Raw genomic sequence first — 57671 nt, 5'->3', positions numbered from 1 at the left:
CGGTCGGTCTTGACGCCGAGTTTCTCCAGCCCAAGGCCTTCGATGTTGCCGACCACGCCGACCGCCGAGATCACCCGCTCGAACTCGACCGTTTGCGGCTTCTTGCCGTCGTCGATGGTGGCGACGACGCTGTCGGCCTTCTTCTCCAGCTTCGTCACCTTGGTGTTGCTGAGGATCTTGATGCCTTGTTTTTCGAACTGCTTGCGGGCGAGACCGGCGATTTCGGCGTCCTCGACCGGGAGGATCTGCGGCAGCACCTCGACCACGGTGACGTCGGCGCCCATGGTGTGGAAGAACGAAGCGAACTCGATGCCGATTGCGCCGGAACCCACCACCAGAAGCGACTTCGGCATCCGCTCCGGCACCATCGCCTCGAAATAGGTCCAGACCAGCTTCTTGTCGGGCTCGAGCCCCGGCAGCACGCGCGGCCGGGCGCCGGTCGCGATGATGATGTGCTTGGCCTGATAGGCGCCCTCGCCCAGCGCGCCCTTCGGCGCCTCGACGGCGGACTTCTTCACGGTGACCTTGCCGGGCGCGTCGATCGAGGCGTCGCCCCAGATCACCGTGACCTTGTTCTTCTTCATCAGGAAGCCGACGCCGTCATTGAGCCGCTTCGAGACGCCGCGCGAGCGCGCCACGACGGCCTTCGGATCGAACGAGACTTTTTCGGCGGAGAGTCCGTAATCCTTGGCGTGTTGCATGCAGTGATAGATTTCCGCCGAGCGCAGCAGCGCCTTGGTCGGGATGCAGCCCCAGTTCAGGCAGATGCCGCCGAGATAGGATTTTTCGACGATGGCAGTCTTGAAACCGAGCTGGGCGGCGCGGATCGCGGTGACGTAACCGCCGGGGCCGGAGCCGATGATGATGACGTCGAAGGATGTGTCGGCCATTGCTACTCGCTCGCTTTCATCGTGCGACCATCACGGTTCTTTCGTCATTGCGAGGAGCTCGCGACAAAATTGCAAAAGCAATTTTGCGCTGATGCGACGAAGCAATCCACCTTGTCGCCGGTGAGATGGATTGCTTCGCTGCGCTCGCAATGACGGCCGCGTTACCCCACCTCACACCATCATCATCACGGGGTTTTCGATCAGTTGCTTGAACGCGCCGATCAGCTCGGCGCCGAGCGCGCCGTCGATGGCGCGGTGATCGCAGGACAGCGTCACGCTCATCATCTGCGCGATCTCGATCTTGCCGCCGCGTACCACGGGGCGCTCCTCGCTGCTGCCGACGGCAAGGATCGTGGCTTGCGGCGGATTGATCACGGCGGTGAAATGATTGATGCCGTACATGCCGAGGTTGGACACCGCGGTGGTGCCGCCCTGATACTCTTCCGGCTTCAGCTTGCGCGCCCGCGCGCGCGCCGCGTAGTCCTTCATCTCGGACGAGATGGTCGAGAGCGTCTTGGTTTCCGCCTTGCGGATGATCGGCGTGATCAGGCCGCCAGGCATCGCGACGGCCACGCCGATGTCGGAATGCTTGTGCTTGAGCATGCCGCCTTCGGTCCAGCTCACGTTGCAATTCGGAATCTTCTGCAGTGCGACCGCCATCGCCTTGATGACGAAGTCGTTCACCGAAAGCTTGTAGAGCGGCTTCTTTTCCTTGTCCTTGGGTGCGGCGGCGTTGATCTCCTCGCGGGCGACCAGAAGCTTGCCGATGTCGCAGTCCATCGTCAGATAGAAAACCGGCACGGTCTGCACCGATGCGGTGAGCCTTTGCGCAATGGTGCGGCGCATGCCGTCATGCGGCACGACTTCGTAGGAGCCCTCCTCGAACAAAGCGAGGATCTGCTTGTCGGACATCCCGGGCGCGAGGCTCGGACCCGCCGCAGGCGCGGCAGCCGGCGCCTTCAGGCCCTTGCCGGATTTCGCGCCCTCGACGTCGCGCGCAACGACGCGGCCGTGCGGGCCGGAGCCGTTGATGCGCGACAGGTCAATGCCGGCATCCTTGGCGAGACGGCGGGCGAGCGGCGACGAGAAGATGCGGGCGTGACCGTTGCCCTGCGAAGCGGAAGCCGCCGCCTGCGGCGCAGCAGCCTGCGTCGGCCCGGTTGCTGCGGGTTTTGGGGCGGGCGCGGCGTCAGTTGCCGGCGCCGGTGACGGTTTTGCGGCGGGCGCTTCGGCGGCCTTTGGTGCTGGCGAAGCCCCCGCGCCTGCTCCAGCCGCCTTCACGTCCTCGCCGTCGCCGGCCATGACCGCGATGACATCGTTGACCGGCACGTCCTGCGTACCTTCAGGCACCAGAATCTTCGCGATCGTGCCCTCGTCGACCGCCTCGACTTCCATGGTCGCCTTGTCGGTCTCGATCTCGGCGATCACGTCGCCGGACTTGACCTTGTCGCCCTCCTTCTTGAGCCACTTGGCAAGGTTGCCCTTTTCCATCGTGGGCGACAGCGCGGGCATCAAAATGTTGATCGGCATTGTCAGTGACCCTGTTGCGACCGGGGCGTGGTGGAGCCCATGTCGGTCGGCCGGTTGATCTCGGCTTCGAACATCTCGACGATGCGCGCGAGCGCCTCGTCCTCGGTGTATTCGGCCTCGCGCGCATAGGCGCGGGCGGCGTGGCGCGCGATGTCGACCAGCAGCAGGCCCCACATGTCCGGCTCCTCGAACGCGCGCTGGAACGCGATCGAGAGCCCGCCGTCAACCACGAAGGCGCGCAAGACTTCGGTCGCATCCTCGCGGCCGATCACGTCGGGCGGCAATGGCTGTTCGTTGGGACCGGCCATATCGACCTACCGATAGGCAACGGCCTTGGCGGCCGCGACCACCTCGGCCACGTTGGGCAATGCGAGCTTTTCGAGATTGGCGGCATAGGGCATCGGCACGTCCTTGCCGGACACCCGCGCCACCGGCGCGTCGAGATAGTCGAAGGCGTGCTCCATGATGCGGGCGGCGATCTCGGCGCCGACGCCGCTCTGCTGCCACCCTTCCTCCACCGTCACCGCGCGGCCGGTCTTCTTCACGGAAGCAATGATGGTCTCGGTATCCATCGGGCGCAGCGTGCGCAGATCGATCACCTCGGCCTCGATGCCTTCCTTGGCGAGTTCGTCGGCGGCCTTCAGCGCGTAGGTCATGCCGTTCGACCACGAGATCAGCGTCACGTCCTTGCCTGACCGCACGATCCGCGCCTTGCCGATCGGGATCACGTAATCGTCGAGCTTCGGCACCTCGCCGGTGTGGCCGTACAAAACCTCGTTTTCGAGGAAGATGACCGGGTTGGGATCGCGGATCGCGGCCTTCAACAGTCCCTTGTAATCGGCGGCCGAGAACGGCGCGATCACCTTGAGGCCGGGAATCTGCGAGTACCAGGCCGAATAATCCTGGCTGTGCTGCGCGGCGACACGGGCGGCAGCGCCGTTTGGGCCGCGGAATACGATCGAGCAGCCCATCTGGCCACCCGACATGTACAGCGTCTTGGCCGCCGAGTTGATGATCTGGTCGATCGCCTGCATGGCGAAGTTGAACGTCATGAATTCGACGATCGGCTTCAGTCCCGACATCGCCGCACCAACGCCGACGCCGGCAAAGCCGTGCTCGGTGATCGGGGTATCGATCACGCGCCGTGCGCCGAACTCCTGCAGCAGGCCCTGCGTGACCTTGTAGGCGCCCTGATACTCCGCAACCTCTTCACCCATGACGAAGACGTCGCCGTCGCGCCGCATCTCCTCGGCCATCGCGTCGCGCAGCGCTTCGCGGATGGTCTGAGTGATCATCTCGGTGCCGGCTGGGACTTCCGGATCGGGCTCGGCGACGGCTGTGGCCGGTGCAGACGGTGGGGCCGAGATCATCGGCTTGCCCTCGCCGACCGGCGAGCGCGATTCTTCGACTTCTTTTTGAACATTGGGTGCTGGCGCCAGCGCTGCAGCCACCTTGCCCAGATCGGCGGCGCTCTCGCCGTCGGCCAGAATGGTCGCGATCGGCGTGTTGACCGCGACGTCGGCGGTGCCTTCGGGGATCAAGATCTTGCCGAGCGTGCCCTCGTCAGTCGCCTCCACTTCCATCGTCGCCTTGTCGGTTTCGATCTCGGCGATGACGTCGCCCGACTTGATCGTCTCGCCTTCCTTCTTCAACCACTTGGCAAGGTTGCCCTTCTCCATCGTGGGCGAAAGCGCAGGCATCAGCACTTGAATGGGCATATCGGCTCCCGGGAGTCACTCTTTAGATCGTTTGAGCATGATCTTTTCGGAAAACCGGTTTCCACTCCGGATCATGCTCTAGTTTTGTTCTGCGCGTGTCTTGAAATTTAGCGGTAGATGTCGGTCCAAAGCTCCGACGGATCGGGCTCGGGATCGCGCTGGGCGAAATCCGCCGACGCGTTGACGATCTCGCGCACCTCGGCGTCGATAGCCTTCAATTCCTGCTCGGTGACCTTGGCGGCCAAGAGGCGATTGCGCACCTGCTCGATCGGATCCTGATCAGTGCGGATCTTCTCGACCTCTTCGCGGGTCCGGTACTTCGCCGGGTCCGACATCGAGTGGCCGCGGTAGCGGTAGGTCTGCATTTCCAGGATGAACGGGCCCTTGCCCGCGCGGCACCAGGCGACCGCCTCGTCGCCAGCCGCCTTGACGGCGCGGACATCCATGCCGTCGATCTGCTGGCCCGGAATGTTGAAGGAGGCGCCGCGCTTGGAAAAATCGGTCAGGGCCGAGGAGCGCGTCACCGAGGTGCCCATGGCGTAGCGGTTGTTCTCGATCACATAGATCACCGGGAGCTTCCACAGCTCCGCCATGTTGAAGCTCTCGTAGACCTGGCCCTGGTTGGATGCGCCGTCGCCGAAATAGGCAACGCTGACGAAATCATTGCCGCGGTAGCGGTTGGCAAAGGCCAGACCCGTCCCAAGCGAAACCTGGGCGCCGACGATGCCGTGGCCGCCGTAGAAATTCTTTTCCATGCTGAACATGTGCATGGAGCCGCCCTTGCCCTTGGAATAGCCGCCCCGGCGTCCGGTGAGTTCGGCCATAACGCCGTTGGCTTCCATCCCGCAGGCCAGCATATGGCCGTGGTCGCGGTATCCGGTTATGACCTGATCGCCCTGCTTCAGGGCCATCTGCATGCCGACCACGACAGCTTCCTGGCCGATATAGAGATGGCAGAAACCGCCGATCGCACCCATGCCGTAGAGCTGGCCGGCCTTTTCCTCGAAGCGCCGGATCAGCAGCATGTCGCGGAGCGCGGCCAGCTCCTGCGCCTTGGTGAATTCCGGTGGGGACCCGTTTGCCTTCTCCTGCCCTGTTTCCTTCGCGACGACGCTTTTCTTGGGTGCAGCCATGGCAATTCCGGGTGAGAGAGACCGATAAACCCTCTCTAACCCAACTCAAACCGGCGTGAAAGGATTGCGTGCGCTGGCGAAAATATTGCTATGCCGCAGTGCAGCGCAGCGAGACATATTCGAAATCGATTTCGCGATTTTTTGAAATATGCGGACCGACGTACGGGGATCGTGCCGATGTTCGTGACACCGGTTTGAAATCAATTCGGCTTGATAGTCCGGACCAGATCGCGCGGATTGGCGTAGTCGAGCTGGAAGCGCGCGCGCTCGTCCAGCATATCAGGATCGACCCGGTCGGACCGCAACAGCGAAACCCGCTGCTCGCCTTGCGCCCGCTCGCGCTTCAGCCGCGCCAGTTCCGAGGTGAGCGCGATGATCTCCTGATCGAGTTCCTGGCGCGCATTCAGCCCGTATTTGCCGGTATAGGCGTTGACGCCGAAATAGCCGACCATCAGCGCCGCCATCGTGTAGAGGGCGAGGCCTGTCAGGATAGATTTTAGGCGGGTGCGGGAGACCATGGCCCAAGATGCGACGGCCGGGTTAATGGAATCCTAAAGACGGCGAGTGTGGGCACGAATGCCGCCCCGTCATTGCGAGCGCAGCGAAGCAATCCATAGCACAGCATAACGGAGAGATGGATTGCTTCGCTTCGCTCGCAATGACGGTGAGAGCGCGCGGTTACTTGTTCTGCTTCTCGATGAACGCGGCAAAGGCGTCGATATACTGCTGCAGCACCTTTTGCACCGCTTCCTTGGTGAGCTGGCCCTTGTCGTCGAAAGCGTCGCCGACGCCGTTGAGGTAGATTTCGGGCTGGCCGAGGATCGGGCCGGCGATGCCGGGCAGGATGTTCTGCAGATGCTTGGCCGCGCTGACGCCGCCGAGTGCGCCCGGGGAATTGCTGACGATTCCGACCGGCTTGCCGAGGAACGAGCTCTTGCCATAGGGGCGCGAGCCGACGTCGATGGCGTTCTTCAATACGCCGGGGATCGAGCGGTTGTATTCCGGCGTCACGAACAGCACGCCGTTCGACTTCTGCAGCTTTTCGCGGAACGCCAGCCAGTCGGCCGGGGGCGCGGCTTCCAGATCCTGGTTGAAGAAGGAAATGCTTTCGAGCGTCGTCACGTCGAGCTTCAGCGACGCCGGCGCCAGTTTTGCGAGCGCATTGGCGATCTTGAGCGAAAAGCTCTCTTTGCGAAGCGAGCCTACGATCGTGACGATGGTGTGGGTGGCCATTGGATGTCCCTTGTGAAGCAAAAGCGCCTGCCTCTCCCTTACGCCAGATCGGCGAAAAGATGCAAGTGCATCAACTTATCTTTATGACTGGCTCGGGAGAATTCCTTGCTCCCGGTTTGCACGCCTTCCAAAAAACAGGCCGCCTGAAGGGCGGCCTGTTCACGCAGAAAAACACGGGCTCATCAGCCCTTGTTCGGATTGATCAGGAATTTCTCACCGGTGGAGCGCTTGTTGTAGATCGCAATGTTCGACAGCTGCAGCGTTTCCTGCAGCGACACCACCTGCGTGTAGTGGCTCGCAAAGGTGGTCTTGAGCTCGGACGCCACGCGCTGGCGCAGCCGGCCGATCTCGGCGGGACCGATCTTCTGCAGGAACGGCGTCAGCAGCCAGCCGCCGACCCCCCAGGTCAGGCCGAACGCCCGGCTCAGTTCGGTCGGACGGTTGTCGAGGCTGCCGTAGATATAGACCTGCTTGTACACGTTGGAGCCGTAGCGGCTGTATTCCTTGGCGGTCTTGTTGGCGGCGATCTCCATGCAAGTGAGGATTTGTCCCGCGAGCTTGCCACCGCCGATGGCGTCGAACGCGATCGTGGCGCCGGTTTCCACCAGCGCGTTGGTGAGATCGTCCATAAAAGTATCTGCGGTGGAATCGACGACATATTTGGCGCCGATGTTGTGCAGGATATCCGCCTGCTCCTTGCTGCGCACGATGTTGACGAGGCCGATGCCGTCCTTGATGCAGATCTTGTTGAGCATCTGGCCGAGGTTGGAGGCGGCTGCGGTGTGCACCAGCGCCTTGTGATTTTCGCGCCGCATGGTCTCGGTCATGCCGAGCGCGGTCAGCGGGTTGACGAACCACGACGCGCCGTCGGCAGGCGTGGTGCCGGCGGGAAGCTCCATCACGTCCCTCACCTTCATGGTGCGGTACTGCGTGTACATCGCGCCGCCGATCATCGAGACGTTCTTGCCCATCAGCGCCTTGGCGGCATCCGAGGATCCGGTCCTGATCACGACGCCCGCCCCTTCATTGCCCACCGGGAGCGACTGGTCGAGCCGCGCCGCCATCATCCGCAGGGCTGCTTCCGGCATCTTCGCCGTGACCACCGGAGTGTCCTGGCTGCCGGAAACCTTGGCGGTCGACATGTCGGCCGGGCCGATCAGGAGCCCGAGATCGGATGGGTTGATCGGCGTCGCCTCGACCCGAACCACGACTTCGTCGTCGGCCGGTTCAGGCGTCGGGACATCCACCAGCGACAGTTCGAGTTCGCCGCTCTTCTTGAGCAGCGAACGCAGTTGCAGCCCGCTTCTGCCGTCACTCATCGCAATCCTCCCCTTTTTGTGTCTGTTGTATCTGGATGCGCTGGGGCGTCACGCCAGTGCCTTGAACACGCCTTTGCCCGCATATTTCGCCTGCGCGCCGAGCTGCTGCTCGATGCGCAGGAGCTGGTTGTACTTGGCGGTGCGGTCGGAGCGCGCCAAGGAGCCGGTTTTGATCTGGCCGCAATTGGTGGCGACCGCCAAATCGGCGATGGTGGAGTCTTCGGTCTCACCCGAACGATGCGACATCACAGAGGTGTAGCCGGCCTTGTGGGCCATCTCCACCGAAGCAAGCGTCTCGGTCAGCGTGCCGATCTGGTTGACCTTGATCAGGATCGAGTTGGCGCGGCCGTTCTTGATGCCGTCGGCAAGGCGGGTGACGTTGGTGACGAACAGATCGTCGCCGACCAGCTGGCACTTCTTGCCGATCAAATCCGTCAACTCCTTCCAGCCGTCCATGTCGTCCTCGGACATGCCGTCCTCGATCGAGACGATCGGATAGCGCGAAACGAGATCAGCGAGATACTTCGCCTGCTCGGAGCGCGAGCGGGTCTTGTTCTCGCCGCCATAGACGTAAGCGCCGTCCTTGAAGAACTCGGTCGCCGCGCAATCGAGGCCGAGCATCACATCACTGCCTGCCTTGTAGCCGGCCTTGCCGATCGCGCTCACCACGAAATCGAGCGCAGCATCCGCCGACGGCAGGTTCGGCGCAAAGCCGCCCTCGTCGCCGACATTGGTGTTGTGGCCGGCCTTCTTCAGCTCGCCCCTCAGCGTGTGGAAGATTTCCGAGCCGCAGCGCAGCGCTTCGGCGAAGCTCGCAGCACCCACCGGCAGGATCATGAATTCCTGGAAGTCGATCGGGTTGTCGGCATGCGCGCCGCCATTGATGATGTTCATCATCGGCACCGGCAGCGTCCGCCCCGAGGTGCCGCCGACATAGCGATAAAGCGGCATGTCGAAGGATTCGGCCGCCGCCTTGGCGCAGGCGAGCGAGACGCCGAGGATGGCGTTGGCGCCGAGCCGGCTCTTGTTCGGCGTGCCATCGAGATCGATCATGATCTGGTCGATCTGGACCTGCTCCTCGACGGCCTGATCGCTCAGTGCCTCGAAGATTTCGCCGTTGACCGCCTCGACCGCCTTCTGCACGCCCTTGCCGAGATAGCGCTTCTTGTCGCCGTCCCGCAATTCGACCGCCTCATGCGCGCCAGTGGAGGCGCCCGATGGCACCGCCGCGCGGCCGATCGAGCCGTCTTCCAGCACCACATCGACTTCAACGGTGGGATTGCCACGGCTATCGAGAATTTCACGGCCAATGATGTCGACGATGGCGGTCATGTCTGCACTTTCCTGGGAATGGTGGGTCAGGTTTCGGGGGCGTCTTACACGGCGCGCAAGCAAATGTGAACGCTTGAGGGGCGGCCTTTTCCGGACGGTAGGACTGGGTCAGGCTAGATTGCTTCAAGGTCGATGTCAGCGTCCAAACCTTCACATTGATAAGACGGGGTAACGCAATGAATCGCCGCCAGTTTCTTGGAACCGCCGCCGCCGGGATCCTCGCCGCGCCCGCCCTCCTTCGCCACGCCGACGCCCAGGAAGGCCCGTTCCGCATCAAATATTATCCGGTCACCCCGGGCATGGGCTCGCGCGACACCACCCCCGCTCCCGATGGCACGATCTGGTTCTGCGGCCAGCGCAACGGCACGCTGGGGCGTCTCGATCCCCGCGACGGCTCCTACAAGCTGGTCGATCTCGGCAAGGGCGCCGCGCCCCATGGCGTCATCATCGGCCCTGATGGCGCGCCCTGGGTGACCGAGGGCGGACAGAACGCGATTGCGCGCGTCGATCCCGGTGATCACAAGGTGACGCTGTTCCGCCTGCCCGAAAAGGAAGCCTACGCCAACCTCAACACCGCGGTGTTCGACAGAGGCGGCATCTACTGGTTCACCGGACAATCCGGCATCTATGGCCGGCTCGACCCGAAATCGGGCGACATGACCGTATTCAAGTCGCCGCGCGGCCGCGGCACCTACGGCATGACGGTCACGCCGAAGGGCGATATCTGGTACGCCTCGCTCGCCGGAAACCACATCGCCAAGATCGATCCGGCGACCGGCAATGCGACCGTGGTCGAGCCTCCGACGCCCAATCAAGGCGCGCGCCGGGTGTGGTCGGATTCGAAGGGCCGGATCTGGGTCAGCGAATGGAACAGCGGCAACGTGTCGGTTCACGATCCCGCCGACGGCTCCTGGAAAGCCTGGAAGCTGCCCGGCAGCAATCCGCGCACCTATGCCGTCTATGTCGACGACAAGGACAAGGTCTGGGTCACCGATTTCGGCGCCAACGCGATTGTGCGCTTCGATCCCGTGACCGAAAAGTTCAACGCGTTCCCGAGTGACAAAGCAGGCGCGAATGTGCGCCAGCTCGACGGCCGGCCCGGCGAAGCCTGGGGCGGCGAATCCGGCAATGATCGCCTGGTCGTGATACAGACGGTCGCACCTGCGTGAGATCGTTGGCGGTCCTGCTGCTGTTGCCGATTCTCCTGCCCCTTTCCGCCAATGCGGAGGAAAACGGCGCGCGGGCGTTTACGCCCTGCCGCGCCTGCCACAGCCTTGATTCCTCCGAGCGCGGCCTGCCCGGCCCCAACCTTTCCGGGCTTATCGGCCGCACCGTGGCCGGCGCCACCGAATTCGATTATTCGCCGGTGCTGCGCAAGGCGCGCGACGAAGGCTTGCGCTGGGACGCAAAACGCCTCGAAACCTTCCTCGCCGATCCCGCCGGCATGTTTCCGGGGTTGTGGATGTCGATGCGCGGGATCGAGGACGCCGCCGAACGGCAGGCGCTGGTGCGGTATCTCGCGGACCCCTCAGCCCGCTAACAGTTGACGGCCACGCCTGTTGCGTCCATGTCAGCCCTCGCAACAGGACGATCATGATGGCCAAGAAATCATTGCAGAAAGCATTGCAGCTCGGCCGCGCCGTGGAATGGCCGGACAGCCCGGAAAAGGCGCAGCTCGACCGCGTCCCCAATCCGCAGGCGGATACCAATTATCTGGTGCGTTTCACCGCGCCGGAATTCACTTCCATTTGCCCCGTCACCGGCCAGCCGGACTTCGCGCATCTGATGATCGACTATGTGCCGGGCCAGTGGCTCCTGGAATCCAAATCGCTGAAACTCTATGTCGCAAGCTTCCGCAATCACGGGGCCTTTCACGAGGATTGCACGGTCATGATCGGCAAGCGGATCACAGCCGAGATCAAGCCAAAATGGCTTCGCATCGGCGGCTACTGGTATCCGCGCGGCGGCATTCCGATCGACGTGTTCTGGCAGACCGGCAAACTGCCCAAGGACATGTGGGTGCCCGATCAGGGCGTGGCGCCCTATCGCGGACGGGGGTGAACCATCGAATGTCCCGGCCCTGCCCGGCAGTACTTCGCAAAAGTGCCACCAGCAGATCAGAGGTCAGGATCGAACCAGAAGTCATCAGGCAAATCCGTTAGATCATCAGTGACGCTGGCTGCGCCCGTGAAATCCTCGTCTCGAAAGTAGAGGCTGCGGGTAATCAGGACAGGAGCACCGGCGGAGGTCGCTGCAACCAGACCGTTGCGAGAGTCCTCGATGGCCAGGCAAGACGCGGCAGGCAGAGCGACGGCGTCAAGAGCCGCGTGATAGGCGTCCGGTTCCGGCTTTTTGTTAGGCACGTCGTCCCCGGAAACGATCACGTCGAAATTCCGATTCCAATCTGGTCCCAGATTTCGGCTCAATAATGCGCCAATATTGTCCCGCGACGTGGTCGTAACGATCGCCAGCCGCAATCGCCCGTCGCGGGCTCGATGGATCAGGTCGGCTACTCCCGGTCGCAGTACGCAGGCGCCGCTATCAACCAGTTCCGCATATCTGCGCGTCTTGAAGCGGTGCAGCTCGTTGATGTGGCTATCTGACAGATCGAAGCGATCCTCGGGCAGCGACTCCCAAAAGTGCCGAATCCGCTCTCTTCCACCTGCGATCCGCAGTAGCCTGCCGTAAGTTGCGACATCCCAATTCCACGGCAGATCGAAATAGCTGAAAGCTTCATTGAATGCGCGTCGATGAAATTCCTCGGTCTCCGCCATGGTTCCGTCGACGTCGAACATGATTGCCCTGAACCGATTCAAATTGGCCTCGATCCCATGCTGTGCCGATCCCCGTTCGAAGATCACGAAGCGAAAGTGACCCACGCGGCCTGGAATTGCGACTTTGAAATTCTGATGGGCAGCAAAATTTTTGCTTATGGTTGTTCAGAGCCCGATGCCGGAACGCGCGAGGTTGGCACGCTTTCGACAGCTCGCGGCGGACGTCTCAATGCCCGCTCAGCACCAGCGTCTTGATCGGCAGCAGCAGCGCCTGAATCCGCAACAGCATCGCGTGCACAAGTCCGGTCGCATCGACGACATGCAACGCAAAGCTCTTGAACGAACTGAGTTTGCCTGACGAGATCAGTTCGTGATTGCTGGTGTAGGCGTTGGCGATACAACTGCTGCCGGGCGTCACACCCTCGAGGCCACCCTTGAACATCGGCTCCATGAAAACGAGGATAGAGCCGGGTCGAATGGTATTTTGTACCTCGAGCAGTTGCTCGCCGCCCCTGAACTGACCCGCCGCGATGTAATCCTGCACGTCGGTGACCACCATCGGAATGATTGTCCACGGCTTGGAAATGCAGGTAGCCTCAGCCACCATTCCGACTTTCATGACCTGTGCTTCGATCTGGCCGAATCCCGCCGAAAGTGCGCGTCGCCCGGCGCCTTCGGGGATCAGGACGCCCGCGGACCGTATCATGGGATTGACGACGTCACCCGGCCGCAGAAGGAATTGCTCGACACGGCCATTCACGCCGGCGCGAATGAAGGTCTTGTCGAGATCGACCTGCGCTTCGGCGAGCGCGGCTTCCGCACTTGCCTTCTCTGCCGGGAGAAGCGCGCTGACGCGCGTCGTCGCGGATTGTTTGGATGCGGTCGCAGCGTCGAGGGTGCCTTGGCGACCTGCGACGGCCACTTCAAGCTTTTCGATATCTCGCTGCGGCACGATACCTGGATTGCGCTTCTGCAGTTCGCGCTTGACGTCGAGTTCGTCGTTAGCCTGCTGCAGCGAGCTCTTGGCTTCCTGGAGCTGGCCTTCCGCCTTCAGGATGTCGGCCTGCGCCGCCAGCATTGATGCATCGACTTCGGCAATCTTGCGTTTGGCCGTCTCTAGCGACGCCTGCTGCTTGGAATTGTCCAGCCTGAAGATCACGTCGCCCTTTTTCACCGGCGCACTGTAATCGACATGAACTTCCGCAACCCGGCCGACGATCTCGGGGATGATCGGCACGGTACGATAGTACAACGTCGCTGACGTGGTCGACGGATGAAAGTAGAAGATCATCGTGATCAGCGAGACTGTGAGCATCAGGCAGGTGATGATGCCATATCGCAGTTCGAACCACACCGAATAGAGCGTGATTTCGTGGCCGATGCGCTTGCCCTGCCGATAACGGCGATAGAGATAATCCGGCAAGATCGTCAGCAGCGAGCAGAGGAGCAGCTCAAGCATGGCTGTGCACCTCGCTCTTGGCGCCACCGGCCTTCTCGATGCGGGCCTTGGCCTCGGCGGTTGCGGCAGCGTGCACAGCGTCTCCAGCTGGTGCCTCGGTTGGGTCCGGTTCAGGTGGAACACCAGCCATCTTCTCGACCGATCCGGCAATCCTGCGCAGCGGCGTGCTGAAGTCCGGCAGGTCGATCATGGCGAGGAACAGGCCGATCACCCAGAACAGGTGGTTGTGCGTGAACAGCGACAGCAGGCCCAGCATGGCCACGATTTCAAACTGGAACTTCTGCGACTTGTGGGCCATCCGCTCCGGCAGCGAGTGCAGGTGCAGATAGAAATTACCGACCGCGAGAACGGCGACGAGCAGGAAAATGCCGACGACGACCATCAGAACGTCGGTGTCGCCTGGCGCTGTGATGAAGGCCGGCAAATGATGCGGTGCGGCGGGGTGAAGCGAATCGCTCAAAAAGCTTCTCCATTCGAATGCCCGCGCGTATTGCACAGACCGCTTACATCACTAGACAAAATGAACTTGACCCCCGTCACAGGGGCGAACGGTTGATTTAGATCAAACCTATTATCCAGCAGCGCCAATAGTCGAAGCGGCTCATCCTTGCACAATACTGGAACTTGGCAAGCGCTAAGCCGAAGTTGCTCGGATTAACGCAAACGGCGTTGCGAAAGCGCGCATTTCCGGCACGCGTGAGCAGGTCGACCTTGGCGTCGGCGAGGATCAGGCGCCGCGCCAGCAGCGCGGAAAGATTCCGCGCGATCTTCATGGATATCTGCGGGTGCGGCCGGCGATGATCGGCAAAGCCGTCCAGCGGCAGTTCGACGCACGTCGCCGGCGCGTCCGCCAGACGTCGGCGCTGCGATGCTTCTTACGGTGCGGACTTACGTCGCCACCGCATCCGCCGGGCGCGTCTGTCGCAAGAGCCGCGCGCAGACAAAGCCGAGCGCGATCATGATGGCCGCCGCCGTGAGCAAGGTCGGAACCTTGCCGGCATGCTGGATGCCGAAACCGTAGGCGATCGGGCCGATGGTCTGGCCCATGAAGAAAAAGAACGCGTGCAGCGACAGCGCGGTCGCGCGCGCTTCCGCCGACAATTCGCTGGCGAATACCTGCAGGCTGCCGTGGATCATGTAGAACCCCCAGCCCATGAAGATCAGGCTGAGCGTTTGCAGCCTCCATTCCGGCCCCATCGCCACCGCGATGAGCTGCACGCCGACCAGCGCCGCGCCGCCGATCATCATCCCATTGACGCCGATCCTCGGCAGAAACCGCGACACCGTCATGGTGTAGAACAGTCCGCCGACCGCGAAGCCCGCGATGACAATGCCGGCGATCGACAACGAGGTTTCGCCGAGTTCGAACAGGAAGGCGGCGATGAACGGAAACAGTCCGAGCACGCAGCAGCCTTCGATGAACACGGCTCCGTAGCAGATGCGCGCATTCGGATTGGTGAAAATCGTGCGATAGCCTTGCTTGAGCACCGACAGGCTCGTTCGCGGTGGACGCGTCAACGCGGCGCCACGAAAACCGGCCGCCACCGCGATCGAAGCCAACACGACGAGAACACCGAGCACGGCGAGCACGCCGCGCCAGCCGAGATAGTCTCCAATCAGGCCGGACGCGGAGGCCCCCAGCAGATTGCCGGTCATCGCACCCGCCAGCGTGCGTCCGATCGCGACCTGGCGTTTTTCCGGGCCGACGAGATCGCTGGTCAGGCTGAGCGAGACCGGGAATACGCCGCCGGAGCCGATGCCGGCGAGAATGCGGCTTGCGAACAGTAGCGGGAACGAAGTCGCCATCGCGCCGAGAATGTTGGCGAGCCCGAGCAGCACCAGGCAAACGATCATCAGCCGCGCCTTGCCGAACATGTCGGCCATGGCGCCCAGCACCGGCTGGATGATGGCAAAGGTGAAGGCGAAGGCGGCGGCAAAACTCGCGGCGGTCGCGATGCTGACCGAAAAATCCTCGGCCACATGCGGCAACACCGGATCGAGCGCGCGGGCGGACAGGGCTGCCGAAAAGGTCGCAAGCGCAATGATATTGAGCGCCGGCGGCATGCCGCTGGTCGCGGTCACAGCGAAGCGTTCTTGGCCAGCGCGTCGAAGTCCATCAGCCTCTTCAGCAACGCTTCGAATTCGCGCAGCGGCACCATGTTGGGCCCGTCCGACGGCGCGCGATCGGGATCGGGATGGGTCTCGATGAACACACCGGCGACGCCGACGGCCACCGCCGCGCGCGCCAGCACGGGCACGAATTCGCGCTCGCCACCCGACGACGTCCCCTTCCCGCCCGGCTGCTGCACCGAATGGGTGGCGTCGAAAATGACGGGCGCGCCTGTGCGTGCCATGATCGGCAGCGCGCGCATGTCCGAGACCAGCGTGTTGTAGCCGAACGACGCTCCGCGCTCGGTGACCAGCACATTCGGATTACCGCCGCTGGTGATCTTGGCGACGACATTGGCCATGTCCCACGGCGCGAGGAACTGGCCCTTCTTGACGTTGACGGCTTTGCCGGTCGCGGCGGCCGCCAGCAGGAGATCGGTTTGCCGGCACAGATATGCCGGGATCTGCAGCACGTCGACCGCTTGCGCAACTTCGGCGCATTGCGGAGGTTCATGCACGTCAGTGAGGACAGATAATCCCAGCGACGAGCGAATCTCTGCAAAAATCGGTAGCGCCTGCGCCAGGCCAATGCCGCGCGGAGTCGATCCGCTGCTGCGGTTAGCTTTGTCGAACGAGGTCTTGTAGACGAGGCCGATCTTGAGCCGACCGGCGATCTCCTTCAGCGCGCTCGCCACCTCGAGCGCGTGCGCGCGGCTCTCGAGCTGACATGGTCCGGCAATGATCGAAATCGGCAGGTCGTTGCCGAATTTGACCGATCCAACGGTGACAACCGGAGCTGCGTCGAGTTTCGCGTTCAAGGGATTTTCCTTCGTATCTGCCGCGGACCATGCCGGTCCGCGAAGTCAGGATCAACCCCGTTTAACCCCTAAAATATCAGGGTTGCGCCGGCGGTTATTTTACCGCGGAGAAGGCCGTCGGCACCAGCAACTGGCTGACGATGTTGTCGATGATCTGGCCATCCTCCTCGCTCTTGGCGCGGCCGGCGATCCAATCGGGATCGGACTGGAATGCGGTCCATTTCTTCTCGCGATCGGCGAGCGAGTCCCAGGCGACGAAATAGGTCAGCTCCTGATTGGAGGTGCCGATCAGCGTGGTGTAGAAGCCGGCCTGCTTGATGCCGTGCTTGTCCCACAGTTTCAGCGTCAGCGTATCGAACCGCTTCATCAGCGCCGGCAGGCGGCCCGGCAGACAGCGATAAACGCGCATTTCCATGATCATTGGCTTCACTCCTTCAATTATTGTTCTTGCGGTTCGCGGGAGGAGTTTGTCGCAACAATTGACGCGTTCGTCAAAGGCATCTGCGTAGGGTGGGCAAAGCGCAGCGTGCCCACCATCTCCCTCAGAGTTGTTGCGCGAATGTGGGCACGCTTCGCTTTGCCCACCCCTACGATTCCGTAGCAGGTCTACACCAGCCGACTCTGCACCACTGCCGCCTGTATGAACGACGCAAACAACGGATGCGGTTCGAACGGCCGTGACTTCAGCTCGGGGTGGAACTGCACGCCGATGAACCAGGGATGGTCCTCGTATTCGACGATCTCCGGCAGCACGCCGTCGGGCGACAGGCCCGAGAAGCGCAGACCGTGCTGTTCGAGCCGGTCCTTGTAGGCCGTATTGACCTCGTAGCGATGGCGGTGGCGCTCGGAAATCTCGGTCGCGCCGCCATAGACTGCCGACACCCGGCTGCCGCGCTTCAGCGTCGCGGGATAGGCGCCGAGCCGCATGGTGCCGCCGAGGTCGCCGGACTTCGACCGCTTCTCCAGCTCATTGCCGCGCAGCCATTCCGTCATCAGGCCGACCAGCGGCTCCTTGGTCGGGCCGAACTCGGTGGAGTTCGCTTCCTCGATGCCGACGAGATTGCGCGCGGCCTCGATCACCGCCATCTGCATGCCGAAACAGATGCCGAAATACGGCACGTCGCGGACGCGCGCGAACTGCGCCGCGCGGATCTTGCCTTCCGCGCCACGCTGGCCGAAACCGCCGGGCACCAGAATGCCGTTGACGTGTTCGAGGAACGGTGCCGGGTCCTCGTTCTCGAACACCTCGCTCTCGATCCAGTCGAGATTGACCTTCACCTTGTTGGCGATGCCGCCATGCGACAGCGCCTCGATCAGCGATTTATAGGCGTCCTTCATGCCGGTGTATTTGCCGACGATGGCAATGGTCACCGCGCCTTCGGGGTTGCGCACACGCTCGTTGATGACGTTCCAGCTCTGCAGCGCCGGCGGAATCTTTGGCGCGATGCCGAAGGCGGCCAGCACCTCGTCGTCGAGGCCGGCGGCGTGATAGGCCTCCGGGACCGCGTAGATGTTATCGACGTCCCTCGCCTCGATCACGGCGCTTTCGCGTACGTTGCAGAACAGGCCGAGCTTGCGCCGCTCTTCCTTGGGGATTTCGCGGTCGGTACGGCACAGCAGGATATCCGGCTGGATGCCGATCGAACGCAGTTCCTTCACCGAATGCTGGGTCGGCTTGGTCTTGAGTTCGCCCGCGCTCGGAATGAACGGCAGCAGCGTCAAATGAATGTAGACCGCATGATCGCGCGGCAACTCGTTCTTGAGCTGACGAATCGCCTCGAAGAACGGCAGGCCTTCGATGTCGCCGACGGTCCCGCCGATCTCGACCAGCACGAAATCATATTCGTCATTGCCGGAGAGGACGAATTCCTTGATCGCGTTGGTGACGTGCGGAACGACCTGGATGGTCGCGCCGAGATAATCGCCGCGGCGTTCCTTGGTGATGATGTCCTGATAGATGCGCCCGGTGGTGATGTTGTCAGCCTTGCTGGCCGGCCGCCCGGTGAAGCGCTCATAATGGCCGAGATCGAGATCGGTCTCGGCGCCGTCGTCGGTCACGAACACTTCGCCGTGCTGATACGGCGACATCGTTCCGGGATCGAGGTTGAGGTAGGGGTCGAGTTTGCGGAGACGGACCTTGTACCCGCGAGCCTGCAGCAGGGCACCGAGTGCCGCCGAAGCCAGACCCTTTCCGAGCGAAGAAACCACGCCGCCGGTGATGAATATGTACCGCGCCATGGGACTCAACCTTTAAGGCCACTGGCCCGATTCGCCAAAACGAATCGCATGCACGGGCGAACATTCTGCCGGGCTGTGGGTGACGTGAATTTTAAAGCGATATCAGAGCATTGATGGGAAGTTCTGATGCAGGACGGTAGAGGCCGTCCTGCATAGCCACCCTGCTTTATTGCGAACGCGGGGCCTGCGGGCCGGACGGCGGCTGCTGTTCGTCCACCTTCTTCAGCGTGTCCAGCACGCCGCCGGAGGTCGGCGGGGCGACCGGCGTTGGGCCGCCGGGCTGCGATTGCGTCGCCGGGGTGCCGAGAATCGAGGCCGGCTTTTTGTCGGCGCCTGCCATCCAGGCCAGCGTCATGCTGGTCACGAAGAAAAATGCCGCGAGGATCGCCGTCGTCCGCGTCAGCAGATTGGCGGTGCCGCGGCTCGACATGAAGCCGGCGCCGCCGCCCATGCCGAGGCCGCCGCCTTCGGATTTCTGCAGCAGCACGGCGCCGATCAGCACCGAGACGATCATGAGGTGAACGACGATAATGACGGTCTGCATCTTAAAAACCTTCCGTCACAAGCCAAGAGCGCCGGGCTTCGGCTGCACCAAGGGCTTGCGGGTTTTCCTGAAGTTGCGCGGTGTTACACGATCGGACAGGGCATTGTCACCCCCAACCGCCGCCGTTGAGATAATTGCCGCAGGGGGCACGGCAAGGCCGTCCCCAGCTTTCGCCGACTTTCGAATTCGGACTTGAGGTCGCACCAATTTCTCTTATAGTAGACGAATGGATACTATAGTAGACGATCACAGCGCCCGGCTCGCCCATCGCCTGCGGCTCGAGCGCGACAGCCGTGGCTGGTCGCTGGCTGACCTCGCCGAACGTTCCGGGGTTTCCAAGGCCACCATCAGCAAGATCGAGCGCGCCGAGGTCAGCCCGACCGCGGTGGTGCTGGTTCGGCTCGCCAGCGCCTTCGACCTCACCCTCGCCGGCCTGATGCTGCGCGCCGAAGGCCAGGGCGAGCGTCTGTCGCGAGCTGCCGACCAGCCGGTGTGGCGTGATCCCGAAACCGGCTATCTGCGCACCCAGGTGTTCAACCGGCCCGACCATCCCATCGAGATCATCAAGGTCGAGATGCCGGCGAAGCAGCGCGTGACGCTGCCCGCTTCGTCCTACGCCCACATCCGCCAGATCCTCTGGGTGTTGTCGGGCGCGCTCGTCCTCATCGATGGCGGCGAACGCCACGAACTCGCGGCCGGCGACTGCCTCGGATTCGGTCCGCCGGCGGAAGTGACGTTTGCCAACGAGAGCGCCGCGCCCTGCACCTACGTCGTTGCCCTTGCCCGGAGCTAGCTGGTGATGGCGGAGATCGACATCAGGCGTTCTCCGACTGAGCCGACAAGCTCCGCTCCCGCCGGCCACAATGGCGGTCCGCCGCTCGACGAGCACCGGCCCGAATGGGGCGACGGAGGAATCGGAAATTACTTTTACTGGAAGGCGGCGCATCACGCCGCCTGGCATAACCCCTCGCCCGGCATCGTCGCGTTCCGCATCAGGAAAGCCGAACGGCTGGGACTTACCTATGAAGAGTACACGCTGGAAATTCTCGAACGCGGCCGTCACCTGCAGATCGAGGATGTCGAACGGATAGCAGAGATCAAGCAGCGGCGCGCCGCCCGTGCGGGCACCGATCGGAACAACACGGCAAGCCGTTTCATTCGCCCGGAGCCATCATTCATGCCGGATATCCAGATCAGAGCATTGCAGTCCTCGCCCGATACCTGCGCAATGCTCAGTGAAATGTTGGTCGAAGCCGTCGCAAATGGCGGATCGGTCAGCTTCATGCACCCGCTTCCATTGCAGGAAGCCAAAGCATTTTGGCGCGACTCGCTTGGCTCGGCCGACCGCGGCGAGCGGATCGTTCTGGGCGCATTTGATGGCGCAGAGCTGATCGGGACCGTAACGCTCCTGCTCAAGCTCTCGCAGAACCAACCGCATCGCGCCGAGATCGCTAAAATGCTGACACGCGTCAGTCATCGTCACCGCGGCGTGGCCACGGCGCTGTTACGCGAAGCCGAACGAACGGCGATCGAGCACGGGCGCTGGCTATTGGTGCTCGACACCGCCGAAGACGAGGGCGCAGCCGGACTCTACGAGCGGGTGGGATTTAAGCTCGCCGGACTGATCCCGGATTACGCCTTCAAGCCTTACGGTGGGCTCACAGGGACGCTGATCTACTGGAAGCGGTTGCAGGAACGCGCGCCCGCTTGAACTAGCACGCCTCCGCAATCGCCAGAAAATCGACCGCTTTCAGGCTGGCGCCACCGACCAGCGCGCCGTTGACATCGGCGACCGCCATCAATTCCGCCGCGTTGGAGGGCTTGACCGAGCCGCCGTAGAGAATCCGGATCTTGCTACCCTCAGCCTTGAATCGGCTGGTGAGAACACCGCGGATAAAGCGATGAACTTGCTCGACATCCTTTGGCGTCGGCGTCAGCCCGGTACCGATCGCCCAGACCGGCTCATAGGCCACCACCAGATTGGCCGCCGTCGTGCCGTCCGGCAATGAACCCGCGAGCTGCCCGCCGCAGATATCCAGCGTCTGGCCGGCATCGCGCTGCTTCTGGGTCTCACCGATGCACACGATTGCCACGAGCCCTGCCCGCCAGGCCGCTTCCGCCTTCTGGCGGACCAGCGCGTCGGTCTCGCCATGGTCGGCACGCCGCTCCGAATGCCCGACGATGATGGCGCTGGCGCCAGCATCCGCCAGTATTTCCGCCGAGAGATCGCCAGTATGGGCGCCCGAGGCCTTTGCGTGGCAATCTTGAGCCCCCACTGCGAGTTTTGAACCGAGCGCCTTGTCGGCGAAACCGGCGATCAGGGTGGCCGGTGGACAGACCAGCAGATCGGCCTTGCCGGCCAACGCCCCCGCCCCCGCAATCATGGCCTCGAATTCACCCAAAGCGGACTTCAGGCCGTTCATTTTCCAGTTGCCGGCGATCAGCGGCCGGATGGCGTCGGTCATGTCAATTATCCCGCAAATGTCAGCGTTATAGATGCGCTAGCAGAGCCACGCCGCCAGTTCCAGATACCGGTCAGGCGATCCCCCAGCCGTTAGCCGCTTCAAATGGCCCACACGGGCGAGGTTGCGAGGGGACGCGGCCACTTTATGATGCGTTTTCAACTCGGTGACGCCTTGTTGCGGATTCGATCCCGGATCGAATTCCCTAGGCACGACCCGGTTCCCTCTCCTGCAAAAACAAGTTGGACCCAGTGTCAGCGATTGTAAGGGTCGCAACGGCATAAGTCGAAAGTGCGGGACAATCAGCCCTTTGAAGCGCAACGGTTATTTTGAGCGCTTCCCGCACCGACGAACTAACAGTGTGAGCACGCAGGCTGGATCATATCGCGCGAGTAAGGCCGCGGCGAAATACAGATCGACGATGGCCGCCGGATCTTCTCCTTCCTTCCGAACGAAGCATGGCGGGCGCCTGGTTGGGGGTCAGCCCCTCAGCGCTCACGGAAGGCGCGATTCATCTGATCGGTGAATGGCTTCGCCAGATAGGACGCTACCGTTCTTTCCTGGGTTGAAACAAACACTTCTGCCGGCATGCCGGGGACCAACCGCATGCCATTGAGTTTCGCAATTGCTTCCTCGGAGGGAAGCAGATTGACGTATGCAACGTAGTGTTCCTGGCCGTTCGCAGGATCGCGCGCCGAGGCGGGAGAAACCATGACGACGGTCCCCCTCATCTCCGGCGTCGTATTGCGGTTAAACGCGGTGAGGCGAATTCGGGCCGGCTGCCCTTCCCTTACCTGATCGATGTCGGCAGGTGAGATCCTGATCTCAAATTTCAGTTCAGCATTCTGGGGAACGATAGTTGCGATCTTCGCCGCGGGCGTAATGACGCCGCCGACGGTGTGAACAAAAAGCTCATTGACGTAACCCGAAACCGGGGCTCGGATTTCGGTGCGCGACAGGCGATCCTCGATCGCCAACCTTCGTTCGCTGAGTTCACCAATACGAGCGTCCACAGTCCGAAGTTCGCGCTGGGCCTCCGTGCTGGCATTTTGGTCTATCGCGATGATTTGAACTCTGATTTCACTGGCACGGACTTTGGCGCGGGCAATGCCGGCGGAAATCTCACCGTGCTCTCCGAGTATCCGCGCCCAATCACGGTGTGCCGAATAGACTCGGGTATACTCGACGATTTTCTTCTCGTAGAGCGAGTCCAGCTTCTCGCGCTCCGCACCTACCAGTTTGATCTCGTGCTCTTTGGCAGCGAGTCGTGCCTGCATTCCCTTGATCTCCTCCAAGGTCTGGCTAATGCTGAGCTCCAGTTGCTCCTTCTGGCTGTCTCTTCCCAACTTGTTACCGGCAAACAGGCGCGTCTCTCCGTGGATCACGGTGTCCGCGGCGTTTGACACGCGTCCGAGGTCGGCTGGAAACTCAATCAAGGAGAGATTGTCACGCTCTGCGATCAGGCGCGCCTGGCGACCCAAGGCTTCACCCAACTGGGACCTGACGATAAGGTGTTCTGCCTTGATTTGAACGTCGTCCAGCGTCGCCAGGACCTGCCCTTCCCGGACGAGATCGCCTTGGCGAACCGAAAGCGTTTTCACAATACCACCGTCCCGATGTTGGACCTCCTTCAGGTTCTGGTCCACCTTTACGGTACCGGCAGCCACGACGGCGCCTTCCAACCTCGCAATTGCCGCCCATCCGCCACATCCGATCACCAACAGGACTACAAGCGCCAGACCACTGAGTATCCTTGGCCAAAGCCGGAAGGACCGTTCGGTGGCGGGAGCGACGCTCGATGACGACGCAACGGCAAACGCTTTCCGATCGTAATGCTTCATGGCCGACTTCCTTGATCGCCTCAGCTGACGGCGACGGTGAATTGAAGATGATGATGTCCGACGAGTTCTATTGTGAAGAACTCATCTGTGTCGGGCTTGTCGTGGACATCCACGAACGTCTTCCTGTCGTTTTCGATCTCCTCAAACCGGAAGCGCACCGGTCTTTTGTCTCCCCCAGTCGAGAGGTAGATATCGTCAAACATGTCGGAGATCGCCTCTTGGAGGTCATCGTCCTGGAGGGAACTGATCTCGAAGGTCGCAGCTACGATCTTGTCTCCGACCGTAAAATCGGTGATCTTGCCGACCGTCATCGGCTGTTGGTGATCGCCCTCGCTGCGAAACTCGAACGTGTCGTCGCCATCACCGCCCGTCATCGAGACCCAATTTGATCCAGCGACGATATGATCGTCGCCCGAGCCGGTAATGACTTTCTCGAAGGCAGCAATCAGATCGTGTCCGACATCGACGCCGTCCGCGCTCCCTCTTCCAAGATCGATCGTAACGCTGATGGTTGCGGTCGAGTAGTCCAGCGTGTCCGCCCCCGTCCCTCCGTCATAGCAATCATTGGCTGCGTCCGCGCTAGCCACCACATAATCGTCACCATCATTAGCGGAAATCGTGTCGCATCCTGAGCCATCTGAAACAGTGTCGTTTCCGGCGCCGCCTTCGAGTGTGTCATTCCCCTCGCCACCGCTCATGCTCACACTATCTGTCGTCGACGCGCTGATCGAGTCGTCGCCGCTTCCTCCGATGAACTCCTCGAACCCGGCAATCGCATCTTGACCTGTCTCGTCGCCCACGGCGATTCCGTTTCCGAGATCAGCGGTAACGCTCTTCGTGGCCATGGAGTAATCGAGAGTGTCCCACCCGGTGCCACCATCGTAAGTGTCGTCTGCAGCGTCGGCTGCTGCTACAATATGGTCGTCCCCGGCGCTGCCGTAGGCCGCGTCGCTGCCTGTTCCGTCAGCCAGCACATCGTTGCCGTCCCCTCCCACCAGGAGATCGCTACCGGCCCCTCCGATTATTACGTCAGTCCCGGCGCCTCCGGCGAGATCATCATCGCCGTCGCCGCCATCAAGGGTGTCGTTGCCCGCATCACCTTGAACGATATCGTTGCCGGCGCCAGCCAGCAGGATATCCGCACCCGCACCACCCGAAATGAAATCGTCGCCGTCCTCACCCTCGATGCTGTCGTCCCCATCTTCGCCGTACAAATGGTCGTTGCCGGATCCACCGAAGACGATGTCGTTCCCTGCGCCTGCGAACACCACGTCGTTGCCGGCTCCTGCATGAACGACGTCGTTGCCTGCCCCCGCAATGATGTGGTCGTCACCCGTTCCTCCGATGACCACATCGTGGCCTCCGCGGGCGTCGATATTGTCATCGCCGGCCCGACCATCGATAGTTTCGCCGCACTGCGAGCCGAGGAGGTTGTCGTCTCCGGCGGTCCCGATAATCGGCGGCGGCTCGACGACGCTGAAGTAAGCTGACTGCAGAACGAATGCCTTGCCGTCGCTGATCGTGTAGATCAACCTGACGTCCCCGAGCATGCCGTCCTGACGCGCGAATATCCAGCCACTGCCGTCCTCGGTAGGTGTCAGTGTCCCGGAGGAGGACGAGAGGTTGGCTATGGTCAGTTTATCGCCATCCGGATCGGTGGCGCCGGCCAACAGAGCGGCCATGGAAATGAACAATACCTGGCAACCGACCAGGTCCTGCAGCTGCACCGGTCCGTTGGTTCGCGGCGCCCTGTTGCGAATTGGATCAATGGGCGGTGTGATGGGTGGATCAGGGTTGCGGGATGACGGTGGTTTGTCGCCACCACCGCCACCACCGCCTCCTCCGCCACCTCCACCGCCTCCCGCGGGCGCACTCGCGTTGGAATTTGGTGGAGGCGCAGCGCGATCGTCATTACCGGTCCTGCGCGCATCGCCGATCGGCCCGGTGGCGGCACTCAGCGGGATGGGCCGCGCTGGTTCAATAGCGACGGAACTAGTTGGGTCGCTGCGATCGTCGTAAGCAATCCGAATTGGGATCACGTTGTCAGACGACGACTTTGCATTGTCCTTCGATTCCGTAGCCGCCTCTTCCTCAGTGGCGGCGCTGATTTCCTCATCCGATCTGGGCTCGTCTTGGCTTCCGTCGTCGCGCTTGCCGGACTGTTGCTCTTCGCGGGCTTCCATCTTTACCGGCATGAAGCTTTTCAAGTACGCGGCGCATCCGGTCAGAAAGACCAGAAAAGCGAGAGGAAGGATTCTTCGCTTCTGCTGATCAGATTCGACGTAGTCCTCGCGCGTTGGCTGGCTTTGCGATTGCGAGGTGGGCTTGAATGCTTTGGCCGTGATCATGCAGGCCTCCTTGCATGCGTTTGGAGTTCGCCAGGCCCCGTTCGCGCTACGGGCTGCTGCGATCCGGCTGGCTGCTGCAGTCCGGCCGGCGTCATGATGTCCTGCTTCTTGCCAAACGCGACCATGCGGCCGTTTTGCACGATCGCAACGAGATCCACGGCGACGAGTGCGCTCGGACGGTGCGCGATCACAATCGCGATCCCCCCTCGCGCTCTGATACCTTCAATCGCCCGGGTGAGAGCTTCTTCTCCCTCGCCATCGAGGTTGGAATTGGGCTCGTCCATGACGACAACGAAAGGATTGCCGTACAGCGCACGCGCCAGCGCTATGCGCTGCCGCTGACCCGCCGAGAGGGCTGTACCCTGCGGGCCGAGCTGGGTTCGGTATCCGTCCGGCATTCTCAGGATCATGTCGTGAACACCGGCCGCCTTCGCTGCTTCGATAACCTTTTTGGAATCCGGATTGGGCTCGAAGCGGCAGATATTGTCTTCGATTGTCGCATCCATCAGGCTGACTTCCTGGGGGAGATAGCCGATGTGCTTTCCGATTTCGTCATCGCGCCATTGAACTAGATCAGCCCCGTCCATCCGGATGCTGCCGCGCAGCACCGGCCAGATGCCGGTAAGAGCACGCACCAAACTCGTCTTCCCACCGGCGCTGGGTCCTATGATTCCAAGCGCCTGGCCGGCCTCCAGATCGAAGGCGACATCGCTCAGGATGATCTGCCCGGAACCGGGCACCGCGACCGTAATCTTCTCCACGCTCAACCGCTGGTCCGGTGCAGGCAACTTCATCGGCGTTTCGGTGGCGGCAAGTGCAACAACCGTGTCCCGAAGCCGTTGGTAGGCCATCCGCGCCGCGACAAATGGCTTCCAGTTGCCGATCGCCAGATCCACCGGTGCAAGCGCGCGAGCGGAGGCCACCGAGCATGCGATAATAGCGCCGGCGGTGAGTTCGCCCTTAATTGTAAGATACGCACCGAGACCCAGCACCGCCGACTGCAGCAGCATGCGAAGCACGCGCGACACCGCGGCGAATGTCCCTGTGATGTCGTTTGCCCTGGTCTGCAGCTCCAGATGTTCGCGATTGGCATCGTTAAAGCGTTCCACGGCACGCCCCGCAAAGCCCATCGCCCTGAGAACCTCCGCGCTGCGCGCGTTGCTGTCGGCAATGGTATTGCGCGCCATCGCCGCTTTCCGCGTGGAAACGCTGAGGCGTTTCGTCAATATCTCGCTAACGACAGTCAGCACTGTCAGCACGAACGCGCCCGCGAACGTCAACGCACCCAGAGCCGGATGCAGAAAGTAGATAAACGCCAGATAGATCGGCATCCATGGCAGGTCGAAAAGCGCGGCCGGCCCCTGACTGCCGAGAAAACCGCGGACCGTATCGACGTCCCGTCCACGTTCAAGGGCTTCAGACGTCGAGAAACCGAAACGCGGCATGTCGATCGCCACCCGATGCGCCAACGGCGCCACCTTTCGGTCGAGCCGCGCGCCGACCCGCACCAGCACCTGGGAACGAATGACATCGAAGCCGCCCTGGAAGAGATACAGGGCGATGACCAGACTTGAAAGGACGAGAAGGGTGGGAATGCTGCCACTGGTCAGCGCCCGGTCGTAGATCTGCATCATGTACAGGGAGCCGGTCAGCGCCAGTACGTTGATCGCCCCCGAGATGAGAAACAGGAAGAACACTATGCCACGGAAGCCGCGCGTCAGCTCGGCAAGGTTGCGGCGCTTTGCGGGAGATAGCTCTTTTGAATTGGCCATGTGATGCGCCCTGGCAGGAAATCGGAGAGAGGAGCAATTGCACGGGAGGCAGACGCATCTGCCTCCCGCGATATTCCGGGCGTTCAGAGACCGAGATTCGCGTTGGTCAGATTGTGATGACCTGCAATCTCGACCGTGAACTCGGCAGCGGCGTCGCCGTCAATGTTGCCCTGGACAACGGTGAAGTCGCCGTCGGCACGCGTTTCAAGCGTAACTGCGAGTTGCCCCGCCGTAGTGAAGGCACCGGAGACCAGTGAGAAGCTTTGGTCGCCGGCGGAACCCAAGTTGGCATCGATCGCCGTCAGATCGACGCGGTCACCAGCCTCGAAAGTGAGAATAGTGTCGCCGTCGGCCGCCGAAGCCGATGTGAACTTGTAGGTGTCGTCGCCGGCACCGCCATTCATCACATTCACCCTGCTGCTTGCGGTGATGGTGTCGTTACCGGAGCCGGTATTCACGTTCTCGATTCCCCAGATCGTGTCGTTGCCAGTCTGGGAACTCGACGCGGTGCCGTTCAACAATGGGCCTGATCCAAGGTTGACGGTGACATTGGCACTCGCCGCCGACATGTCGAGCGTGTCAACGCCGAAACCGCCGTCGCTGTCATCGCCGAAGTAGACATCGCTGCCATCGCCGACCTCGGCCACGATCAGATCGTCGCCGGCGCCGCCGAATACCGTGTCGTCTCCCGCCCCGGCATTGATGAGATCGTTGCCTGCATCGCCGAAGATGCGATCGGCTCCGGCATCGCCGTAGATGATGTCAGCGTGACCGCCGCCGAGCACCTGGTCGTCGCCGGCTCCGGCGAAGATCACGTCGCGTCCATCGCCGCCGCTGACGAAATCGGCGCCCTCACCGGCCGAGATCGCATCGGCACCGTCCTCGCCCGTGACAACGTCGTCTCCCGCAAAGGCGATGATATTGTCAGGTCCCAACGTTCCGGCAAGCACGTCCGCCTGGGGCGTGCCCGTCCGGACCGCGCCTACCGCGGATGCGGGCGGCATAGGTCCACCGGTCGTGGCATCGTCGTCGTCGTCACCGCCGCAGTCGTCGTTATCGTCGTCGTGGCCGGTGTCATCGTCGTCTTCATCCTCCTCGTCATCGTCGCCTACCTGCGGCATGCCGTCATGAGCCGTGAAGGTGACGGAGTGTGTGCCGTTGGTCATGGTGCTCACACCATTCGCATCGGTCGTTGTCGTGTAGTCCGCAGCGGTCGCGCCATCAGGCAGTTCGATCACATCCTGGGGACGCAAGGTCCCGATGATGGTGTCGTTGCCGCCGTTCGACCTGAAGACGATGCGGTGCGCCGACCCGAGCGACGAGATATCGACCGTGTCGTTGCCGGCGTCACCATCGATCGTGATGGTGTTGGGACGCAGGCTGGTGCCGGAGAAGTCGCCGATGATCTCGAAGGTATCGCCAGCTCCCGCTCCGCCAGTAGCACCCGAAGGGTCGATGCCGTTGATGCGGATTTCTTCGATCTCGCTCAGCTCGGCGATGATCGAGGCTACGGTGGTACCGTTCCGCGTCACGACAATTTCCGTCGCCGCATTCAGCGCTGCTCCGGCGTTTGCAGCCAGGAACTCCGCGCGGGTGTAGATGCGGAAGGCTTCGCCGGATGCGTTGCCGTTGATGACAAAGGTGTCGCCGGCACCGCCTTCCGTGCCGCCATTGACCACATCACGACCGTCGGTCGGTGCCGAGGTATTGGCATTCCAGATGATCGTGTCGTCGCCGGCGTCACCGTTGATCGTGTCCACACCTGCGTTGAGGCCCGCGGCCGTCACGCTGATATTGACGTTGTCGATGTAGAGGTTCTCGCCTCCCTCGAAGTTGCCGACCGCCGTGAAGCGGATCTGCGAGTGGGCCGCCGTCAGGTTGGCGGTGAAGTTCAGGTTGGCGCCGTTGCTGTCACCGCCCAAGGTACCCAGGTTGACCCAGGCGGTGCCGTTGAAGGCTTCGACGGTAACCGTCTCGCCCGCATCGAGATCGTCGGGCTCGTAGGTGAAGGTCAGCTGCGCCGCAGTTGCGCCGGCCAGACTGAACGACCGCTGGATGGACTCGCCACCGTCGGTGCCTTCCTCGAAGCGGAGGCGGCCGCCGGTGATGTCGATGTCGCCGGCGGTCGGACTGCTCGTGCCGTCATTGGTTTCGGTCCATCCACTGGTGAACGCGACCGAGCCGTTGTTGTTGGTGTAGGACGCCGACCCGAATTCATCGCGGTAGTTGCCGGTGTTCGCACCTATCCCACCCGACAGGGTGTCGTTGCCGTCACCGCCGTTCAGGGTATCGGTACCCTCACCGCCGTTGACAACGTCGTTGCCGCCGGCAGCGTTGACCGTATCGTTGCCGCCGTTGGCATTGATGAGTTCAGCCGCCGCCGTCCCGGCCGTCGTCTGGCCGGTTTCGGCGCCATTGATGACGATCGCCGGACCAGTCGCCAGCGTGAAATCGCTAGCGTCGATCTGGCCGTTGGTGGCGCTGTTGATACGGATCGTGCCGATCGTGTTCAGAGCCGCGTCTCGGATGGTGAGAAGCGTGTTGGCCGCACCGCCGATAGTCGCCTCGACGACACGGGTGTCAAAGTTGGCGGCTGTGATCCCAAGAGCGCTGAGATCGATCTTGTCCTGGTTGGCAGCCGTCCCGCCGTCGAAATCGAAGCTGTCGATCGTGTCGTTTCCGAAGTTGGTAGAGTTGTAGACGATGGTGTTGAAGCCCCCACCCACATTGATGAGGTCATCGCCTTCACCGCCGATGACGGTATCGTTGCCGTCACCACCGCTCAGCGTGTCGACACCGCTGCCACCGTCGAGCAGGTCGTTGCCGCCGTTCCCCGTCAGGGTGTCGGTACCGGCGCCACCGAACAGCTGGTTGATGTCGTTGTTTCCGATGATCGTGTTGCCGAGCGCGTTGCCCGTGCCGTTGATGGCGTCGCCGCCAGTCAGCGTCAGGTTTTCGACATTGGTACCCAGCGTGTATGTGATCGACGCGTTGACTTGATCGGTTCCCGTCGAACCCGCTGCGGTCTCATTGACCACGTCGCCGGCATCGTCTACGACATAGGTGTCGTTGTCGGCACCGCCCTGCATGTTGTCGGCTCCTGCGCCGCCATTGAGGGTATCGTTGCCGATCCCGCCGTTGAGCGCGTCGACGTCGTCACCCCCGTTGAGGATATCGTTGCCGTCACCGCCGACCAGCGTGTCGTTACCGAGCCCACCGTTGAGCGTGTCGTTGCCAGCAAGCCCGCTCAGTGTGTCGTTCAGATCTCCACCGGAGATCGTGTTGTTGAGGGCATTGCCGGTTCCGACGAAGGGATCGGCGTCGATGCCGGTGTACTCGAGGTTCTCCACATTGGCCATGAACTCGATCGAGAGCGCGGCCATCTCCGTTTCGACCGTATCGGTGCCGGCAGTCGCGGCCTCGACAACCACGTCGGCTACATCGTCGACGATATAGGTGTCGTTGCCGGCAAGCCCGACCATCGTGTCGGCGTCGAGGCCGCCATCGAGTATGTCATTGTCACCGGCGCCCGATCCGCCAACCAGCAGATCGTCGCCGGCGCCGCCGCTGAGCTCGTTGTCGCCCGTTCCGCCGAAGATCAGGTCGTTGCCGCTTCCACCGGTGATCTCGTCGTTCACTCCCGCCTCACCGACAATAAAGTTGTTTGCCGTCGAGGCTGAAAGATTCACGCCGCCGCTGTCGCGGTTGTTCGGATCGAGCCGGCTGACGAGGTAGTCGTCGACGCCGAGGGCATAGCCTCCGAAGGTGCCGTTGTCGAAGTTAATGCGCTCGACGCCGGTCTGAGCGTTGGTACCGGTGAAGTGACCGGCGACCGTAAGGGTCTGTCCGTTGAAGTTGACAACAAGGCTGCCATTGTTGGTGCCAGTATTGTTGTCGGTCGCGTCCAGCCCCGTCAGAGCCGTGCCGGCCGCCTGGATAACGATGCGATCGGCGGCGCCGCCGCTCGTCGCATTGACCGGCTCGTTGATCGTATCGTTACCATCGCCCAGTCCGACCATATAGGTGTCGTCGCCGAGGCCGCCATTCATCGTGTCGTTGCCGGCGCCCCCGACCAGGATGTCGTTACCGCCAAGCCCGTTCAGCGTGTCGTTGCCGCCAAGGCCGAGGATGAGATCATTGCCTGCGGTGCCGTTGAGGGTCTCGCCCGCGGCAGTTCCCACGATCAAGCCCACCGTGGCGTCGAGGAACTGGAGCCGCTCGATGTTCCGGAGCTTGTCCGAACCGTCGAGGGAGTCCTCGATCGTATGTGTGACCGTCACCATGCCGTTGGCGTCGCTGCCGAAGGTATATTCAGCGATATTGCCCTGGTACCTGGCAGTGTCGATGTCGCCGGCCGTCGTATCTGTACGGATAGTCCGGACGATGCCCAACTGGCCGGGGTTGATCGTACCATTGAACATGGCGGTCGCGAGACTCGTCATGCTGTCATGCAAAGCGATCGGCGTGCCGGTATGGGTGGTGTCGCCAACTGCAAAAACCCCGATCTGCACGTCCAGCCACTTGTCGCCGTCGATGATGTCATCGCCGCCCCGGCCCATGATCGTGTCGCTGCCGTCGCCGCCGAGGATGATTTCGCCGGCGCTGTAGGCGGTGACACCCGCCCCGAGCACAGCCTGGAGGCCCGCAATGCGGGCGATACCCGCCGCGTCAAGCGCGCTGCCCCGGTAGCCCTCGGTGCCGCCCTGTGCGAACGGCAGGCGCTCTTCCGCGATCACGTCAGAACCGGTCAAGGTGTCGTTGTGGCTCGAGCCCGACAGGCCCTCGACCGATTCGTATGCGTCTTGCGTGCCGAACTGCGGGGGCTGCGGGTTTTCGTCGAACACAATCCCGCGGGTGAAGTCGGCGTCGACCGACAAGGCACTGTCCTTGTAGGTCGCCCAGTCGAAGCCGGACATGCCCACCATCTTGCCGCGGCCGAGGCTGCCGACCATGATGTCGTCGCCGCCTTCGGCGATGAACTCGTCGAAGCCGCCGTCACCCAGGAAGACGTCATGGCCGCTGACGCCGTCTTGGGCGTAGATTTCGTCGAAGTTGTCGCCCGGGGCGCCGTCGAAGGTGCCGGTTTCGATCCAGTCATTGCCCTCGTTGCCCAGGATGCGTTCGGCGTTCTTGTGGCCGTAGATGAAGTCGTTGCCTTCGCCGGCGAAAACTTCCGAACCCATGTCAGTGCCGAGGAAAATGAAGTCCTGGCCCGGGCCGCCCATGACCAGGTCGAGACCCGGACCAGCATGGACGACGTCGTTGCCTTCGCCGGCCTTGACGTTGTCGTCGCCGCCGCTGTCCTTGATGATGTCATCTCCGGCGCCGCCGTTGATGATGTCGTTGCCGAAGCCGCCTTCGAGCCGGTCGTTGCCGCCGTCGCCGAACAACGTGTCGTCGCCGATGCTGGCAATGAGGGTATCGGCCTGCTCGGTACCCCCCAGCAGGACGTGGTCATCGCCGGTGTAGCGCAGGTAGTTCGCCTCCGCGCCCGGCGTCGCCGGGTTGTCGCGAAGGACAAGCGGCGTGAGCAGGCTCGTGCCGACTGGATCGGCGCTTTCGAGGGTTCCGTCGCCGTCGAGGTCGTTGCGCTGGAGGCTCTGGTTGACCTCGAGGATCAGCCCTGGAGTCGAGAACACGTCCGACGGCAGATGCGTAGCATCGGTGTTGCGCATGATCATCGCGGCGAAGGAGTTGTTCTCCATCTCGCCGAACAGGTGCAGGCCGTCGAGGCGCTGCAGGTAGTAGAAGCGGTCGCCGTTCTGCAGCTTCTCCATCTGTACTTCGAAGACGAAGTTGAACGTCGAGCCCAGCATGCCGCCGAACGGCATGATCTCTTCCGCAAGGCCGCCGATCCAGAGGTCGACGTTCTCGAGGCCCCCAAGGGAACCGCCGGAGTAGGCGTTGAGCGCGTTCAGGAAGTCCAGTCGATCCGCCGGCACTTCCATGCCGCCTACCGAGACCCCGGTGATAATGGTCAACGCGGCGTCGCGCTTCTCCTGAAGCGTGGTCGCGCCCGTGATCAGCTCGTGCGTACCGTAAGCGGCGATGAAGTTGATGATCGACGCTTCGTGCTTGAGGTGACCGGCAAAATCGGTCCAGCTGTCATAAGGCTTGAGCAGGACGTCCTGATTGGTTGCCTCATAGAAATCACGACGGGCGGCGTTAAGCGAGGGCACGCCGGTGTCGCGGCCGCGCGCCAGGTTGATGGTCGCGAGGTCGAGGGGCAGGCCCAGCAGATTGTTGCGCAGCGCGGTCGTCACGAACTCGTCGATTTCGTTGCCGACCTGACGGGTCATCCCGCGGATGATGGCGCCTGCGGCGACATCGTCGGTGATGGTGTGATTGGAGTCGAACTGTACCGGATTGAGGAAGCCCTCGATCAGGCCGATATGGTCTGCGGTGAACGCCGAATTGAAGCGGTCGATCGACTCGGTCAGCATGGAGTGGCCGAAGCGATAGACCACATGGGCGAACTCGGCCATGATCGACGGATTGATCGTCGTATCGAACCCGTCCGGAACCACGAACACATTGATGTTCGGCTGGACCTTGCGGGCAAACTCCTCGAACACGAGGTGCTGATATTGCATCTCGGTGCCGAACTTGGCGGCCTGGAACAGGCGCTCGCCGTCCCATTCGAGCGCGCTGACGCCGTCGGCGGCATTCGCGCCGGGCACCAGCCACTCCTGGATGAACGCGTTGTCACCGGTCGCGAGGATGACCGCCTTGGTGTGCTCGACCAGCCGGTTATGCTCTGCATGGAACACATGGTGGACCGCGGTCAGGCCGATGTTTTCGTTCACGCGACCGTCGCCGGCGATGAAGTGGGCGTCGAGCAACTCGTTGTCGTACTCGGTGTCGCCGTTGCCCGGGTTTGCCAGGCCGATCGTGATGTCGCCATCGGCGATCTTGCCGACCGGCACGGCCTCGTGGGCGATGTCCGCCAGGAAAGCGTGACCGGTGCGAAGCGCAAGAACGGTCGTCGGATTGACCGGGGCAGCGACGGTGCCCGACACGACGACGTCATCGGCGGTGTTAGGGATGCCGTCCAGGCCGATGCCGGTGATGATCTGTGGGAAGCCGTCCGTGTTGGGAATGAAGTTGCCGTAAGCGTCGGTCCTGAGCAGGGGAACGCTTCCGACGTCGAAGTCGGTCAGCTCGATTCCAAGGATCGCCTTAGCCTGCGCCTTGACTTCGCCCCAGGTCGCCATGCCGCCGTTCGCGCCTTCGATGAGCTTGCCCGTGGCGACCGGCTCGCCATCTGCATTGAGCACGTACTGGCGCAGGAACACCTGGTGCGAGGCATGCGACGCGTAGGTCTGGTTTTGGTCGACAAAGGAAGTCGTGGTGTTCACCGGCCTGATATCGTCAGCCGTACCCATGATGCCGTCGGTCCCTGCCGAGACGGTTGCCCGGGTCAGAACCATGAAGTTGGTGGGGCTGCCCACGACATACAGCGGATCGTCCGGCTGCAGCGGGATGAACACGGTGCCGCTGCCGCCCTTGTTGACGAGGTCGAGGCCGTGATCGAAGAACTGGCCGAACAGCGTGAACCAGGAATTGAACGGGGCCGAGAGGCCCTCATCGGGCGCAGCGTTGGGCAGATGAACGTTGTCGCCTTGCATGGCGATGCCGAAGGGCTCGAGCGCGACATCGCGCACCTCGCGCGCCGCCACCAAATCCGCCACCGTCACGGCGTGGGCCGCAGTCGCGGCGTCCCATGCGTCGATGGCCGCCTGCTCTTCGGGGGTCGGAGGCGTCACGGGGTCGCCGTCGCCGAGTTCCTCGGCGGCCGCCTTGGCGTTCTGCATGACCACGCGCGCCTGGTATTCCGCGTCCCAAGCGGGCTTGAAGGCTTGGTAGATCGCCGTCACTGCCGGAAGATCGAGCATCGGATTGGCGGAACCAGCACGCTCCAACGCAGTCAGGATCGCGGCGGGATTGCCCAGCGTCTGGTCGACGAGCAGGTTGGAGATGGTACGCAGGCTCGAGTCGAAGACGAGCGAGTTGGGGTTGTTCGAGGGGTTGTAGTTGAGCGCTGTCGGAATTGCCGGAGCCGGCCCGGGACCGTCGGGATCGAACGACGTGCCATCTGCCGGCCTGAAGAACGGATCCAGCAGGGTCGGGAACTGGCTGTCGGCCGCTCCCCACCTTTCCTGCCCGAGAAGCAGGTGGTTGTAGGTGCCATCGACGGTACGCAGGCCCAGAGAGAGGTTGTAGGCCGGCACAAGGCCGTTCGTGCCGAACAGCGGCTGACCGGCTGCATGCGCCTCTGCAATCTTGATCTGGTCCAGGATGAAATCCAGATCGCTTCTGATGTAGGTAACCATGACAACCTCACCCGTTGTTGGACCAGACCGCAACGGCGGCCGGGTTGTTGAAACCGACATTGATCATTTGAATGGAGCGGATGCGCGGGTCCGGGACGACAATGCCGCCGCCCGAAATGCCGTGGCTGCCCTGACGATAGGCCACACTCGATATCGTCACGTGGTCAAAACAACCCATCCAGCCCAGTCGCCTCTTGACTACTGACACCCATGCTTTGACGCACTCAGCATCCAAGCCCGCTCTACGGTGTCATCTGAGATTTTTCGGAAGGCGCCGGTAAGGGGACAAGGTCCCGAGAAACGCGAGTATCAAGGTCCTACGCCTGGCGAGGAGGAAGGTCCCGGCAGTAGTTAGGACCAAGGTCCCGAGCAACCGTGCGGTGATGTGGCTTGGTTGATTGACGGCCCCCGCACGTTAGCGTTAACGGGGCTCAAAGTGGCACGGACGCTATTCACGTCCTTTGATGTGCGATACGTTGGAGTGCTTGAGACGGTCCTTCGAGGAACTTCTTGGACTGCTCGGGGATTCTCAAACGCTGCTCCTCGCGTCGCGCAAGGACACGTAACAATGGTTTGGCCGTCCGGCACGATCGGCTCAAGGACCACCTTCGGCCTTGTTCATCAGTTTGTTCTGGCTGCTGCCGCAACGATAGCCGTCTCAATGGGATTGCTTGCGTTCGCAATCTCGCAACGTATCGAGACCAGCATGATGCAAACAGCCGCCGAAGAAGGCGCTCTTTTCACTGAGCTCTTTCTCGGCCCGTCGGCGCAAGACTTGGCCACTTCCCGGAACCTGCCGCCAGAGAATGCAAAACGGCTGGATGACCTGCTTGCCGGAATGCTTGGCGAACGGTTGGTGTTGGTCAAGCTCTGGTTGCCCGACGCCACGCTGGTGTACTCGACCAACAAGGAAGGTCTCGGCGGTCGCTTCCCTTCACGTCATATCACTGCAGCGGTCGCAGGCCAGGCGACCGCCGAGTTCGATTATCTGCACGAGGCCGAAAATGCTAACCAGAAACACCTGCAGGTTCCGCTCGTAGAAATCTACGCGCCTTTGTTTCGTTCAGGAACCCGGGAAGTCATCGCTGTCGGCGAGATCTACAGTGATGGCCGGAGACTTGCTGACGAGCTGGCTTCGATCAGGTTTACATCCATCGGGATCGTTGGTGCGGCAACCGCGCCGATGATGCTGATATTATTCTTTATGGTCCGTCGCGCTTCAGACCTGGTCAACGAATCTCAGTCAAGCCTCATGCAGAATGTGGTCGAGGCCACGAACCTCGCCGCGCAGAATGACAAATTACGTCGCCTGGCAGATAGTGCCCGGCTGGAGGCCGCGAGTTCCAACGAAAACCTCCTTGCCAGGATTGGACAGGATCTGCACGACGGCCCGATCCAGCTTGTCAGCCTCTTGATGCTTAAGCTGACGGATCCTACAGCCAGCCGGTCGGATCCATCTGGATCCAGTCGTGTTCATGATTCAACCATTGAACCTCTGACAAAACGGATACTGGCCGAGCTCCGCAATATCTCGACCGGTCTCGTATTGCCTGAACTGGAGGGATTGACGCCCAATCAAATCTTGCTGCTGGCCGTCAGGAATCATGAGGAGGCGACGGGGACAACGGTTTGCTCTCAAATTGGCGCCCTGCCCGAGGACCTCTCGCTGCCGGTGACAATATGCCTGTACCGGATCGTGCAAGAAGGGCTGAACAATGCGTTCCACCATGCGAAGGCAAAAGGACAGCGCGTGGACGTTTGCGCCGAGCCTCAATCGATCTTCATCACGGTAAGCGATAGCGGCCCGGGGACTGTCGACAAGGATCACGAGCACGCGCGCAGCAGGAGAGGCCTCGGCATCGCGGGTCTACGAAATCGCGTGGAGGCGCTTAAAGGCACCTTTGAATTTGTTTCGCAGCGCGGCATCGGAACGCAAATCCGAGCCACGCTTCCGATCGCCCACGCACCTGGATAGACCCTCGATCGAGGTTATCGATCTTAAGTTGCATATTTTTCCTCGAAGCGAGACGGCTTCTGATTTCCGACGAGCTTTGTGCAAAGGTTAAAAACTACGGAATTCTACGGTGCTACTAAATCAACATTTACAATGATCGATTGATGGAGCATATTTTCTTCCCGCTGATTTAATGGTGGGATTTTTGTAGCGTTTTATTGCGTTGGGGGGCCTCATATGGTTTCCGTTGGTTTGGTAGATGACCATCCTTTGATGATTGAAGGTATCGTCACGCTGCTGTCTCGCACTCAGGGACTGAAAGTATTATCGACTGGCTCATCGGCGAGAGACATTATTGAAATTTCGTCGCGCCACCGTCCGGACGTCATCATTGTTGATCTGAGCATGGCCGGCGACGTCTATGCCGCAATTGCATCTTCAATCAAGATTTCGCCGAACACAAAGATCGTCGCGTTTACTGCCGCGACCGGAGTCGATTCCGCGATCCGCGCGCTCGATGCCGGCGCAAATGGATACGTCCTGAAGGGGAGCAGTGCGCAAGAACTCATACAAGCGGTTGAAGCGGTGCGACATGGCGAAACGTACATTACGCAAAGTTTTGCGAGTCAGGTCATCGCAGCTCTGAGAAATGCGTCGGTACGACGGGTCGCAGCTGAAGCTGTCAGGTTCAGCATCCGCGAAGAACAGATCGTTCGACTGTTGTTGCGGGGGTATACCAACAAGGATATCGCCGCTTCTCTCAGGATAAGTGAGAAGACCGTCAAGAACTACATGACGATCCTGATGCAGAAACTAAACGCGCGCAATCGTCTCGAGGTCGTTATCGCGGCGCAGGCGCTGGCTGAACACGAGACGAACGGTTCCGACAACCCTGAGCAATGGCACCCGCGTCAGCTATCTTGAGTTCTAGCCGGATATCGAGCGACGCTGTTAGAGCTTGACCGGCTCAGACACAACCTGAGCGGCAGCCACTCTCGTACGAATGGGTCGAGCACGTGGACTGCGAGCTGGGTGTATTAACAGCGATCCAAGGGATCAACAGACTACCCACCGCCGCGCTTGATCTGTTTCGTATTGCAAAATGGCTGTCCGCATCGAGCAAGCCGTTCCGCTGGCGCGGACTGGAGGTTTCGACCTAAGCCCTGTTGAATTGCAAATCGCCACGGGCGGTATTCGAACTTCCTCTTTACTGATGTGGCCGCCGAATCGTGGCGCCTTCCTTTCCTGCGATACTGGCCTCGGGGCTAACGGGCCCCTTCTCGGCTGACATGACGATCGACTGCACCCAGCGGCTTGCAATGATCACGATGGCGCAGACCGCATAAGAGCACACCCCCAACGCATAGGTCTTGGCGATGCCGAACTGGATCGACAACGCCACACCCAGCACCGACGCGAACATCGACGTAATTCCGTTGGTGCTCCAGAAGAACGGCAGCAGTTCATGATGACGGCGCCAGACACCGAGGCCGAGCGGAAACATCATCCCCATGCAGAATGCAGGAGGGGCCAGCAGCAGGACAGACACCAGAATACGCATGTCGGTTGACAGCGACCGCGCCCAGGTGGTGACCAGCGGCGTCAGCAGCCCTGCCACCACGAGCGTGGTGAGGAGCGCGGCAATCCTGAAGACGGTGACGCGTGATCGGGAGGAGGTATCAGCACCGACCGTGGCGCTGCCAATCCCGCTAAAGAGAAGAATTGTAAATAGCACGACACTCAGCCCGTAGACGGGATGTCCGAGAAAGACCATCAGGCGCTGCATCTGCGATATCTCGATCAGCATGAAGCCCATCCCGATCGCGCTGAAATAGGCCACGGGCGGCGTCAGCGTCGCCATTGGCATCCGCCTCGCAAGACGGAGGAAGGGCAGCACGATGTAATATCCGCAAGCGCAGAGCGCTACGATGATGAGCAAGCCGGTGATGCCGATCGCGACATTGTTGCTCATGACGTCCCAACTATGGATGCTCACGAAATCGCTGAAGCGCGACGTATAGAAGAAGAACGGGTTGTCGTCCGTCGAAGCAGCGATGTTTTCCGGCAGCGAATCGAAGAAAGCCTGGTCTGCCTTGTCGGACAGCAATGTCGAGGTGACGGCATCGAAGGTGACGTCCGGCCCCAACAATATCTTGAAGCCCTGCGCCTGAAGCCTCTCGCGCGCGCCTTGCCATTCTGCGCCGCTGAACGCGTCAGGCCGGGTAATCACCGTCACGATGTTGCCGACGTTGACCGCGACGACGTGATGCCGCAGTTCTCCGGCCGAAACTCCCTTGCGCTGCAGCGCGCTCGCGGCAATCGCGATCAGCCGGTATAGCTCGCCACGGTGCTTCTCGGCACCGTACCAGCGTGATACCGACAACAGCCCGCCAGGCTTGAGCGCCCGGTAAAAATCATCCCACGCCTCAACGGTATAGAGACGATTTTCGGTGAGCGTCAGGCCACCGGCCACCGTCGCCGCCCAGGTGTCGATGAGCGAAATCTGCACCAGGTCGTACCGCTCGGACGAGTGGTTGATGTAGCTTCGAGCTTCGGCATTGACCAAGGATACGCCGGGCTGGCGATCGAGATGGCCAGAGAAATCAGCGAATTTTTCGGTGAGCACTTCGAAGATCGCCGGATTGATCTCGATTGCGCGAATCCGGCTGGCGCCGAAGAGCAGACCGGAAAGGATGTCACGACCGCCGCCGACGCCAACGACAGCGACGTCGGTCGCCGGCTGCACGAGGTAGGCTGCATTGATGACATCATCCTTCAGGTAGGCGAGCTTTCCGATGTCGCCATCGTACCTGGTGATGACCGTGCCTGCATCGGCATCGATGTCGAGGTGGTGTTGGTCGACCCGGGCATCAGGAGTGCGGACCAGACCCCAGCCAATCGGGACCTTCTCGGCCAGTTCGCGCACCCTTACCCGCGAATAGGTATTCCAGCGTTCGAACAGCGTGCCGGTCTGCTCGGCGCCCTTGGCCCAGAACACACCGAGATGGCTTCGACCGGTCAGGTCAAGGCCGGAGTGCACGGTGGCCGCGACGGCCAGCGTTAGCGCGACAGCCCCGCTCAAACGCACACTACGGACGTCATCGCTGGTTCGCACGACCATCCAGCCAACGCCGGCAGCAGAGGCTCCGATCCATAGCGTGGCGCTTACGGGGTCAATCACCAGCAGTATCAGGATCACCCCCAGGCATCCAACTGCGGCGCCCAGGAGATCGGCCGCATAGAGCCACCCGCCGCGATAGGGCAAGCGCGTGAGCAACAGCGTGATGCAAACTCCGCCTTCCGTGAACGGAGCCACGAAGGCGATGGTCGCCAGCGCCAGAGCGAGGGGCACATTTTCTGCAGATACGACGAGCGGCACGCACAGGAAAACGATCATTGCGCCAACGCTGCTGAGTGCGAACCATGACGCGTGGCGCGCGAATTCGATTCCGACCCGCTCAGCGGCATAACGGGCGGGCTTGCCGTAGACCTGCATCGCTCCGCGGGTGAGCCCCAGCATGGCAAGTGAAATGGCCGCGAATGCGAAATGATAGTGGAGCATAACGCTGAAGAAGCGCGTTATCAGGATCTGGTAGGAAAGCGTCGCGAACGCCAGCACAAAGATTGCCAGATAATAGCGACCGGGAATCTTGGATATGGATTGCAATACGCTGCCCTCTTGGTGGGGCCCTGATGGGCTCTATTGGGTGCGCTTTTGACCAACTCGCGCTACACGCGATCGCCGGATAACTTCCTAACAGCTCGTTGATACGCCCGCGCAGACTAAGTTCATATTCAGGCTCCGATTGTAGCAGGCGCCTACCCGAGCCTGCAGGAGTGAGTTCCGCCGTCAGACGCAACACCATCCGTCACATGAGCATTATATCGTCAGAGAAGCTCGAGCGCATCAAGCAAGCCATGCGAGATTGGTGGATCGTGGCTCCGTGATTGCCGCCTCGACTTCCTTATAAGCCTGGCCACGCGGATATTTCGGCCGGCTTATGGCACGTTTGACGTGCCGACGTACCCTGCGAATGCCCGCTGATCGGGGTGGTCCGGAAGTGGCTGGCCGACCGTCAAAACGACGCGACTGACCCGAAGCGAACATTCGATCTGAAAAACCTGTCTTGGGCACGCAGCGTGAAACCGGGTCGTTGCTCAAGCATGTCATCGCGAGTATTTGTGGCGATCAACCAATCCAAATTCTACGAGCAAACAAGGCGGTGTTCATGAACAAGGACGCGCCGAAGAGTCCTATCACTCCTGCCAAAAGCCACTTCGCTCGCAATGCTAAACCTGCCAACGTCACAAACAGGGGAAATGAAACGAGATTAAATCGACTCATTGAGACGAAGCCTGCTGGCCCACCGCTGAGTGTTAGATATGGCAGCAACAGGACTGCCATGGCGAACAGTGTCCAGCTTGCGCGCAATCGAGACCAGCCCAAAACAATCAGGGCAATGAACAACAATGTAAACCAGCTGGCTTGTCCCCATGGATTCCAATCATTGAGCATCATTCGTGTGAACGGCTCAAGCTTTAGTGCCGCAATCAATCTTGTCGCTAGCGTCGTTCCTTGATGGAAAGCCGTCTGGCCTTCCGCAAAAGCAAACGGAGTTCCGAAAGCGCTCCAGAGGTAGATCATGAATAGCCAGATGCCCGACGTCGCCAGAAGGACGCATGGCAGGAGGGCGAGAAAGAACTTTGTCCGATCGCGATTGGCCCACATCTCCCAAAGAAGGACAGGCAACAGGACAACGCCCGTCGATCGGGTAGCGACTGCCAAGCCTGCAAGCAGTGCTGCCGACAAGTAGTATTTTCGTTTCAAAGCAAGAAAAAACGAGACGATTAGCAGCAGTGCCAAGGGCTCGGTATACCCGGCCGATAGCAAGACCGAAGCGGGAAAAAAGCTGAGCAGCGCGGTTGTGGCGAGAGCCAGTTGATCACCAAATTCCTCGCGAACCAGCTTGAAAAGTAAGACGATCGCGAGCAATCCAGCGACGTTCGATACCAACAGCAATGCATCCGCAGGCGTGAGGCCGCTAATCGTCGCCAGGCCCCGTGCGAGCATCGGATACAGCGGGTAGAATACGATGTTCTGTTGAACAGTCGGATCGCCGTTATACTGATAGCCATCTGTGACGATCTTGAAATACCATTCCGAATCCCATTGCAGCAATTGGTGGTACCAGATCGGTCCCGCAGACCAGACGTCGGGCCCGGTGGGCAGATATTTTTGAGAGAATACCAGTCCGAGTGCGACCACCACCCGCGAACAAAAAAATATCAAGATGGCCAAACAATAGGGAAGCCAAGAAGGATCTTTCCAGATCGGATAGCGCATCTCCATGTCCATACTGTCGCTCCGTAAGAGCCCAAGATCAATCGCCCCAGCTATACCGCTTTGACATTTGGCGGGCATGACGCGGCAGACTTCCGGACGTCCTGCGTTCAGATAGATCTCGGCCAGCCCGAAGATCTGCATCGACTCTTGGAGGACGCGGGCTGTGGCAACCGTGATGTCAGAAATAAAGTTGTTCGATCAACAACCTCTTGCGAGAACACCCATGCAGATGCCTCGGCTTGATCCCAATGTCGCCAATATTGCGCCCTCCGATCACGTATTGACCTCTTACGACAAGGCGCACCTCATCACGTATCTGCGCCTGCTCGACGCGGATGCGGAAGGTGCAGACTGGCACGAAGTCGCACGAGTGTCCGTCTCGGCAGGGGTTCCCGTGTTCGCATCAAGGCCGCATACGGCACACCGGAGTTCGAGAATGCGTATCAGGCGGCCATCCAGGGCGATCGACGCCACGATGCTGGATCCTGGCCTACACCGGCTTGCGGATCGGCGACGTCGCGATCATTGACCGCCAGCACTTGAAGCAGCGCACGATCATGATCCACGGGGGAGCTGGTGCGTCGGACCGTCATCTCGATCGACAGCGAGAAGACCGGTATGCGTGTCGAGCTGCCGCTGTTGCCGACGCAGGGCCTACCGGCGACCTCGCCTTCATCGTCACCCGGCGGGGCACGCCCTGGACTAAGGGCGCTCTGGGAACCGAATTCGTGGGGGCGGCCAAACTGCCGGGGTAGTCGGGAAATCGGCCCGCGGCATGCGCAAGGCCGCCGCAACCCGGGCCGCCGAGAATGGGGCAACCGAACGTGAACTGGGGGCAATCTTCGGCTGGTCCGGGGGGCGTATGGCGACCCTCTAAACCAAAAGCGCGAACCGAGGCAGGCTTGCCGCGGGGGCCATCGGCAAGCTAGACCGTGCCGAGATCGAAAATAGAACATCTATTCCCGCACCTATGGCTGAGGTGCGGGCGGGAAACCGAAAACTTGAATGAAATCAGCCTCTTAATTTTAAGATAGAAGACGGACCCATGCTTCGAGGAATTCGGAAAGCCTCATCAAACTGGCTCGGCAAGATTGTCATGGCCACCGTGATGGGCGTTTTGATTGTCAGTTTCGCAGTCTGGGGCATCGCCGACATCTTCAAGGGGTTCGGCCAGTCGTCGCTCGCCAAGGTCGGCAAGATCGAGATTTCGACCGAACAATTCCGCCAGATCTATACCGACAAGCTGCAGCAGCTCGGCCGCAGCTTTGGCCGCCCGCTGACCTCGGAACAGGCGCGCGCCTTCGGGCTCGACCGGCAGGTGCTGCAACAGACCATCGCCGAAGCCGCGCTGGATGAGGAAGCGCGGCGCATGGGACTTGCCCAGTCCCAGGAAGAAACCATGCGGCTGATCTACAGCGACCCCAACTTTGCGGGATTGGGCGGCAAGTTCGACCCCACGCGCTTCCAGGCCACGATCCGGCAGTTCGGCTACACCGAGCAACGCTATCTCAACGAGCAAAAGCGCGTCGGACTGCGGCGCCAGATCGCCGGCACCGTCTCGGCCGGGGTGGAGCCGCCGAAGGTCCTGATCGACGCCATGACCCGTTTCCAGAACGAGCAGCGCTCGATCGAGTACGTCAAACTCGACGCCGCGCAGGCTGGCACCATCGACCCGCCCTCGCCCGAGGCGCTGGCCACCTATTTCGAGGATCGCAAGACCCAGTTCCGCGCGCCCGAATATCGCAAACTGTCCTTTGTCGTGATCAGCCCCGAAGAGATTGGCAAGTGGATCGAGGTCTCCGACGAGGACGCCAAGAAGATCTTCGAGCAGCGCCGCGACCTGCTCGGCACGCCGGAAAAGCGGGAAGTGTCGCAGATGTTTTTTCCGAACGAAGGCGAGGCGCAGGCCGCACGCAGCCGCATCACGTCGGGGACGTCGTTCGACGACCTCGCCAAGGAGCGCAATCTCAACCTGGCCGACGTCGACCTCGGCATGATCGCAAAGAGCGCGATCATCGATCCGGCGATTGCGGATGCGGCGTTCTCGTTGCCATCGGGCGAAGTCAGCCAGCCGGTGCAGGGCCGGTTCGGCGTGGCGCTGGTCAAGATCGGCAAGATCGAGCCGGGCGTGACGCCGACGTTTGAAAGCGTCGCAGCCCAGGTGAAGAAGGAACTCGCGACCGAACGCGCGCGCGCCAAGGTCAACGAAATCCAGAACAAGATGGAAGACGAGCGCAGCGGCGGCGCCAATGTGGTGGAGGCTTCGCAGAAGCTCGGCCTGACCGCCGTCACGATCGACGCGGTCGATCGCTCCGGCCGCACGCCCGACGGTCAGCCGGTGACGAATATCCCGCGCGGCCTCGACGTGGTCTCGCAGGCCTTCAAAAGCGACGTCGGCGTCGATAACGAACCGATCCAGTTTGCCGGCGGCTATGTCTGGTACGACGTGCTCGGCATCACGCCCTCGCGCGAGCGCCCGCTCGACGAGGTCCGCAGCCAGGTCGAGGCGAAATGGCGCGAAGACCAGATTTCGAACAGGCTGCGCGCGAAAGCGACCGAGATGGTGCAGAAGGTCGAGCAAGGCAGCACGCTTGCCGAGGTCGCGGCTTCGGTCGGATCGAAGGTCGAGACCGCGACGGGCTTCCGCCGCGACGCCTCGCTTTCAGGCGTCCCCTCGGCCGCCATCACGGCCGCGTTCCGGACGGCCAAGGACGGCGTCGGGCAAACGCCGGGCGCCGGTGGCAGCGAGTGGATCGTGTTCCGCGTGACCGATGTGACCGTGCCGCAAGTCGACGCGGCTTCCGAAGAGCTGAAGAAACTAAAGGACACGCTGCAGCGCGGACTGACCGACGAACAGGTCGCGCAATACGTGACGAAGATCGAATCCGAGATCGGCACCTCCATCAACCAGGCCGCCTTCGCGCAGGTGACGGGCGCTAACAACTGAGCATGATCGGCCAAGACCAATCCAAGGCTTGACTATTCAAAGGCTTGCGCGGTCATGCTTCAAGACGACACCCAATCCTGAAAGCCCAAGCGATGGACGACCTCAAATCTATCATCGGAAAAGTCGCCACCGGCGCGACGCTGTCGCGTGAAGAGGCAGCCTCCGCCTTCGACAGCATGATGTCCGGCGAGGCCACGCCCTCGCAGATGGGCGGGCTGTTGATGGCGCTGCGGGTCCGCGGTGAAACCGTCGACGAGATCACCGGCGCGGTGTCGGCGATGCGCGGCAAGATGCTGCGGGTCCAGGCGCCCGCGGACGCGGTCGACGTGGTCGGCACCGGCGGCGACGGTTCCGGTTCGGTCAACGTCTCGACCTGCGCGTCCTTCATCGTCGCGGGCGCCGGCGTGCCCGTCGCCAAGCATGGCAACCGCGCACTGTCCTCGCGCTCGGGCGCGGCCGACGTGCTGGCTTCCCTCGGCGTCAAGATCGACCTCACGCCCGATCAGGTCGGCCGCTGCGTGGCCGAGGCCGGCATCGGCTTCATGTTCGCGCCTGCGCATCATCCGGCGATGAAGAACGTCGGCCCGACCCGGGTCGAGCTCGCCACCCGCACGATCTTCAATTTGCTCGGCCCGCTCTCCAATCCGGCCGGCGTGAAGCGGCAGATGGTCGGCGTGTTCTCCAGGCACTGGGTGCAGCCCTTGGCGCAGGTGCTGAAAAATCTCGGCTCCGAATCCGTCTGGGTGGTGCACGGCTCCGACGGGCTCGACGAAATCACCCTCACCGGGCCAAGTTTCGTCGCCAGCCTCGACAACGGCAAGATCACCACATTCGAGGTGACGCCGGAGGATGCGGGCCTCACCTGTTGCAGCGGCGACGCGCTCAAGGGTGGCGATGCGGACGCCAACGCGGTGGCGCTCTCGAGCGTGCTCAACGGCAAGCCCAGCCCCTATCGCGACGTCGCGCTGTTGAACGCTGCGGCAGCGTTGATCGTGGCCGGCCGCGCCAAGGACCTGAAGGACGGCGTCGCGATCGGCGCCAAATCGCTCGACAGCGGCGCGGCGGCCGCCCGGCTGAAACACCTGATCGCGGTCTCGCGCGGCTGATCCGAGGGGCGGTAAGAGATGTCCGATATCCTGACCAAGATCGAGACTTACAAGCGCGAGGAGATTGCCGCGGCCAAGCGGGCGTATCCCGTTTCCGAGGTCGAAGCCCGCGCCAAGGCAGCATCGCCGCCGCGTGGCTTCCTGCGCGCGATCCGGGAGAAGCTTTCGCGCGGCGACTACGGGCTGATCGCGGAGGTGAAAAAGGCCTCGCCATCCAAGGGGCTCATTCGCGCCGATTTCGACCCGCCGGCGCTGGCGAAGGCCTACGAGGCCGGCGGCGCGGCATGCCTGTCGGTACTGACCGATACGCCCTCGTTCCAGGGCCATCTCGATTTCATGGTCGCGGCGCGCGCCGCCACAAATTTGCCGGTGCTGCGCAAGGACTTTTTGTTCGACACCTATCAGGTGGTGGAAGCCCGCGCCCATAACGCGGACTGCATCCTGATCATCATGGCAGCGCTCGACGACGCCACCGCCAAGGATCTCGAAGACGCGGCGATCGCGCTCGGCATGGACGTACTGATCGAAATCCACGACCGCACTGAGCTCGACCGCGCGCTAAAACTTCGTTCGCCGATGATCGGCGTCAACAACCGCAACTTGAGGACCTTCGAGACCACACTGGCGACCAGCGAGGCGCTGGCGCCGCTGATCCCGAAGGATCGCCTGATGGTCGGTGAAAGCGGCATCTTCACGCCTGCGGATCTCGCCCGGCTCGAACGCGTCGGCATGTCGACCTTCCTGGTCGGCGAAAGCCTGATGCGGCAGGCCGATGTGACGGCGGCCACCCGCGCGCTGCTGACGCGCGCTTCGGCGCCGCGTGCGACCGGGACCGGCTAGCAGATGGCCGGCAAGACTTCCAAAAACAGGTCTTCCAAAGACAAGGCTTCCAGAGGCGGCTCCGCCCTCACCCATATCGATGCGTCGGGCGAAGCGCGGATGGTCGACGTCTCGGCCAAGGCGGCGACCGAGCGCACGGCCGTCGCCGAGGGGCGCGTCGTCATGGGCAGGGCGACGCTTGATCTGATCGCCTCCGGCAACGCCAAAAAGGGCGACGTGCTGGGGGCGGCCCGCATCGCCGGCATCATGGCGGCCAAACGCACATCGGAACTGATCCCGCTGTGCCACCCGCTGGCGCTGTCCAAGGTGACGCTGGATATCACCCCCGACAAAAAGCTGCCCGGCTGCATCGTCCGCGCCACCGTCAAGGTCACCGGCCCGACCGGGGTCGAGATGGAAGCGCTGACGGCGGTATCGGTGGCGTGCCTGACGATCTACGACATGATCAAGGCGGTGGAACGCGGCGTTCGCATCGAAGGCATCCATCTCGTCGAGAAGATCGGCGGCAAGTCCGGCCATTATCGCGCAGAGTCTTGAGCACCGATTGCTTTACCATCGTCACGCTTGTGTGACCGGAGGATCCAGGAATGCGCCCTACTCTGGCGGGGTTGTTTCTTGCGTGACCTTCACAGGGAGCATTCCGATGGCGATCTACAGGCTTCTTGGTGCGGCGGCTGCGTTGGCGGTGATGACAGCACCTGCAATGGCCCAGCAGGTCATGGGCGAACCCGGCTATTGCGCGTTCTACTATCCGAACGCCAATTGCCAGAACAAGGGCCCGGGCAATCCCTATACCGGTGACGCCTGGCTGCGCCTCAACCAGGGCGGCCCCATGGCGGCCAGCCCTCAACCGGACCGCACCGTGAAGAAGCGCACGCACCGATCCCTGACATCCATTCGGTGACGTCTTCGCCAGCTTTCGCGAGATCGAGCAGCTTTGCGCAGCCAGCGCGATCGGTCGACGCAGGATGACCTATTCGGCGCTGCGCTGGCGCTCGCGATAATTTCTGGTCTTCATGCGGTTCCCGCACAATGACGACATGCACCACCGCCGCGTCGCGGGCTTCGAACGATCGAAGAACACGCGGCGGCATTCGTCGGAAGCGCACATTTTCAGCCGATCAAGCGTTCCATTCCTGGAGCCGTCGTAGAGCTCAGCAACGACCGACGATAGCCCCGCCAGCGCGTCTTCGCGCGCGGCTCTAAGCACCATGCCGCCGTCCCCTGCGGTCACGAGCAGGGGAAACAGTTTGAGCGCCTTGTTCAGCGCGCGGATCGAATCCTTGTTCGTGCTCCGCTCAGGCGGATCACGCTGCAGATGGTCGCGGACCAAGCTCCGGAGCTCATGCGCAGTTGCGAGCATCGCGGGCGAGATCTTCGCATCGGCAAGCAACAGTCCGCGTTGCTGAAGCCACACAGCGAGTTCCCTCGCATTTGTCAGTTCATCACCTTGCGGGTGCTGCACGCCATGATGCGTGAAGTGCCTGACGTCGAGCGTATTGGCGAAATCATAGAGATTGGCCAGCTCGTCGGGAACCTTGAACTGTCTGGACAGCTTCGACATTGCAACACCAGTAAAGCAGATTTACCGGTTGACATCAAGAGACACCGGTATAACGTTTATACAGGTGTTGTCGGATGATTGACCCGCGACCTGCTTCCCATCGCCGACGGAGACAGAATGAATATTCCCACTGATGATCTGCACTACCTTCAACTCACGGAGCTTGCGGCATGCATCAGGGCTGGCAAAATTTCTCCGCTGGAAGTCACGCGCGCGCTACTCGAGCGCATCGCCGCGTTGGACGGCGAACTCTGCAGCTACGTCCAGGTGATGGCCGACACCGCGATGGCTCAAGCCGAAACCGCACACGACGAAATCGCAGCGGGCCGGTATCGCGGGCCGCTGCACGGTGTTCCGATTGCGGTGAAAGACCTGTTTTGGATAAGGAATGCTCCGACGGCTGCGGGTACCATCGTCCACAGCGATTTCCGGCCGGATCACGACGCAACTGCGGTGCACCGCCTGAATGAAGCCGGCGCGGTGGTGCTGGGCAAACTGCAGCTCACGGAAGGCGCTTATTCCGATCACCATCCCTCTGTAACGCCGCCGAAGAATCCGTGGAATTCCGATTATTGGCCGGGCATTTCATCAAGTGGCTCGGCGGTCGCAACTGCGGCGGGGCTTTGCTACGGCTCGCTCGCCTCCGATACCGGTGGATCGATCCGCTGGCCATGCGCAGCCAACGGCCTGACCGGGCTGAAGCCAAGTTGGGGACGTGTCAGCCGCCACGGCGCGTTCGAACTGGCAGCGACGCTGGACCATGTCGGGGTCATTGCCCGGAGCGCGGCGGATGCCGGCGCGATGCTCGGCGTCATCGCCGGACGCGATCATGCCGATCCGACCGCGGTCCTCGATCCTGTACCCGACTATCTGGCTGCCGCGGATCTGGATGTACGAGGCCTGCGGATTGGCTTCGACGCGAAGTGGAGCGGCGACGGCGTGGACGTTGCGACCCAGCAGGTGCTGGGTGAGGCGATCAAGGCGATGCGTGCGCTTGGCGCTGACATCGTCGATGTGCGGTTTCCCGACGTGAAGCAGGCCGTCGCCGACTGGGTGCCGAACTGCGCGGTGGAGGCAGCGGTCGCGCACGAAGCAACTTATCCCGCCCGCAAGGATGAATATGGTCCGGTCCTCGCCGCCGTCATCGAGGCAGGCCGCGCGTTATCCGCTCTCGACTATCAGAGGATCCTGCTGCGGCGACTCGAATTGCGCGGCCGGGTCGCATCGCTGTTCGAGACAATCGATCTGCTGCTCATTCCGGTTCACCCCTTCCCGCCTCTGACGCTCGCCATGATACAGACGCTCGGCGAGCAGCCGGACCTGATCGCCAGATTGCAGGAATACACCTGCCCGTTCAACATGACCGGCCATCCCACCATCACGCTGCCCGGCGGCTTCTCCGCCACCGGTATGCCGATCGCGTTTCAGCTTGTGGCCGCCAATCTGGACGAAGCCACGCTGGTACGCGCCGGCGCAGCATTCCAGAGAGTCACATCCTGGCATCGCCGCCATCCGTCGCTGAGCTCATGGAGGCAACATTGAGTGTCCAATTAGCGTCGCCCGGTTCCCGCATCTTTTATGGCTGGTTCGTGGTGGCTGCGGCATTTGCCGTGACCTTTGTCGGCTTCGGCTGCGCCTATACGTTCAGCGCGTTTCTCGACTCGTTGCAGCGCGATTTCGGCGCCTCCCGCGGTTCGGTGTCGCTGGTGTTTTCGCTTGCCGGCTTTCTCTATTTCGGCCTTGGCATCATCAGCGGCCCGCTCGCCGACCGCTATGGCTCCCGCCGCCTCGCGCTAGCAGGCATGCTCCTGATCGGCCTCGGGCTTGCCGCGGCAAGCGCCGCGCGCAGCTTGATCGAGGTTTACGCAGCCTACGGCCTCGGCGTCGGACTTGGCGTCGGCTGCGCCTATGTTCCTGCCGTCGGCGCGGTGCAACGTTGGTTCGTGCGGCGGCGCGGCTTTGCCTCCGGCCTCGCTGTGAGCGGGATCGGGGTTGGCACCCTGGTGATGCCGCCGCTGGCAACACTCCTGATCGAGATGCTGGGATGGCGCGGCGCCTATCTTGCGCTCGGCGCATTCGCCGCGATGGTTGGCGGAGGAATGGCGCTCCTGCTCGAGAACGATCCGCGCGACCGCAGCCTCAATCCCGACGGCGATCCACTGCAGCAGGGGGCCATACCGGCGCGAGCCGAAGGTGCTTCGGTGCGCGAGGCGATCCGGTCGAGGCGCTTCATCTCGCTGTACGCCGCGTGCCTGATCTGCTCGTTCGGCCTGTTCGTCCCGTTCGTGCATCTCGTTCCCTATGCCGGGGACCACGGCGTGCCGGCCACGTCCGCCGTGCTGCTGCTTGGCATCATCGGCATCGGCAGCACGGCCGGCCGGTTTTTCCTCGGCGGTCTCGCCGACCGGATCGGCCGCCAATCCGCCCTGCTCCTGCTCTTCGTCGGCATGGCGATTGCGTTGGCTATGTGGACGATCTCGACGACGTTCTGGCCGCTCGCCGGCTTTGCGTTCGTCTACGGTATGATCTACGGGGCTTGGGTCGCCGTGCTTCCTGCCGTGGTGATGGATTATTTCGGTGGCCGCAACGTCAGCGGCATCATCGGTATCCTCTACACCAGCGTCGCCTTCGGCACCCTGATCGGTCCCAGCGCCGCCGGCTTCGCGTTCGATCTCACGCACGATTATACGCTGCCGATCCTGGCCGGCGTTGCCGCCAACATTGTCGCAGCCATTATCGTCGTTATGACCCGGACGACTGGGGATGGCCGGAACCAGACCCCCTCCTGTGGTTGTCATCGCCCGCAGTCGCCACCGGGCTAACCGTTCATTAACCAGGCTTGCTAACGTCAATTCCATCTCGGCGCGCTATCGAAGTCATGGGCCGAGGGTTGAGAGAACTCCGTTTCCGGAAGTTCATTTCTCGGCAGCGATCGCGCTCAATGGCTTCAACCGGCAACAGCTCATTCAGGCTAGCGTCCGCCTTCCGCGGCGGCCCGATCCGCTGGTTGATCCTGGGCGGCACGCTCCTGATCGCGGCCATCGCCATCGGCGCGACCATCATGGCCGGCAATTTCCGCGAGCGCGCGCTGCGCAACAGCGAACGCGAGCTGGAAAACACCGTGCTGCTGCTCGCCCGTCATTTCGACCAGCAGCTTGAAGACTTCCAGGTCGTGCAGAAGGACCTGATCGCGTTCATGCGTTCCAGCGGGATCGCGACCGTCGAGAACTACAAGCGCCGGATGTCCGGCCATGACGTCCATCTGATGCTGAAATCCAAGATCGAGGCCTTGTCCTATGTCGGCGGCATCAACGTGTTCGACGCCGAGGGCAATTTGATCAATGCATCGGCCGCCTGGCCGGCGCCGCCGGTCAACTCGGCGGACCGCGCTTTCTTCAGGAGCTTCAAGTCCGGCCCGCAATCGCCGGAGATGCTGGTCGAGCCGGTCTACAGCCGCATCACTGGCGCCTGGACCACGGTGATCGCCCGCAAGATCACCGGGCCGAAAGGCGAATTCCTCGGCGCCATCGGCCGCGGCATCGAACCCGTCAATTTCGAAAAATTCTTCGCGTCGGTAGCGCTCGGACCCGGCGCCTCCATCGCCATGCACCACAGCGACGGTACGCTGCTTGCCCGTTACCCGCATGCGGCGGACATGATCGGCAAGAACTTCAAGACCGGTCCGGCCGCCCAGCGGCAGATCTTCGAGCAGCCCCGCAGCGCTTCGCGCCTCACCAGCCCGATCGACGGCGAGGACCGGCTGATCTCGTCGCGCGCACTGACGAATTTTCCGATCGTGATCATCGCTTCGACCACGACATCGGCCGCCCTGGCCGACTGGCGCGAGCAGATCGGGATCCTGATCACGATCACCGGACTTTCCGTGCTGGCGATTGCCGCTCTGCTTTTTCTCGTCGTTCGCAAGCTTTCGCACCAGCACCGCGCATCGAAGCAGCGGCTGTCGCTGGAGAAGCAGCGCCTCGACACCGCCGTCAACAACATGACGCAGGGCCTCCTGCTGTTCGATGCGAAGCAGCAGCTCGTCATCTGCAACGACCGCTATCGCGAGATGTACGGCCTGTCGGACGACGTCGTGAAGCCGGGCTGCAGCTTTCGCGAGGTGATCGCCCACCGCAAGGAAACCGGCTCGTTCGTCGGCGACATCGATCATTACGTCGAGGTGGTGCTGCGCGACATAGCGCACCGCAACGTCATGGTGATATCGACGCCCGACGGACGTTCGATCCAGGTCGTCAACGAGCCGGTGCCGGACGGCGGATGGCTGGCGACCCATGAAGACATCACCGAGCGCCGCCGCGCCGAAGAGCGCATCACCCACCTCGCCCATTACGACGCGCTGACCGACCTGCCGAACCGCACCCTGTTCCACGAGTGGCTCAAGCGCGAATTGTCCCACGTCGCGCCGGACCGGCAGCTGGCGGTGCTCTATATCGACATCGACGAATTCAAGAGCGTCAACGATTCGCTCGGCCACATGATCGGCGACGAGCTTTTGAAAGCAGTTGCCGCGAGCCTCGCCGGCTGCGCGCGGAAAACCGATTTCGTGGCCCGGCTCGGCGGCGACGAGTTCGCCATCGTCCAGACCGGGATCGATGACACCGACGACGTGATGAAGCTCGTCAGCCGCATCTTCCAGTCGATCCGCTCGCCCTATCAATGCCTTGGCCATCAAGTGACCACCGACGCCAGTATCGGCATCGCGCTGGCGCCGCAGGACGGCTCCGACATCGACCAGATCCTGAAAAACGCGGATCTCGCGATGTACGCAGCCAAGGCCGCCGGCCGCCGCACCTATCGCTTCTTTGAGGCGGACATGGAAGCCGAGGTGCGCGCTCGCCGCAGCCTGGAAATGGACCTGCGCCGGGCCCTCGTCGACGGCGGCTTCGAGGTTTACTACCAGCCCTTCCTCAGCCTGCAGACCAACGCGATCACCGGCTGCGAGGCGCTGGTGCGCTGGCGCCATCCGCAGCGCGGCATGATTTCGCCCGCCGAGTTCGTGCCGCTTGCCGAGGACACCGGCCTGATCAACCAGCTCGGCGAGTGGGTGCTGACCACCGCTTGCAAGGAAGCGGTGACCTGGCCCGGCAATCTCAGGCTCGCGGTCAACGTTTCGCCGGTACAATTCCGGAGCGGCACGCTGCCGCTGAAGGTGATGGCGGCGCTGGCCGCATCCGGCCTCGCCGCGAGCCGGCTGGAGCTCGAGATCACCGAGGCCGTGCTCATTCGCGATGACGAGGCGGCGCTCGCCGTTCTGCACGACCTTCGCGCCATCGGGGTCCGCATCGCGCTCGACGATTTCGGCACCGGCTATTCCTCGCTGAGCTATCTGCAGCGCTTTCCCTTCGACAAGATCAAGATCGACCGCTGCTTCATCACCGACATCGCCGAGCCCGAAGGCTCGTCCTGCATCGTGCAGGCCGTGGTGAACATCGCCGCCGAACGCCACATGACGACAACGGCCGAAGGCGTCGAGACCGAGGCGCAACGCGATCTGCTGCGCGAACTCGGCTGTTCGGAAATGCAGGGCTACCTGTTCAGCCCGCCGAAGCCGGCATCGGAGATCAGGCCGTTGCTGGTTGCTGACCGGCAGGAGGGACCCGACGCGGTGCAGCCGAGCCGGACGCGCAGACGCAAGCCGGTGGCGGGGACGGCGTGAAGTACAGGGCGCATGTCGGGGCCGCGTTGTAAGCTCTCTCACATGCAAACCGGTCTCGATCTAGGAGACGGGTTTCCGATCAAGGTCATCAGAGTACTCGACGAATTTCTTGTAGACCCAGCGTCCCCCATGGTTGCGCCGCCATACCATTCCCCAGACGAGCCGACCGGTAATCGATCGCCTCGGAATGATTACCCGCCAGAGATGCCAGGCATTAGACCACGCCTGCCCCAGATCCGAACGTACGGCAGAATTAACATCGCTGCTGTTGGCCATCAGTGATCCCTGATATCCGAAGGACGCTGAACTGGGCGCCGCGGCAACAGGACGGCTGGCAGCGACAAGACAGCCGCTGCCAGCCATTCGAGTTGCTTAACCGTTTGCGAGCGGCAAAGCGACGTACCGGGACGCGTCGCCGGAGCGAAGCCGCATCAGCACGCTGCTCTTCTTGTCGGTACGCGCAGCTTCAAGCGCGTCGCCAACGTCACCGGGTTTCACAACACTTTTTCCGGCAACCTCCAGAATAACGTCGCCCTTCTTGAGCCCGCGTTCGGCCGCCGCGCTCTTCGGTTCTACCTTCGCGATAACGACGCCTTCCTTGCTTGCGCCATCTGCCTTGCTCGGGGCGAGCTTAAGGCCCAGGTGCGGAACGTCGATACCATCGAGTGACCGCTTGGCATCGCCTTCAGTGTTGGCCTTGGCTTGCTGATCATTTGGCAATTGCCCAAGGGTCAGACTGACGACCTTGCTCTGGCCCTTGCGCAGAACGTCAAGCTTGACAGCATTGCCAGGTGCGAATCCGCCGATGATGCGGGCGAGCTCACGGGCGTCCTTGACCGACTGGCCATTTGCCGCAGTAATGACGTCGCCCGCCTCGATGCCGGCCTTTGCTGCAGGTCCATCCTTCTGCGGGTCAGCTACCAACGCACCCTGCGCTTGCTTCAAACCCATGCTGTCGGCGATATCCTGGGTTACCGGCTGAACATGTACACCGATCCAGCCGCGGGTGACGCTTCCCTTGTCCTTCAGCTGGGCGACCACGTTCTTAACAGTCATTGCCGGGATCGAAAATGCGATGCCGACGCTGCCGCCGGATGGCGAATAGATCGCTGTGTTTACGCCGACGACCTCGCCCTGCATATTGAAGGTCGGGCCACCCGAATTGCCCTTGTTAACGGGTGCGTCGATCTGGATGAAATCGTCGTAAGGGCCGCTTCCGATGTCACGACCGCTGGCCGAAACGATACCGGCGGTTACGGTGCCACCCAGGCCAAACGGGTTGCCGACTGCAATCACCCAATCACCAATCCTGGCCTTGCCTGCGGAAAGCTTCGCAAACGAAAAATCCGAACCGCCCTCAACCTTGATCAAGGCAAGGTCTGTCCGCGCATCTGTCCCGACTACTTTCGCGGTGTAGGTCTTTCCGCCGTCCGTCGTTACCTCGACCTTGTCGGCTCCCTCAACGACATGGTTGTTGGTAACCGCGAATCCATCGGATGAAATGAAGAATCCGGAACCTTGCCCTTTCATGCCGTGCCGGCCATTACGCCCGGGATTCTGGAATTCGCCATTCGGGCCGCCGAACTGACGAAAGAAGCGCTCCATGGGCGACCCGGACTCGTCGGCGTCATCCTTGTTGCTCGCGTCAGCGGCCTTGTCCTTCATCGTGACCTTGACCGAGATCACTGACGGCTTCACCCGCTCCACCACATCGGCAAAGCCCAGGGGCTGCTGGGTGACGCCCGATGCGGCGTTAGCAGCCTGGGCATGGGCCGCGCTGCCAAAGACATCAATGCGTTCGGGCGAAGCACTGAAGCCATACATCGCAAGCCCGGTCACGACAGATGCCATCAATGCCACTTTTCGTGCCGAGAACAGGGAGCGCTTCCGCTGCCCCTGAGAAACAAGGTTACGCTGGTCCATTACAAACTCTCCAGGATGATGATTGAACGCAAAGCTAAACGCCGCTGTAGATGCGGATTCCCGCATTACACGACGCTGACGAGGGAATTAATGTTTGGAAATGAACCGTGCGAAATCGCCTGACGCTTTGGATCGCAAGCCGCTTGCGCGGACGGCGCAGGGGTTTTTCGCATTTTGCGTGACGCTTCCTGCAACTATCATTGCGAGAGCCTGTAGCCCGGATGAGCGCAGCGATATCTGGGGCGGTGTGAGAGTAGTCCCGGATGTCGCTTTGGCTCATCCGGGCTACGAAAGCTGTTTCCGTCCTTGCGAGCGAAGCGAAGCAATCCACCCTTCCTTCGCTCGGCGCAATGGATTGCTTCGCTTCGCTCGCAATGACGTGGAGAGTCTCGAATTTCAATCGGCCAAGCGTCCGCATTCTCGCGGCACCATGCCCGAGTTGTACGATAGTCTTTCGCCCATG

44 protein-coding genes and 1 pseudogene (1 of these 45 running past the window's edge) are annotated in these 57671 nt (G+C 61.9%); 17 read left to right on the top strand and 28 right to left on the bottom strand.

The features are described from left to right. The 9 genes from lpdA to eno form a co-directional block, all read right to left on the bottom strand. Positions 1-890: the 5' portion of a dihydrolipoyl dehydrogenase gene (gene lpdA, locus KIP88_RS35715; protein ID WP_214492871.1), read on the bottom strand. Its footprint begins 529 nt before the window's first position; only the first 890 of its 1419 coding nucleotides appear in the window; its start codon is at positions 888-890; its stop codon lies off the left edge, out of view. Positions 891-1061: 171 nt separating this feature from the next. Then, positions 1062-2420, bottom strand: coding sequence for a pyruvate dehydrogenase complex dihydrolipoamide acetyltransferase (locus KIP88_RS35710; RefSeq protein ID WP_214492870.1), 1359 nt, complete (start codon positions 2418-2420; stop codon positions 1062-1064). Positions 2421-2422: 2 nt separating this feature from the next. Then, positions 2423-2728: a DUF5076 domain-containing protein gene (locus KIP88_RS35705; protein ID WP_214492869.1), complete on the bottom strand. Its 306-nt coding sequence runs from the start codon at positions 2726-2728 to the stop codon at positions 2423-2425. A gap of 6 nt (positions 2729-2734) precedes the next feature. Continuing rightward, a complete protein-coding gene (locus tag KIP88_RS35700) occupies positions 2735-4138 on the bottom strand; it encodes a pyruvate dehydrogenase complex E1 component subunit beta (protein WP_214492868.1) in 1404 nt (467 codons plus the stop codon). Between the two features lie 107 nt (positions 4139-4245). After that, positions 4246-5271, bottom strand: a complete 1026-nt coding sequence (pdhA, locus tag KIP88_RS35695; RefSeq protein ID WP_214492867.1) for a pyruvate dehydrogenase (acetyl-transferring) E1 component subunit alpha — start codon at positions 5269-5271, stop codon at positions 4246-4248. A gap of 200 nt (positions 5272-5471) precedes the next feature. Then, positions 5472-5789 carry a septum formation initiator family protein gene (locus tag KIP88_RS35690; RefSeq protein ID WP_108516042.1) on the bottom strand — a complete coding sequence of 106 codons (318 nt, stop codon included), beginning with the start codon at positions 5787-5789 and terminating at the stop codon, positions 5472-5474. A gap of 160 nt (positions 5790-5949) precedes the next feature. Then, entirely contained in the window at positions 5950-6504 is a 555-nt protein-coding gene (locus tag KIP88_RS35685; protein ID WP_214492866.1) for an NADPH-dependent FMN reductase, read from the bottom strand. Between the two features lie 182 nt (positions 6505-6686). Next, a complete protein-coding gene (locus KIP88_RS35680; protein ID WP_214492865.1) occupies positions 6687-7823 on the bottom strand; it encodes a zinc-binding dehydrogenase in 1137 nt (378 codons plus the stop codon). 48 nt (positions 7824-7871) lie between these two features. After that, positions 7872-9155 carry a phosphopyruvate hydratase gene (eno, locus tag KIP88_RS35675; RefSeq protein WP_214492864.1) on the bottom strand — a complete coding sequence of 428 codons (1284 nt, stop codon included), beginning with the start codon at positions 9153-9155 and terminating at the stop codon, positions 7872-7874. A 176-nt stretch (positions 9156-9331) separates the two neighbouring features. On the opposite strand from eno, the gene KIP88_RS35670 reads away from it, so the two are divergent. From KIP88_RS35670 to queF, 3 genes are read left to right on the top strand one after another with little or no spacing between them, the layout of a single operon-like run. Next, a complete protein-coding gene (locus tag KIP88_RS35670; RefSeq protein ID WP_214492863.1) occupies positions 9332-10324 on the top strand; it encodes a lyase in 993 nt (330 codons plus the stop codon). Positions 10325-10329: 5 nt separating this feature from the next. After that, positions 10330-10695 (top strand): cytochrome c family protein, encoded by a 366-nt coding sequence (locus KIP88_RS35665; RefSeq protein WP_214492862.1) that lies wholly within the window; start codon positions 10330-10332, stop codon positions 10693-10695. Between the two features lie 56 nt (positions 10696-10751). Further along, complete coding sequence (gene queF / locus KIP88_RS35660; protein ID WP_214492861.1) at positions 10752-11216, top strand: preQ(1) synthase; 465 nt, start codon at positions 10752-10754, stop codon at positions 11214-11216. A gap of 56 nt (positions 11217-11272) precedes the next feature. On the opposite strand, the gene KIP88_RS35655 is transcribed toward queF, so the two are convergent. From KIP88_RS35655 to secG, 9 genes are all read right to left on the bottom strand, one after another. Beyond that, on the bottom strand, positions 11273-11950 hold the full coding sequence (locus KIP88_RS35655; RefSeq protein WP_249791266.1) for an HAD-IA family hydrolase: 678 nt from the start codon (positions 11948-11950) through the stop codon (positions 11273-11275). 205 nt (positions 11951-12155) lie between these two features. Beyond that, positions 12156-13388, bottom strand: coding sequence for an HlyD family secretion protein (locus KIP88_RS35650; protein ID WP_214492860.1), 1233 nt, complete (start codon positions 13386-13388; stop codon positions 12156-12158). Further along, positions 13381-13848 (bottom strand): hypothetical protein, encoded by a 468-nt coding sequence (locus KIP88_RS35645; protein ID WP_214492859.1) that lies wholly within the window; start codon positions 13846-13848, stop codon positions 13381-13383. Before KIP88_RS35645 ends, KIP88_RS35650 begins: the two co-directional genes overlap by 8 nt. A 97-nt stretch (positions 13849-13945) precedes the next feature. Beyond that, on the bottom strand, positions 13946-14161 hold the full coding sequence (locus tag KIP88_RS35640) for a hypothetical protein (protein ID WP_214492858.1): 216 nt from the start codon (positions 14159-14161) through the stop codon (positions 13946-13948). A 115-nt stretch (positions 14162-14276) separates the two neighbouring features. Then, positions 14277-15452: an MFS transporter gene (locus tag KIP88_RS35635; RefSeq protein WP_214492885.1), complete on the bottom strand. Its 1176-nt coding sequence runs from the start codon at positions 15450-15452 to the stop codon at positions 14277-14279. A 14-nt stretch (positions 15453-15466) separates the two neighbouring features. After that, on the bottom strand, positions 15467-16315 hold the full coding sequence (gene kdsA, locus KIP88_RS35630) for a 3-deoxy-8-phosphooctulonate synthase (RefSeq protein ID WP_214492857.1): 849 nt from the start codon (positions 16313-16315) through the stop codon (positions 15467-15469). A gap of 94 nt (positions 16316-16409) precedes the next feature. Continuing rightward, positions 16410-16736: an NIPSNAP family protein gene (locus tag KIP88_RS35625; protein WP_057834587.1), complete on the bottom strand. Its 327-nt coding sequence runs from the start codon at positions 16734-16736 to the stop codon at positions 16410-16412. A 185-nt stretch (positions 16737-16921) separates the two neighbouring features. Further along, on the bottom strand, positions 16922-18553 hold the full coding sequence (locus tag KIP88_RS35620) for a CTP synthase (RefSeq protein ID WP_214492856.1): 1632 nt from the start codon (positions 18551-18553) through the stop codon (positions 16922-16924). Between the two features lie 166 nt (positions 18554-18719). After that, complete coding sequence (gene secG, locus KIP88_RS35615) at positions 18720-19097, bottom strand: preprotein translocase subunit SecG (protein WP_214492855.1); 378 nt, start codon at positions 19095-19097, stop codon at positions 18720-18722. Between the two features lie 226 nt (positions 19098-19323). On the opposite strand from secG, the gene KIP88_RS35610 reads away from it, so the two are divergent. Together KIP88_RS35610 and KIP88_RS35605 are read left to right on the top strand one after the other, a co-directional pair. Next, positions 19324-19890, top strand: a complete 567-nt coding sequence (locus KIP88_RS35610; RefSeq protein ID WP_214492854.1) for an XRE family transcriptional regulator — start codon at positions 19324-19326, stop codon at positions 19888-19890. Positions 19891-20274: 384 nt separating this feature from the next. Continuing rightward, the gene (locus KIP88_RS35605) at positions 20275-20808 is read left to right on the top strand and encodes an N-acetyltransferase (RefSeq protein WP_214492884.1); all 534 of its coding nucleotides are present in this window, start codon (positions 20275-20277) and stop codon (positions 20806-20808) included. A gap of 1 nt (position 20809) precedes the next feature. Here the strand turns inward: KIP88_RS35605 and tpiA are convergent, their stop codons facing one another. The 6 genes from tpiA to KIP88_RS35575 form a co-directional block, all read right to left on the bottom strand. Continuing rightward, on the bottom strand, positions 20810-21562 hold the full coding sequence (tpiA, locus tag KIP88_RS35600) for a triose-phosphate isomerase (RefSeq protein WP_214492853.1): 753 nt from the start codon (positions 21560-21562) through the stop codon (positions 20810-20812). Positions 21563-22047: 485 nt separating this feature from the next. After that, complete coding sequence (locus KIP88_RS35595; protein ID WP_214492852.1) at positions 22048-23400, bottom strand: HlyD family type I secretion periplasmic adaptor subunit; 1353 nt, start codon at positions 23398-23400, stop codon at positions 22048-22050. Positions 23401-23420: 20 nt separating this feature from the next. Beyond that, complete coding sequence (locus KIP88_RS35590; RefSeq protein ID WP_214492851.1) at positions 23421-25748, bottom strand: calcium-binding protein; 2328 nt, start codon at positions 25746-25748, stop codon at positions 23421-23423. Then, complete coding sequence (locus KIP88_RS35585) at positions 25745-27520, bottom strand: type I secretion system permease/ATPase (RefSeq protein ID WP_214492850.1); 1776 nt, start codon at positions 27518-27520, stop codon at positions 25745-25747. The genes KIP88_RS35590 and KIP88_RS35585 overlap by 4 nt, the downstream gene beginning before the upstream one ends. A gap of 83 nt (positions 27521-27603) precedes the next feature. After that, complete coding sequence (locus KIP88_RS35580) at positions 27604-35853, bottom strand: peroxidase family protein (protein WP_214492849.1); 8250 nt, start codon at positions 35851-35853, stop codon at positions 27604-27606. A gap of 7 nt (positions 35854-35860) precedes the next feature. Continuing rightward, the gene (locus KIP88_RS35575) at positions 35861-35998 is read right to left on the bottom strand and encodes a hypothetical protein (RefSeq protein WP_214492848.1); all 138 of its coding nucleotides are present in this window, start codon (positions 35996-35998) and stop codon (positions 35861-35863) included. Between the two features lie 423 nt (positions 35999-36421). On the opposite strand from KIP88_RS35575, the gene KIP88_RS35570 reads away from it, so the two are divergent. Continuing rightward, positions 36422-37828 carry a sensor histidine kinase gene (locus tag KIP88_RS35570; RefSeq protein ID WP_214492847.1) on the top strand — a complete coding sequence of 469 codons (1407 nt, stop codon included), beginning with the start codon at positions 36422-36424 and terminating at the stop codon, positions 37826-37828. A 216-nt stretch (positions 37829-38044) separates the two neighbouring features. Next, entirely contained in the window at positions 38045-38731 is a 687-nt protein-coding gene (locus KIP88_RS35565) for a response regulator transcription factor (protein ID WP_214492846.1), read from the top strand. Between the two features lie 283 nt (positions 38732-39014). Here the strand turns inward: KIP88_RS35565 and KIP88_RS35560 are convergent, their stop codons facing one another. Continuing rightward, positions 39015-41474, bottom strand: a complete 2460-nt coding sequence (locus tag KIP88_RS35560) for a hypothetical protein (RefSeq protein ID WP_249791265.1) — start codon at positions 41472-41474, stop codon at positions 39015-39017. 522 nt (positions 41475-41996) lie between these two features. Then, positions 41997-43292: a mannosyltransferase family protein gene (locus KIP88_RS35555; RefSeq protein ID WP_214492845.1), complete on the bottom strand. Its 1296-nt coding sequence runs from the start codon at positions 43290-43292 to the stop codon at positions 41997-41999. A gap of 82 nt (positions 43293-43374) precedes the next feature. On the opposite strand from KIP88_RS35555, the pseudogene KIP88_RS46875 reads away from it, so the two are divergent. From KIP88_RS46875 to KIP88_RS35530, 6 genes and pseudogenes are all read left to right on the top strand, one after another. Next, a pseudogene (locus KIP88_RS46875) lies at positions 43375-43524 on the top strand (DUF2285 domain-containing protein); the annotation flags it as partial. A gap of 672 nt (positions 43525-44196) precedes the next feature. Next, a complete protein-coding gene (locus KIP88_RS35550; RefSeq protein WP_214492844.1) occupies positions 44197-46098 on the top strand; it encodes a peptidylprolyl isomerase in 1902 nt (633 codons plus the stop codon). 92 nt (positions 46099-46190) lie between these two features. Beyond that, positions 46191-47204 (top strand): anthranilate phosphoribosyltransferase, encoded by a 1014-nt coding sequence (gene trpD, locus KIP88_RS35545; protein WP_214492843.1) that lies wholly within the window; start codon positions 46191-46193, stop codon positions 47202-47204. 18 nt (positions 47205-47222) lie between these two features. Then, positions 47223-48044, top strand: coding sequence for an indole-3-glycerol phosphate synthase TrpC (trpC, locus tag KIP88_RS35540; protein ID WP_214492842.1), 822 nt, complete (start codon positions 47223-47225; stop codon positions 48042-48044). 3 nt (positions 48045-48047) lie between these two features. Continuing rightward, positions 48048-48581, top strand: a complete 534-nt coding sequence (gene moaC, locus KIP88_RS35535) for a cyclic pyranopterin monophosphate synthase MoaC (RefSeq protein WP_214492841.1) — start codon at positions 48048-48050, stop codon at positions 48579-48581. Between the two features lie 106 nt (positions 48582-48687). Beyond that, positions 48688-48948, top strand: coding sequence for a hypothetical protein (locus tag KIP88_RS35530; RefSeq protein ID WP_214492840.1), 261 nt, complete (start codon positions 48688-48690; stop codon positions 48946-48948). 69 nt (positions 48949-49017) lie between these two features. Here KIP88_RS35530 and KIP88_RS35525 read toward each other — a convergent pair whose 3' ends face one another. After that, complete coding sequence (locus tag KIP88_RS35525; RefSeq protein ID WP_214492839.1) at positions 49018-49608, bottom strand: CGNR zinc finger domain-containing protein; 591 nt, start codon at positions 49606-49608, stop codon at positions 49018-49020. Between the two features lie 117 nt (positions 49609-49725). Between KIP88_RS35525 and KIP88_RS35520 the strand changes: the two genes are divergently transcribed. From KIP88_RS35520 to KIP88_RS35510, 3 genes are all read left to right on the top strand, one after another. Further along, positions 49726-51150 (top strand): amidase, encoded by a 1425-nt coding sequence (locus KIP88_RS35520; protein ID WP_214492838.1) that lies wholly within the window; start codon positions 49726-49728, stop codon positions 51148-51150. Beyond that, a complete protein-coding gene (locus tag KIP88_RS35515; protein ID WP_249791264.1) occupies positions 51147-52430 on the top strand; it encodes an MFS transporter in 1284 nt (427 codons plus the stop codon). The genes KIP88_RS35520 and KIP88_RS35515 overlap by 4 nt, the downstream gene beginning before the upstream one ends. Before the next feature lie 119 nt (positions 52431-52549). Continuing rightward, on the top strand, positions 52550-55285 hold the full coding sequence (locus KIP88_RS35510; protein WP_214492836.1) for an EAL domain-containing protein: 2736 nt from the start codon (positions 52550-52552) through the stop codon (positions 55283-55285). Positions 55286-55657: 372 nt separating this feature from the next. Here KIP88_RS35510 and KIP88_RS35505 read toward each other — a convergent pair whose 3' ends face one another. Further along, entirely contained in the window at positions 55658-57208 is a 1551-nt protein-coding gene (locus KIP88_RS35505; protein ID WP_214492835.1) for a Do family serine endopeptidase, read from the bottom strand. 94 nt (positions 57209-57302) lie between these two features. On the opposite strand from KIP88_RS35505, the gene KIP88_RS35500 reads away from it, so the two are divergent. Further along, positions 57303-57671 (top strand): hypothetical protein (locus tag KIP88_RS35500; RefSeq protein WP_214492834.1); only part of this gene is annotated, 369 nt, incomplete at its 3' end.

This window comes from Bradyrhizobium sp. SRL28 (assembly GCF_018596315.1).
GTDB lineage: Bacteria > Pseudomonadota > Alphaproteobacteria > Rhizobiales > Xanthobacteraceae > Bradyrhizobium.
Note: the sequence above shows the minus strand (reverse complement) of the source record. Positions and strands in the feature narration are given on the sequence as shown.

Excerpts from the sequence above, each read along its gene's own strand:
- KIP88_RS35710 (WP_214492870.1), bottom strand. The coding sequence starts at position 2,420 with ATGCCGATCAACATTTTGATGCCCGCGCTGTCGCCCACGATGGAAAAG.
- KIP88_RS35705 (WP_214492869.1), bottom strand. The coding sequence starts at position 2,728 with ATGGCCGGTCCCAACGAACAGCCATTGCCGCCCGACGTGATCGGCCGC.
- KIP88_RS35700 (WP_214492868.1), bottom strand. The coding sequence starts at position 4,138 with ATGCCCATTCAAGTGCTGATGCCTGCGCTTTCGCCCACGATGGAGAAG.
- pdhA (WP_214492867.1), bottom strand. The coding sequence starts at position 5,271 with ATGGCTGCACCCAAGAAAAGCGTCGTCGCGAAGGAAACAGGGCAGGAG.
- KIP88_RS35690 (WP_108516042.1), bottom strand. The coding sequence starts at position 5,789 with ATGGTCTCCCGCACCCGCCTAAAATCTATCCTGACAGGCCTCGCCCTC.
- KIP88_RS35685 (WP_214492866.1), bottom strand. The coding sequence starts at position 6,504 with ATGGCCACCCACACCATCGTCACGATCGTAGGCTCGCTTCGCAAAGAG.
- KIP88_RS35680 (WP_214492865.1), bottom strand. The coding sequence starts at position 7,823 with ATGAGTGACGGCAGAAGCGGGCTGCAACTGCGTTCGCTGCTCAAGAAG.
- eno (WP_214492864.1), bottom strand. The coding sequence starts at position 9,155 with ATGACCGCCATCGTCGACATCATTGGCCGTGAAATTCTCGATAGCCGT.
- KIP88_RS35670 (WP_214492863.1), top strand. The coding sequence starts at position 9,332 with ATGAATCGCCGCCAGTTTCTTGGAACCGCCGCCGCCGGGATCCTCGCC.
- queF (WP_214492861.1), top strand. The coding sequence starts at position 10,752 with ATGGCCAAGAAATCATTGCAGAAAGCATTGCAGCTCGGCCGCGCCGTG.
- KIP88_RS35655 (WP_249791266.1), bottom strand. The coding sequence starts at position 11,950 with ATGTTCGACGTCGACGGAACCATGGCGGAGACCGAGGAATTTCATCGA.
- KIP88_RS35650 (WP_214492860.1), bottom strand. The coding sequence starts at position 13,388 with ATGCTTGAGCTGCTCCTCTGCTCGCTGCTGACGATCTTGCCGGATTAT.
- KIP88_RS35640 (WP_214492858.1), bottom strand. The coding sequence starts at position 14,161 with ATGAAGATCGCGCGGAATCTTTCCGCGCTGCTGGCGCGGCGCCTGATC.
- KIP88_RS35635 (WP_214492885.1), bottom strand. The coding sequence starts at position 15,452 with ATGCCGCCGGCGCTCAATATCATTGCGCTTGCGACCTTTTCGGCAGCC.
- KIP88_RS35625 (WP_057834587.1), bottom strand. The coding sequence starts at position 16,736 with ATGATCATGGAAATGCGCGTTTATCGCTGTCTGCCGGGCCGCCTGCCG.
- KIP88_RS35620 (WP_214492856.1), bottom strand. The coding sequence starts at position 18,553 with ATGGCGCGGTACATATTCATCACCGGCGGCGTGGTTTCTTCGCTCGGA.
- secG (WP_214492855.1), bottom strand. The coding sequence starts at position 19,097 with ATGCAGACCGTCATTATCGTCGTTCACCTCATGATCGTCTCGGTGCTG.
- KIP88_RS35610 (WP_214492854.1), top strand. The coding sequence starts at position 19,324 with ATGGATACTATAGTAGACGATCACAGCGCCCGGCTCGCCCATCGCCTG.
- KIP88_RS35605 (WP_214492884.1), top strand. The coding sequence starts at position 20,275 with ATGCCGGATATCCAGATCAGAGCATTGCAGTCCTCGCCCGATACCTGC.
- tpiA (WP_214492853.1), bottom strand. The coding sequence starts at position 21,562 with ATGACCGACGCCATCCGGCCGCTGATCGCCGGCAACTGGAAAATGAAC.
- KIP88_RS35595 (WP_214492852.1), bottom strand. The coding sequence starts at position 23,400 with ATGAAGCATTACGATCGGAAAGCGTTTGCCGTTGCGTCGTCATCGAGC.
- KIP88_RS35590 (WP_214492851.1), bottom strand. The coding sequence starts at position 25,748 with ATGATCACGGCCAAAGCATTCAAGCCCACCTCGCAATCGCAAAGCCAG.
- KIP88_RS35585 (WP_214492850.1), bottom strand. The coding sequence starts at position 27,520 with ATGGCCAATTCAAAAGAGCTATCTCCCGCAAAGCGCCGCAACCTTGCC.
- KIP88_RS35580 (WP_214492849.1), bottom strand. The coding sequence starts at position 35,853 with ATGGTTACCTACATCAGAAGCGATCTGGATTTCATCCTGGACCAGATC.
- KIP88_RS35570 (WP_214492847.1), top strand. The coding sequence starts at position 36,422 with ATGGTTTGGCCGTCCGGCACGATCGGCTCAAGGACCACCTTCGGCCTT.
- KIP88_RS35565 (WP_214492846.1), top strand. The coding sequence starts at position 38,045 with ATGGTTTCCGTTGGTTTGGTAGATGACCATCCTTTGATGATTGAAGGT.
- KIP88_RS35555 (WP_214492845.1), bottom strand. The coding sequence starts at position 43,292 with ATGCAGATCTTCGGGCTGGCCGAGATCTATCTGAACGCAGGACGTCCG.
- KIP88_RS35550 (WP_214492844.1), top strand. The coding sequence starts at position 44,197 with ATGCTTCGAGGAATTCGGAAAGCCTCATCAAACTGGCTCGGCAAGATT.
- trpD (WP_214492843.1), top strand. The coding sequence starts at position 46,191 with ATGGACGACCTCAAATCTATCATCGGAAAAGTCGCCACCGGCGCGACG.
- trpC (WP_214492842.1), top strand. The coding sequence starts at position 47,223 with ATGTCCGATATCCTGACCAAGATCGAGACTTACAAGCGCGAGGAGATT.
- moaC (WP_214492841.1), top strand. The coding sequence starts at position 48,048 with ATGGCCGGCAAGACTTCCAAAAACAGGTCTTCCAAAGACAAGGCTTCC.
- KIP88_RS35530 (WP_214492840.1), top strand. The coding sequence starts at position 48,688 with ATGGCGATCTACAGGCTTCTTGGTGCGGCGGCTGCGTTGGCGGTGATG.
- KIP88_RS35525 (WP_214492839.1), bottom strand. The coding sequence starts at position 49,608 with ATGTCGAAGCTGTCCAGACAGTTCAAGGTTCCCGACGAGCTGGCCAAT.
- KIP88_RS35520 (WP_214492838.1), top strand. The coding sequence starts at position 49,726 with ATGAATATTCCCACTGATGATCTGCACTACCTTCAACTCACGGAGCTT.
- KIP88_RS35510 (WP_214492836.1), top strand. The coding sequence starts at position 52,550 with ATGGCTTCAACCGGCAACAGCTCATTCAGGCTAGCGTCCGCCTTCCGC.
- KIP88_RS35505 (WP_214492835.1), bottom strand. The coding sequence starts at position 57,208 with ATGGACCAGCGTAACCTTGTTTCTCAGGGGCAGCGGAAGCGCTCCCTG.